Here is a 40,973-nt window from a genome sequence, read left to right as displayed (position 1 = left end):
CCCAACCCCCTCAGCACGCCATTGACGAAAGCCCGGTTGTCCGCTGCTGTGCGGCCCGGGTCACTGGCTTTGCCTGGAAGCAAGTCTTCGATCCGCTCCCATTGGCTCTGGGTCAATTCATAGCGGCTGGGCCGCGACGTGATGGTCTTCGACATCCCCAAAAAATACCGCTGAATGTCGATACAGCCTAGGGCCGGCCTCAGGGAAAGCTTTGTTGAGCTGATCAATGACCGTCGCTTCACCCTTGTATCGCTCGGCCTCGATCAAAAGCTTGTCCACAAGCAAGTCGTCAGCGACGCACGCGAACAACGCCTCCTCGATGGCGATATCCGCAAAGTAAGTGATGGTATGCACACCCACCTTGTCCATCTTCTTTTGCTGCTTGGTCGGCACGGGAACGTCCGAGTCCCGATAGAGAGCCGTCGTATACCCCAGTGCGGCCAGCGCTGCCGCCATCTGCGGCGCATTGCCCCCCTCGCCATCGACGACAGCCGCTCCCCTCTGTTCGATGGATGCACCACCATGTCGTGCCGGAAAGAGCTCCCGAAGCCCGAGGATCAATCCCAGCTCTGTCTCCCCCTCACACACCAACAGCCGCCGCGCGAACAACGCTCTCGGCATGTGTTTGAGCACCCGCCGAAGCGCGTCTTGATCCGTCGGGTGAAGAATCTTCAGCGCGTTCCCTGGCGTCCGGCGGCATACGTAGAGAGCATCGGGTGGTATCTCGCTGAGGGCCACATCGGAGTGCGTGGTCATCACAATCTGACCGGTGGGCTTCAAAGCCGCCGACGCCACTGCCTGCGATTGCCGTAAGTGCACGATCGCCCCCAGGATGCGGTGCGGCTCGAGCCCCTGCTCGATCTCATCCACCAGGATGATCGCCCCCTCCTCAATCGCGGCGCGCTGAATGGCCAGGGTGGCCAATCGCCGGGTTCCGGTGCCGGCCAGCCGCAGCGGCACGGCGCCATCGTGGAGGGCAATCGAACCGGAGGAGAAGCCTCCCTTTAGCAACTCCAACCCTGGAATGTACTCATCCTCCACGATCGCTCCGACCTCGATTGCCCGCGCTTGGGCTTCCTTGGCTACCTTCACCAGGCTCTCGATCTCGTGCAGTCGAGTGCTGGCCTTGGCCACCCTGTAGGCCTCCGCCAAGTGCTGGGCTGCCTCGTCCCCAGACTCGGTGAGCTTGGACAGTATTGAACCCTGGCCCCAAGTCAGGTGCCGGGCGTCGTCGCCGGTCAGGCGAACCACGCGAAACAGGGCACGGTCGCGGTTGGACATCGTCCGGGGATACGGGGTCCGATCGTTGACCACCTCACATACCGGTTCCATCGTGGCATCTACTGCCAGGCGCACCGTCAGGACTGGCTCATCCCCGTCCTCGGGCTCATCCCTCACCGTACCATCCGGTGCCAGTCCCCGGATGTAGAGACCAAACTTCTCGTCTGAAAGCAGGGCCTTGGAAAGCTCGGCGATCGTCACTTCGATCTTGATCGAACGGGACGTGTCGCATTCCCTAAAGTCGGCCTCACCGAAGGTGTACCAGCGGGAAGAAAGCGCTGCTTCGATGGCATCCAGAACCGTGGACTTCCCCGAATCCCCAGGGCCGATCAAGCAACAAAGCGACTGCCGCTCCAGCGCCCACTCCAGCTCGTTGATCCCTCGAAAGTTCTGAACTGACAACTTGACTATTCTCACGATTCCCCTCGATCCGTCGAATACCGGGCTTGGCAAGCTTATCGCCTTAGCAGTCTTGCAACCCGAATGCGGCTCGTATAGCTGAGGCGCCCGGCATCGGTTGCAAGAACATACATGGTGTTGAACATCCGGAAGGATGCTCGGGGACACTCTTGCAGAAATCCCCAGTAGAGTGAGCAAGAGCCTCCGGTCAAGACGCTGAGATATGGGCAAAGTGCTTATTGGCAACCAGTGTCCTTGGTATAGAGGCTGTCCGCTTCCGGCCAAAAGCAGGCAAACGCCTCCTAATCCTCTCCCAGCTGAAGCCCCCTATCAGCCAATCGCGGATACTTCAAAAAAAGCCGCTGACGCAGGCGAATAGAGTAATTCGATAAAATAATAAAACTTTATTTCGTCAAAGCAACGGCCTGCGGATAAAGGTCGGCTCGCGATCATTGTTAAGTAGAGGCGACGGATGCCGTCGCCTCTACAAATTTACTATCCGATCCTCATTGAAGCGCGTACAGAAAGCCCCTTCGGATCAGCGGGAAAATCAAATGAGTCAAAGCTCACCCGCTTACTACTAAATGGAATTTGCTGCTCGAACAAGCTCAAGTCAAGAACTTGAATCGGACCTTGCTTGTTGAGCTGCTTATTCACTATTCCTGTAATTCCGACCTTGATCTTAACCGTCCACTTCCATATCTTTATTTTCACAACAATGTCTAGATCTTTGAACCGGGGAACTACCGTAACTTTAGCAGCGCGGCTCTCGAGCTCAAGAAAGCCCTGCCTTGCTTCTAGCCTGATGCGCGGCGAGGTCAGGGAGGCGCAATACTTCTTTCCCAGTAGCTTTATACATGCGCTCACCTTGGCTTGCACATGCATTGTCATGTCTGAAATTAGAATTGGATTAGATAGTGTTAATAGCGGCTTCTCGACATCAACTTTCACCCACTCAACGTCAATACTGACAGACCGTTTGGAGACCAACTCGCTCAACGCGCCATCGATTTCATCGGAACTCACTTTGAAAAAAACGGAATTACCAGGATTCGCATCCTGCACAGCCATCAACGTTCTCAGAGCATTTAACTGCGCAGGATCGGCGCTCGATTCGTCGTACTCACCGTCGCGAACCCGCTGCACCATCTCCATGATACCAGCGGCAAAAGTTTCACTCATTTCCGATATTTCGGGGACGCCCTCCTCGCGCTCGCTCCCGACTTTGATGAATTCTAACTCTGCGTCCCCGAGCCGATTGCCACCCTCCTCCTGAGTCCGCGCAGCAGGAGTCTTAATTTGAATAGGGAATTGAATCGCATCCACAACCCTGCGAGCCAACGAAGTTGCAATGAGAATGCTTACGTCTTCACTTGCACCATTCTGCATGACGAGCTCCTTTCGCCCCTAGTAGGTTGCTTGCCGCAGGGCGATGAACGGCAAGAACCATGAAATGAGTAGCTGAAAGCAGCGCTGCCGACCTCAACTGGACTCAGCTTAAAATGCTGGCCATCCGCTCTTCAGGACTATGCTATCCGCCACCCTATGTGCCCGTCACATAAATAATGGCGAAGCCACTACAGAACAACCCATCCTATGATTCCTAGATCCGGCCAGCAAGCGCCGATACATCCCCCGTGAGAGGCGGCGACCTGATTGCCTGCCAAATTGGGACCTTGCAGCGCTTACAGGACGCAAGCTCAGCGCTAGCGCTTTTGCAACTTCGCCCACAGACTATAGCCAAGAGATGATCGAACATCGCTCTGCCGTATGGTGATCAGTTTGATGTGGAGTGCCATATAGCACCCGGCCGCTATGCCAAGAAGCGCTGTGCCCAGCCAACGAAGCCATGACCAGTCAGCAGGAATAGCAAACAGCATCGCCCCAACCATCGCAACCAAGCAAAATACGCTTATACAAGCCCACATAACCTTTGGCGAAAGCCGGGACCAAGCACTGACCAACACATGTGCCTGCTCCCAATGATCGCGGGCGCGGACCACTTCTAGATCGATCTGCAGGCGTCGTCTCGGCTCGTCATGGGAAACTTCCCGGAGCGCGCGCTCGACTGCCGCCTGAATCGGGAATTCGGAAGGCCAGTGCCGACCAATCACGACTCCATAGGCCTGTAGTACAGGCAACACCCACTCAGGACTAGCCAGTGGCTCGAGGTATCGGCTATCCAGAACTGCCCAGTAATGAGTTGCTCCCAATATATGGACTGTATAAAGCACAATACGCTCGGGCGCGGGATAGTCTTCAGTACTAGTACATGCAGGGATCCATTCTTCACTAAGACGCTGAAACAGACTGACCCGGTTCTTGCCTTCACCCGCCAGGAACAATCCAAGTGGGCGAATCCATGTGTATGTCGCACCCTCTTCGCTGCCCCAATGCGCGCGATCAGGGTGCCGGAGAAAGGAAAGCACAGCGGCCTCTTGCTCCGGCGACATCGTTTCAGAATATTGGCGATGTGCATCGCCTATGACCCGTCTGGCCGGCACCAACGCCGGAATGCCTTTATCGGAACTGGTGTGGTGTGCAAACGGAAACGCCCTAAGATAGAACGTGAATCCTTGAGGAATATGATGCTCGTCGGGCCAGAGATTCAAGCCCTGCCCTGCGATGGCCGACAGCCGAACGCGGCGTCTGGCTAGAGCGTCGCAAGTATGTTTGTTTGCCACCATCTGCGCCACAGCAATATCGAGCGCAGGTGACGCAATGTAATCCAGGCGTGGCAGTACGTTTGAGTTGTTCTTCTCGATGCTCATTGGCAGCCATAGGCAGCTGTACGTTCTATGGGCAGAGTCCGATCATGAAATCGCCGGCCCACCTCTGTTCGGGCCATGTAGGCCACTATCACGAGTTTGCGCGAGTTCTTGCAACCGCATCTGCTCCTGCATATCTCGAGCTTGACTGGCGGCAATATACTGTTGTTCGAGCGATGCGGCTAGCGCCTCGCTCGTTGGCATTTGGGCACGATTGGCGTAAGGATCTTGGGAGGCCCCAGAGCCGGAGCGCATTACGAACATGGTCTCGCCTGCTAATTGCTTCGCTGTTGGCAAGTTAAACGCAACTTCCACTTTGTTATTGGGCTTGAATCCGGCCTCCACCGCCAGCTTGTACGCACTGGCGACCATCCGTTCACTACTGATCGGCAGCGCCGTTGGGAGGTCCACGGTGTTCATGTCTGGAGGCAGAAGCCTCTCTTCATTGGCAATCTCCAGGTCCGCACTGCGGCCGTTGCCCCAAAAACTCGGCTCGACAACGTAGAACTTTCCCTTATGGGATACGCTCGCAACCGTAACGGGAATTGCAGTCTGGTCGTTAATGGAGGCTTCCATCATGGATGCGGTTGTACTGTGCGTTTCGGTTGATTCTTCGGCAACGATGATTCTAGGGCAACACGTAACCAAGTTGCGACTTACGCCAATCGTCCACCTCAATGCGGCCGCACCAGTCTGTGACATGACCGCAGATGCTGGACTTGCTATGGATGAAGTTGGTCAATAGAGCTGGCATCGAAACCTGCTGCCGCAAAGCGCTAGCCGACCAAGCGCTTTGCAACTACTTGCCCATCGTTGCATTGCCGTGGAGACAAGCTTACAGCGGTGAAGTCTTGGGAAAGAGTCACATCTTGATCAACCAGCAGTTGACCCTGGAGGGGCTTTGTTAGATACCTGTGATCACCGCGTGCCACTCCGTGGCAAAGGGGCGCGGTGGCCGATCCCCCACCACACTGGCTAACGAGCCAGCTCTCGCTGTCTGCTTCAACTCCGTCAATTTGCGCGTCCTTTAATAGGCAATGAGCCACCCCCGATTTCTCGGACAGGTTAATTAGGGAACAACAACCATCTTCTCGAACTCGGCCGGCGAGCGGTAGCCCAGCGCACTGTGCAACCGCTGCCGGTTGTAGAACACTTCGATGTACTCGAACACTTTCCCGCGCGCTTCGTCGAGACTGGCGAAGCGCTCGTGGTGCGTCAGTTCCTGCTTGAGCGAACTGAAGAAGCTCTCCATCACCGCATTGTCGTAAGGCATGCCCTTGCGGCTCATGCTCGCGACCAGCCCAGCTTCCTGCAACTGCCGCTGATATGCACCGCTGGTGTATTGCGTGCCCTGGTCGCTGTGGTGGATGGCTCCCTGCGCTGGCCGCCGGCGATGCAGGGCCATGCCCAGTGCAGCGCTAGCCAACGCCTGGTCGGCCCGCTCCCCCATCGCCCAGCCCGCGATCTGCCGGCTGTGCATGTCCAGCACCGCCGCCAAGTACAACCAGCCCATCCGGGTCGGCACGAAGGTGATGTCCGCCACCCACACTCGATCTGGCCCGGGACTGACGAACGGCCATGCCAGCCGGTTAGGCGCCACCGCCACACGCTGATAGGTGCTGCGCGTGCGCAGGTAACCTTGCCGCCGTTTGGTGCGGATCGCATGTGCCTGCCGCAGGCGCCGCACCCGATGCCGGCCGCAGGTCTCACCTTGCTGGCGCAACGCGCGCCACAGGCGCTCGCTGCCATACGCCTCGCGGGTTTGCGCGTGCAACTGCTCGATCCGCTGCAATAGCCGGGCATTCTCCTGCGCGCGCGGCCCCGGACGGCGAGCGCACCACGCGTAGTAACCGCTGGGCGACACGCCCAGCGCATGGCAGAGCCAACGCACCCGGTAACTCCGCTGGTCTCGGATCCAGGCGTACTTCACGGTAGCTCCCGCGCAAAGTACGCCGCCGCTTTTTTTAGGATCTCGTTCTCTTGGCGCAGCCGCTCGTTCTCGCGCTGCAGCTTGGCCAGTTCATCCGGATTGGCCTTGGGCCGGCGACTGCCGCCAAAGGCGCTCGCGCCCTTCGCATCGAGGTCCGTGGCCCACTTGTAGAGCCGGTTGCGCGGGATGCCTAACTCCCGCGCGATCACGGCCGCTGGCCGATCTCCCGCCCTGAGCAACCGCACTGCTTCCCGCTTGAACTCCGCCGTGAACCGCTGCCGCTTCTGCATCGAACACCTCCGTGCGAGGATTGTCCTCGCTTTCAGGTGTCCGAGTTATCAGGGGTGGGTCAGCTATAGATCGATAGACACCCTAACCCCGATAAATCTCCCAAATCTCGAGGCGAGACATATCTTGGCCAGAATTCGGCATCCCTCGCCCCGCTCTAGCCTTTATCGCTCGCGCTTCCGATCACCCTGCGCTCAAGCAAATGTGTTTACTTAAATGTTTCGATGGACTACATCGTTACGCCTCCTCAAACGTGCCGCTTGTGATAGTTGTCGACTGCATCTTCGAAGTCCTTAAAATGCATTCCATGCACCAAGAATGAGAAGACTTGCCTTAGCTGCGATCTCAGATGAATTGCGTCGTCCCACATGGTTGGCGAAAAAGGAAAATCTCCGAACCGATTGCCCGGATGCAGCGTTGAGATTCTACTGCTGTAGAAATCGTCAAAGTAATTTTCTAGCTCCCCAGGCGGATCATGCCCAAATGGCTCGTAGAGATTACGATGAAGCCACCGGGCCGCATCATGCGCCGACGGATTGGTCAGGCCCTCTAACTTGAGCTTCCGCTGTACTAAGGAAAATGAAGCATCCAATGCAATGAAGGCAGCAATGACTGATTCTTCGCCGAACTCTTGATGGCGCCCCAGCATGTCTGACTTCACTAGCGCCTGAACGCCTCGCATCAGCACAAAGTTTGCAGGGTCGATCCTTCGGTAGGATGGCGCGAATCGATCCATTTCGATGTCTTGGTCCAGCAGATGATAAGGCTCTCTCAATACGCTTGCGGATACGTGGGGGCCGCTCGGCATCGGCATACGTCGCTGTGCTCTTGCTGAGAGCAACAATCGCTCTTTGATCAAGCTGACGGTGGCCCGATCTGAGAGATCAGGCTGATGCATACTCAGCACCAATTCCGGCCCGGCCACTGGGTAGAGCCGGATCCAAGCACCATCAAAGGTTTGACAGAAGAGAAGCGCGCCCAGCACTCTCACTTGGGCAGGAGAAGCCCAAGCAAACTCGGAGAATGGGACGTCTGCGTCGATGGACCGCCAACCTGAGCACCGTACGACCGTGAAGGCGAGATCTGCATCGGCGTGGAAGAAGCCGTCGTCGCAGAAGAATGTTCCGCGCGGGTAGCTTCCGCCCCTTGGATCGAACACCATTACGCGCAATCGAGGATTCTGATCATAGCCGGAGAATGAAAAGCCCAGCTCAATATCTTTTGGAAGGAGCATCCGTCGCACCCTGTTTTTGCCCGTGCATTTGCTTTGCCATCTCACCGCATTGCTTAAGGATCCGCTTCAGTACGGTGAAAGGCTTTCTCTATCGCAAATTGTATCGCCCGGATTCAGGCGATGGAAATCCGCACTTGGTTCCTTCGATGGAACTCTAAGTCGTCCTCATGCCCCCGATAAGCCTCCCTAATCTCCCGCTTGATCCAAGTTTCCTCGGAGTCGCTTGGAGGCCAAAGGGAGGTTTAGCATTCCAGCAAGTTCAGCGATCGCCGCGGGCTCATCAAAAAGCGAACGCACATGAACACTATTGGCCGCGCGCTGCGCGTCGCTGATATCTTCGGAAGTCCAGCTATTGATGGCGCGCCAGCGTTTGGATGGACGATAGAAGTTATCGTGCTGCAGTGCAATGAACCCTTGTCGACTTAAGAAGTTGGCCAGTCTCTTATTCTGCACGCACTCCACATACAGAGCGGGCCAGGGCATCAAGGTGTCGCACAAGTCTAAAAACCCGGTAAACCATCCCTTTCCTTGTGATCGGCGATTGACCTGGACGTTGCTCAAGGTAAGCACCCTCACATCATCGCCAAAGCCGGGTAAGCGTTGTCGGGCGCGCTTGATCCAGAGTCGTGTACCAGCGCGCTGTAGATTCACACAATCCGGAATATTCCCCTCATCAACCAGTTCAATCCACTTGAGCAACTGCAATTCAATGCTAGGGATCCGGTTTAGCTGCGCGTTTCTCATCATTGCTCACTCATCCCGCAACTGAAGCAAAGTCACAAAGGGCCGTATACTTACCGGCAGTATTGAGGCAATTTTTCCAACATGCCAGCCACCACCGGCGTCAGCCGGTTCGCGACCTCCGGCGGAATCGCGTCACCCGCCCCCTGCCCGGCTTCGCTGCGGGCCTGCTCACAGGCCTTGACGATCCGCGGGCGCATGCCGGCCCATAGTGCCCTGCACTGCCAGCCATCCCGGCCCAGCGGCAGCACCGCGTAGGCGATCGACTGACATTCCTGTGCCGCGCGGGTGCCCAACGGTTGGCCGGCGTACTCGTGCGGCACGGTGCCCAGCGTGGGTTGGTAGTAGCTGTCGGGGAACGCGGCCGCGTAGCGTTCCGGGTCCAGTTGCAGCGGCAGGCCGGTCGCCGTCAGGTCGAGCGCGCGGCCGCAGGGCGCAGCGGCGGCGATGCGCTGGATCGCCTGGTAGATCGGCTGGTCCAGGTCGGGCTCGCGTGCGGTCACCTCGGACGTTGCGGCCAGCACCGGCAGGCGTGCGCGGTTGGCCATCTTGGCCAGTTCGCCAGAATGGGCCGGTGCGCAGCGTTCGCGGACGCTGGCCACGATCAGGAATGTGGCGTCGCGCGCGAATGCGGGATCGCTTTGCAGCAGTGTGGTGATGCGCTTGTCGGCTGCATCTTCGGACAATGGCGCGACATGAAATGCGGGCACAGTTGGCGGGTGGATCGCCGCGGTCGCAGCAGCACGCGGTGTCGGTGCCACATGCCCGTGCGTGCGCAATGCCAACAGCATGCCGCCGGCAACGACGACGCCACAGGCGGCGATCGCGATCGCCAAACGCATCGGCGACTTCAGGCGCATCGCCCCGCGCCCTCAGCCCTGCACCGGAGCGATCGTGGCGTCCTCCGCCTCGTAGGTGGCATTGGCGATATCGGCCTTGAAGTCGGCCAGATGCAGCCTTCCCTGCAGGTGGAACGGGTCCCACAGCTCCGGTACGTCGATCGGGGTGCGCAGCACCACGTGCAGAATCTGGTTCGGGGGCGGCGGCGGTACGTGGATGCAGGCGCCATAGAACGGCACGAACAGCAGTTCGCTGACCTTGCCCTGGTCGTCGCTTTCCAGCGGCACGACGTAGCCGTCCAGGGCGAAGCGCTTGCCTTCCAGGCCCTTCACCACTTGCGACGAACCGAACTGCGCGGCGCGTTGGGTGCCGGAGTGGTCGATCGGCATGCCATTGACCACCGAGGGACCATCGTCGACCGGCGCCGCCTGATCCATCACCGCGGCGTCGCCTCGCCACGCCGTGCCGATCCGCGGCGGCGGGCGCTGGTAGATGTCGTTGGCCGGTGCCAGTTGCTCCCAGCGTTCCACTGTGTCCGGGACAGCGTCGCCGGCTGCGGTCGCGTGCGTCGCTGCCGGCGATGGTGTCGGCGTGGCGTCCGGCTGCTTCCCGCCATCACCGTGGCAGCCCGCCAGCAGGCACAGCACTCCAGCCAGCAGGAAATGGCGATCAGCCTTTTTCATAGGGACGCAGGTGCGCCTGCTCCATCGTGTAGGCGGTGCCGGCGAGTTCGCCGTGGAGGGTTTCCGCCCGCAGTTGGCCGGTCAGGTAGAACGGGCTGTACATGTCGGGCGGGTCGATCGGGGTGTCCAGGCGCACATGCACGATCTGGTTCGGCGGCGGCGGTGGCACATGGATGCAGGCGCCGTAGTACGGCACGAACAGGAACTCGCGCACACGGCCGGCATCGTCGCTGTCCAGCGGCACCACGTAGCCCGGCAGGCGTACCTTGCGCGCCAGCACCGCGGCCACGGTGTTGTAGGTGCCGGTCTGCGGCATCGCACGCTTGCCGGTGTGGTCGACCGGCGCTTCGTCGCTGTTTTCCAGGGCCTTCAGCTCGGCCGGCGGCAGCATCGCGCTCCAGTCCAGCTCGCGATAGCCGTCGGCATCGGGCTCGCCCAGCGGCGGATTGATCGCGGCGTCGTTGGCCGGTGCTGGCCGCGCCGCCGCCGTCGCCTGCGCTTTTCCCGGGGTGTCGGGTTGCTGCTGGCGGCCGCAGCCGCACAGTAGTGCGAGCACCAGCAAGGAAAGGATCCAGCGCGTCATGCTCACAACTCCGGCGACAGGCCATCGGCCAGGGTGCGGCGATAGGCCAGCAGGGCCGGCACGATGCCGGCGAGCACACCGGCCAGCAGCACGCAGCCGAGCCAGCCCCACTCCGCCGCGCTGGGCGCGATACGGTTGATCGCCAGGCCGAAATGATCGAGCACCCAGCCGCGCGCCAGCCAGCTGGCCGCGGTCACCGCCAGCAGCGCCAGTGCGCACGACACCACGGTGACCAGGCCGGCCTCGAACAGCAGCAGCCAGGCGATGTCGCGCGGCCGTGCGCCGACCGCGCGCAGGATCGCCATCTCGCGTCGCCGCTCCTGCAGCGTGGCCACCAGTAGCGCGACCATCGACACCAGGCCGAGCAGAACCACCAGCGAAGCGATCATGCGCAAGGCGCCTTCGGCCGTGCCCAGCGTGCCCCACAGCTGCTGCAGGGAGACGCCGGGCATGATCGCCAGCATCGCTTCCTCCGGGTACTCGTTGATCCGCCGCTGCACCGAGAAGGTGGCGATGCGGGTCTTCAGGCCGAGCATGAAGGCGGTGATGGTGTCCGGGGTCAGGTCCATCGCCCGCGCCTGCGCGGCGCTGACGTGGTGGCCCGGAAGCCGCACGCCGGAATGCCAGTCGATATGGATCGCCTCGATCGCCTGCAGCGACACAAGCACGCTGGAATCCACCGGCGTGCCGGTGCGGCGCAGGATGCCGACGATCCGGAACGGCTTGTCGGCATGGTTGGCCAGGCTGATGCGCCCGGTGCCATGCGTCAGCACGATCTCGTCGCCGAGGTGGCGGCCGAGCGCGGCGGCGACGTCGGCGCCGATCACCGCATCGTAGAGATCGTCGAACGCCCTGCCCTGCGCGAACGCCAGGGGATGCTTGGCGCCGTAGTGGTAGTGCTCGAAGAAGCCGGTGCTGGTGCCGACCACCCGGTAGCCGCGGTAGGAATCGCCCAGCGAGAGCGGCACCGCCCACTTCACTTCGGGCATCGCGCTCAGGTCCTGGTAGCTCTTCCACGACACGTTGTTGGTGGCGTCGCCGATGTGGAACACCGAGTACAGCAACAGGTTCACCGGGCCCGAGCGCGCGCCGACGATCAGGTCGGTGCCCGACACGGTGCTGGCAAAACCTTCGTGCGCCTGGGTGCGGATCCGCTCCACGCCCAGCAGCAGGGTCACGCTCAGGGTGATCACCAGTACGGTCAACGCCACGCCCAGGCGCCGGCTGCGCAGGCTGGCCAGGGCCAGCTTCAACAGGCTCATCGTGCACCTCCGGCGCCGGCGCGGTTGAGCGTGGCCAGGTCGGCCTGGGCGTCGAACAGCGGTGCGATCGACGGATCGTGACTGACCACGATCGAACTGGTGCCGCCCTGCCGGCACTCGGCGAACAGTAACTGCAGGAAGGCCTGCGCCGCGACCGGGTCGAGCGCGGAGGTGGGTTCGTCGGCGAGCAGCAGCGGCGGCCGCGCGATCAACGCGCGCGCGGCGGCAACGCGTTGCTGCTGGCCGACGCTGAGGCGGGCAGCCGGCCGCGACCATAGCGCCGCCACGTCCAGGCCCAGCGCGACCATCAGCCGCTCGATCTCGGTGTCCAGCGCCTGCGTGCCCGCCGCCAGCCGGCCGCGGCGCGCGGAGAACTGCAGGCCCAGCGCGATGTTGTCGCGGGTGCTCAGGAACGGCAGCAGGTTGAACTGCTGGAACACCACGCCGCAGTGGTCGGCGCGGAAGCGATCGCGTGCGGCCTTGCGCAAGGCCGCCAGGTCCTGCCCGGCCACGCGCACGCAGCCGGCCGTGGGCTGCAGCACGCCGGCGATCAAGGCCAGCAAGGTGCTCTTGCCCGATCCGCTGGCGCCGCGCAGCAACAGTTGCTGCCCACGCGGCAGCGCAAACGATGCGATGTCCAGCACCGGTGCGGCGGCGCCGGGATAGCCGAAGCGCACCTCGGTCAGTTCGACGACGTGGTGCTGGTTCATTCCGGCAGCTTCACCCGGGTCTGCCCGGGCACCACCTCGGTGCGGCCCTGGCCCGCAGCGGTGGCGACATCGACCAGCACCGTGTGCAGCCCGGGGAAACGTTGCGGCAACAGCACCTGCAGGTGATCCAGTCGCGCCGGCTGCGTGCAGTTGAACGCGTACCGGGCGTGGAACTCGGCGTGGCTGTGGCCGGGCTCGTCTGGATCGGCCATCGCCACGTCGTAGCCCTCGGTGGTGACCTGCGCGCTGCGCAGCGAACAGGCCGCCGCGACCGGGAACTGCAACCAGCCCGCACCGCGCAGGGTGGCGACCGCGGCCTCCAGCCGCTGGCGCTCGCCGGCATCGCGCGTCGGGTGTTCGAAATCGAGGATGCCGATGCCGGGCGCGCTGAGCTGCACGTCCACGGCGGTGCCGTCGACGGCGACCTCCAGGTTGGCCTGGCCGTGCACGTGCGGGCCATGGTGGCGGATCGCAGCGGTGGCTGGCGAGCTGGCGGAGAGGAGCAACAGGATCAGGGGAATGCCAGGTCGCATATGCAGCGCATCGGTTGAGTTACACTATAACATTAGTGAACTATCGAGCGCGGGCGCAAGCCTGCCGTTGCCGTCAGTCAGCCGCGGTTCGCATCCGGCCACCACCGACGCGCCTCGCGCGGCGGCCCTGTGCCGCGATGGGCGCCGAACTCCAGGGATCTTCATGTCTTCATCCATCATTCCCGACAGCTACACCGCCTGGCGCCACTGCATCGAGGTCGACTGCGGCCTGCGACTGGAGCCTGCCTACGTCGCGCAACGCATCGCCGCGCTCAACGACCTCACCGACCACCACACCCAGCAGTTCGTGCGCTGCTGGGGCGAGCCGCATCGCCAGCAGGTGCTGCAGTGGTTTGCGCAGGCGCAGGCCGCATTCGCCGACGGTCGGGCATGAATCTTCTCGCGCGGCACGACGCGGTCGCCGGTGCCGTTGGACGGCGATGCATTCCTTCTGCGAACGCCGCGCGGCGCGGCATCGCGACGCCCTGATCCAATCAGAACCGTGAGTGGTCAAGCGATGAAGGTCGGCTGCGGCCTGCGTGCGCATTGGTGGCGCGCTCTGCCTTGAAGCGCTGACGCCCCTGGACGGGAACGCCAACTTAGCCGTCACCATCTCACTGACACATGCGCTGCAAAGCAGGCTGCCAAGCTACGACAGCTGCCGGTAGCATGCACGCGCATCGCCGCCCGGCATCCACTTCCCACGCTCCCGCAAGGACACCCAACGTGCCTCTCGCTTCCATCGCCAGCGTGCATCCCGCACGCCGCTTCCTGTCCGCCGCCATGGCCTGCCTGCTGCTGTCGGCAGCCACCGGCGCCCAGGCCCGGCCGCAGCCCTCGCAGTTTCAGATCGTCGAGAGCGTGCCCGAGGCCAGCGTCTACGGCGAGCCCGGCGTGCCGCGCACCCAGCAGACTTGGCTGGCGATGATCAACGGGGCCAGGCAGCGCATCGACATCGCCGCGTTCTACATTTCCGAGAAGCCCGGCACCGGCCTGACGCCGGTACTGGACGCACTGGCCGCCCGCGCCCGCGCCGGGGTGGCGGTGCACCTGCTGGTCGACCACACCTTCCTGGCCAAGAACCCGGACAGCGTCGCCTGGCTGGGCAAGGTGCCGGGCATCACCGTGCGGGTGCTGCCGGTCGATACGCTGACCGGCGGCGTGCTGCACGCCAAGTACATGATCGTCGACGACGCCAGCGTGTTCGTCGGCAGCCAGAACTGGGATTGGCGGGCGCTGGAGCAGATCCATGAGATCGGCGCGCGCATCGATGACGCGCGCTTCGCCAAGACCTTCGCCGCGAGCTTCGACTACAGCTGGCGCCTGGCCGACGAAGGCAATCTGGCCAAGGCGCAGGCGCGCGGCGTGCAGCCGCCGGACTTCGTTCCGGTCACCGCCACCGATCCGGTGCTGCTGGATGCCGGCAGCGACGCGCCGCTGGTCGCCTTCCCCGCGTTCAGCCCGCCGGCGCTGCAGCCGGCATGGGTCAGCGCCGAGGAGCCGGCCCTGGTCGAGATGATCCGCGCCAGCCAGCATGCGCTGCGCATCCAGGTGATGACGCTCTCGGCGATCCGCAGCTTCGGGCCCAAGGGCTGGTGGGCACCGGTCGACAGCGCCATCCGCGACGCCGCCGCCCGCGGCGTGCAGGTGCACATCATCGTCGCCGACTGGGCGCTGCGCGAACCGATGCAGGCCTATCTGAAAAGCCTGGCCGCGCTACCGAACATCGCGGTGAAGTTCAGCCGCCTGCCGCCGGCGCCGCAGGGCTTCATCCCATATGCGCGGGTCGAGCACGCCAAGTACGCGGTGGCCGACGACCGCAGCAGCGTGATCGGCACCGGCAACTGGGAATGGAGCTACTTCAATACCGCGGTGGACGCCTCGGTGTTCGTCAAGGGCAAGGGGCCGGCCGAGACGCTGACGCGCATCTTCGACCGCGATTGGAACGGCCCCTACGTCACCACGCTGCAGCCTGGGCAGAACTACGAGGCGCCGCGGACTGAGTAGCCTTTGCTGCCGCGTTGGCCGCACGCACCTTCAGGGTTGGCAGTTCCTCGCCCACTGCGCGCTTCATCGCGTCTCGGCAGGAGCTTGCAGCCAAGACCGACATGTACCTTGGGTGCGCGGATGGCACCGCGGCATCCTGCCGCGGCCGTCCCTACGAAGCCTTAACCAGCACTCCCTATCCTAGCTCCGCGCTGGAGGGCGGCCGCGGCGCCGGGCATTGCCGCATGCGCCGCAACGCACGCCTCCCACCGCGTACGGACATCAAAACAAGGAGACGCCATGAAGACGCTGCACGCACTCGTGTTCGCAGGAAGCTTGCTGGGCCTTGCCTCGCCGGCCTTCGCCGAGGTCGCCAATCTCACCAACAGCGCCGACGGTGCCAACCGCGACGCCGGCATCGCCGCGGTCAAGAAGAAGTTGCAGGACGCCTGCACCGAACGCAAGGGCAAGCCGGACCCCAACTCGTTCGAGGTGGTGTTCGAGAAGACCAGCCAGAATCCGGACGTGCCCAAGCCGTACTACGTGGATGGAAAGATGAAGTGCGATATCCCGTAGGGGGAGTGCCCCAATTTAGTCATGTCTGTCCAGATGGCACGACATAGGAACAAGACCCCGCTTGCGGGGTTTTGTTTTTCTGCTGGTCCCAAATATCGGACTGCCTGACGCATACGAAGCAGTAGGCTGCAGCGGGCTGAGCGGAGTTCGGCCCCTGCTGATGAGTGCGACGCTGAGGGAATGCTGTCGGCTCAGGAAGCCCGATCAGCCAACAACAGCGGCGACACGGTCCCGCGTTGCACCATCACGCACTGGTCGGCGATGGCGGTCAGGCCGAGGCGGTGCGAGACCGCGACCAGGGCGGTCTGCGGCAGCCGCCGCCGCAACGTGCTCAGGACCTGCTGTTCGGCGACGGCGTCGAGCGCGCTGGTGGCTTCGTCGAGCAAGGCGACGCGCGGTTGCCGCAGCAGCACCTGGGCGAGCAGCAACCGCTGCAGTTCGCCGCCGGACAGGCGCGCGCCGGCGCCGTGTGCGGCGGTGTCCAGGCCGGCGCCGCCCTGCAGGCGCGCGGCCAGGCCGACGTCGCGCAGCGCTTCCCACATCGCGGCCTCGCTCGCGGCCGGTGCCGCCCAGGCGAGGCAGTGCCGCACGCTGTGCTGCCAGGGCCGCACGCCCTGGGCGACATAGGCCAAGGGCTGCAGCGCGGCGCGATAGCCGGCCAAGTCGAGCGCGCGGCCGTCGCAGTGCGCGGCGAACTGCGGTGGCGCGACCATGCCGGCCAGCGCGTCCATCAGGCTGCTCTTGCCGACACCGGATGGGCCGCTGATCAGGGTCAGCGTGCCCGGTGCGAGGACCAGACCGGTCAAGGCCACCGCGGCCAGCGGCGGCGCCAGGCCGATGCGTTCGATCTGGATCGGCGCCGTCGCTTCTGTCGCCGCACTGGGCTGTGCCGCCACGGTGCCAGGTGGCGTTGGCAGCGTGCCAAGCGCCACGTAGCGCTGCCACAGTTCCAGCGCAGGCGCGGCCGAGCGCAGTTGCTGCACGCTCTGCCGGGTCGAGACCAGGTACGGCAGCAGCCGTCCCAGCAGCAGGCCGACGGTGATCAGCGCGCCGCGGTCGATGCCGTGCCACACCCCAGCCAGCAGCATGATCGCGGCGATGGCCGCCACCGCCGCCAGTTCCAGCAACAGGCGGCCGGAGGCGACCAGCGCCTGCTGGCGCGCGTAGCCATAGGCGAGCCGACCGGCGATCGCCTCGTAGGCTTCCTGCTCACGCGCCTCCCGTGCGAACGAGCGCACGTGGCGCAGGCGTCGCGGGAAATCCTCGCTGAGCCAGAACAGCCGGGTCATGTCGGCGACGTACTCGCGGCTGACCCGGGCCTGTTCGTGGCCGGCGATGCGGAAGGCGAGCAGGCCCAGCGCCAGCAGCGGCGGCAGCGCCAGCACCAGCATGGGCGAGACCAGGAACGCCGCGGCCAGGCTCACCACCGCGGTGATCGCCGCCACCAGCAGTTGCAGCAGCGCGCTGAAGCCCTGCACCACGATCTCGACGTTGTAGGTGAGCAGGTTGGCGATTTCCGCCGAGCTGGCGTCGGCCAGGGCCGGCAGCGGCGCCTGCAGCAGCCGCGCATGTACCTGCCGGCGCAGGTCCAGCGCGTGGCGGCTGGCCAGGTCCGCGGCCAGTCGTGTGCCCCACCAACGCAGCAGGGCGAAGCCGCTGCTGGCGGCGACGAACAGCAGGGTCTGCGCGAGGAAGCCGGTCGGCAACGGCAAGGCGTGGCCGGCCAGGGTCAGCACGTGGCCGGGTTGCACCAGCGGCACCAGCGCGACCGCGGCCAGCGCGCCGGCCAGCGCGCCGAGCAGCGACAGCAGCACGTACCCGGCGATGCGCAGGCGCTCGCCGCGACCGAGCACGGCGACGAAGGCGCGCAGCAAGTGCGATACCGGTTGCGGGCGTGTGCTCATCGGTGGGTGTCCTTGGGGCGGACCATCGACGCGGTGCGCCATCCCCACTCCCCTGCGTCGGCGATGCGCGTCGCCGGCACCGTCACGTTTTGCACGGGATCAGGCCAACAGTGTCTGCACCGCATCGACCGAGGCCTCCGGATGCGTGCCGCGCTGCAGTTCGTACACGCCGAGCCGCTGCAACTGGCGCGCGAACAACGGCCAGTGCGGCTGGCCCGCGGCGTAGGGCTGGTCCGCGGCCAGCCGTGCCGCCACGTCCGCGTCGGGCATCGGCTGCAGCAGCCGCTGCGGATCGGCGGCCATGGTGGACGAGACGAACACGGCCGCGGCCAGCCGCAACGGTGCCTGTGCCAGGCGCCCCTCGCCCTGGCGGATGTCCACCTCGTGCTTCAGCGCGCCGCTGCGGCGGCGGATCATCGGCGCCGCGGCGATCCAGGCGCGGGTCTGCGGATCGAGCAGGTGCAACAGTTCCGGCCGCAGATGCAGGAAGTTGCCGATGCCGGTGGCGAGCAGGTAGTGCGGGGCGACGAACAGCGCGTCCTCGGCAAGGAACTCCAGCCCACGCAGCAGGCTGTGCAGCGCCAGGGTCGACTTGCCGGCGCCGCTGCCGCCGAGCAGCAGCACGCCGCGGCCGTCGCGGCCGACGCAGGCGCCGTGCAGCGGCACCAGGCGCATGCCGTGCGCGGCAAGCACGAACACGGCGAACTCGATCAGTTCGTAACGCACGTGGTAGGCGTGCGCGAGCATGTCCTCGGACACCACCACCAGCGCCCTGCGCTGCTCGGGCACCAGCACGACGTAGTTGTGCGCATCGATCACCCCGCTCAATACACCCGCGCCGGAATGGGTCTGCACCGGCGGCGGCTCCATTGCCAGCGCGTAGGGCGCGTCGCCGCGGTCCACCAGGGTCAGTTCGATGCGGAACGCGGCGCTCTCCGGCAGGCGATGCGCCGGCACCGCGCCGAATGCCGCTTCCACCAAGGCCAGCAGCGCCGGACTGTTGCTCTCGAAGTGGAAGCGTCCACCGAGCAGTTGCTTGCTGAGGGTGTGGGGGCGCCGCAGCTGGGTGTGGAACGGATCGCAGGCACCGCCCGCAGCGACGACTGGCGTGGCGTGGTCGCTTGTTGCCACGTCCAGAACACGCACGGTCGATCGCTGCATCGGAGAAGGGTCGCTTGGGTGGATGCAGCGTGGGTGCGCCTGCCGCGGCCAAAGGTTGCGCGGGGTCATGCTGGTGTTTCGCGCAACCAAACAGCGCAGCCCCGGCACCTACCGCCACGGCCACCTGCGCGCGGCCATCGCTGCATGCGCCCCTCCCCCGCGGCGCCGAACGAGACCTTTCGCCGATGCTCAAGATCCAGGTCAGCCACTCCTACTTCCTGCGCTACGACCCCAAGCAATGGGAACGCGGCAAACCGTACCCGCCGCTGGCCACGCTGCAGGTGGCGGCACTGCTGCGTCAGCACGGACACCAGGTGACGCTGTTCGACGCGATGCTGGCCGAGGGCGTGGAGGACTACGACCACGCCGTCCGCACGCAGCGGCCGGACCTGGTGGTGTTCTACGAGGACAACTTCAACTTCCTCACCAAGATGTGCCTGAGCCGGATGCGCGAGGCCGCGTGCCGGATGATCGCCGAGGCGCGCGCCGGCGGCAGCCGGGTACTCGTCGCCGGCTCCGACGCCTCGGACCATCCGGAGGCGTTCCTTGCGGCCGGTGCCGACGCGGTGCTGATCGGCGAAGGCATCGCGGCCTTGCTGGACCTGGTGGCGCGGCTGCAGGTGGAACCGGACATCGGCCCGGCGCGCTGGGTGGCCGGCCTCGCCGAGGTGGCCAGCGCGGTGCTGCCGCAACTCAAGCGCGCGCAGATCGGTGCGCGGCCGCCGGATCCGCGGCTGTCGGTGACGGCGGCCTGGGACCTGCTGGATATCCCGCGCTACCGCGCGTTCTGGCAGCAGCGACACGGCCATTTCAGCCTGAACATGGCCGCTTCGCGCGGCTGCCCGTTCCGCTGCAACTGGTGCGCCAAGCCGATCTGGGGCAATCACTACAAGCGCCGCGAGGCGCAGGACGTGGCCGCGGAGATGACCCAGCTCAAGCGCAGCTTCGCGCCCGACCATGTGTGGATGGCCGACGACATCTTCGGCTTCCACGTGGACTGGGTGGAGGACTTCGCCGATGCGCTGGCCGCCGCCGACGGCGCGGTGCCCTTCACCATCCAGACCCGTGCCGACCTGTGCAGCGAGCGCATGACCGCCGCCCTGGCGCGGGCCGGCTGCCGCGAGGCCTGGATCGGCGCGGAGAGCGGCAGCCAGCGCATCCTCGACAAGATGACCAAGGGCACCGACGTGGACGGCGTGATCGCCGCGCGCCAGCGGCTGGGCGCGCAGGGCATCCGCGTCGGCTTCTTCCTGCAGCTGGGCTACCTGGACGAGCAACTCGACGACATCCTCGCCACGCGCCGGCTGGTGGCGCAGGCGCGCCCGGACGACATCGGCGTCAGCGTGTCCTACCCGCTGCCCGGCACCGTGTTCTACCAGCAGGTCAAGGACCAGCTCGGGCGCAAGACCCATTGGCAGGACAGCGACGACCTGGCGATGATGTTCCGTGGCGCCTACGATTCGGCGTTCTACCGCCAGGTACGCGATCTGCTGCACCGGCAGGTGGACCTGCAATGCCGCGAGGATGCGCGCCCGGCGCCGACGCACGCGCAGGACTGGGCGGCGCTGGACGCCGACTGGGCAGCGCTGATCGCGCGCGAAGCCGAGCATCGGACCGACGCGCCGCCAGCACCGGCGGCCAAGGCGGTCGCCGCCGGCGGCAGCCGCCGCATCCCGCTGGTGCAGCGCTCATGAGCGACCTGGCGACGCCCTCGTCTCCGGCCGTGGCGGCCGACCTGCCGACAGCGGCAGCCGCGGCGACGCCGGCACACCTGCCGTTGCGGCGCATCGGCCGTGGCCTGCGCCTGGCCACCGAAACCCTGGCGCATGAGCTGGCACGCCCCGGTGCGCCGATGCCGGACTGGAGCGGCCTGCACTGGCAACTGGCCGCAGCCGCGGCGGTCGCGCACGGCGTGGCGCCAGTGCTGAGCCAGCGCTCGCAATGGCCGGACCGGCCGTGGCGCGCGTTCCTGGAGGGGCAACGCGAACACGTGGCGCAGCGCTACCAGCGCATCGCCGCGTTGCTGCAGCGAATCGACGCCCTGGCGCAGACCGCCGGCCTGGCGATCGTGCCGCTGAAAGGCGCGGCGCTGCATGCGCAAGGCCTGTATCGGCCGGGCGACCGGCCGATGGCCGACATCGACCTGCTGGTGCGCCCCGAGGACGCCGAGCGTGCCGCGACTTTGCTCGCCGCGCTGGGCTACGTGGCCGAGTTCGCGCAGTGGAAGCACCAGACCTTTCGTCCAGCGCAGGCGCAGGCGGTGGGTGGCCTGGGCGAGCACCGCGACACGCCGATCAACATCGAACTGCACGTGCGCATCCAGGAACGCCTGCCGCTGCGCACGGTCGACCTCGGTACGCAACTCCTGCCGCGCGACGGCAGGCCCGGCCTGAATCCCTACCCCAGCAACGGCGCGCTGATGCGCCACCTGCTGCTGCACGCGGCCGGCGGACTGTGCAGCCGCAGCCTGCGGCTGATGCACCTGCACGACCTGGCCTTGCTCGCCCCGCGCATGCGCGCCAGCGACTGGCAGATGCTGACCGGTACCGACGCCTGGTGGGTATGGCCGCCGCTGCGGCTGATGTTGCGCTACTACCGAGCCGCGATCCCGCCAGCCGTGCTGCAGCAACTGCGCTCGCAGTGTCCGCCGCTGTTGCGGCTGCGCGCGCGCGGACTGGATCTGACCGCGGCGTCGTGCTCGCAACTGTGGCTGCCGGCGCTACCGGGCATCGAATGGGCGCGTTCGGGCGGCGAGGTGCTGGACTATCTGCGCCAGCGCCTGCAGCCCTCGGCGGAAAGCCGCCAGGAACGCGCCGAGATGATTCGTACCCAACTGTGGTTGCAGGGCCAGGACTGGGTGCGCCTGCCGCAGCGCCGCCGCGTGCTGCAGCGTCTGCTGCGTCCGGTGCCGCGGATGGACACGCTGTACGCGGTGCGCACCGCGCTGCAGGGCTATGCGCCGTCGTCGGAGTGACGCACGCCCTCCTAGAGCGCGCAGTAAGCGACCGTCGCGGGAGCGGCTTCAGCCGCGACAGCCGTTGTGGCGGCGCACGTCGCGGCTGAAGCCGCTGCCACGAAAAGACACGAGGCCGCCTTAAAGGCGAAGCGCCTGCACGCCGCGCTGCGCGTCAACCGTTCTGCGCCGCGCGCCGCTCATCGGTGCTGCGCGGTGCGCACAGGCGCTGGTACAGCGCGGTGAAGCCGCGCACGCTGCAGTCGGCGTCCTCGCGCACGGCCCGGCATTGCGCCGCCCAGGCCAGGCGCAGGCGCAGGTCGTCGTCGCTGAGTACCTGGCGTAGCGCATCGGCCAGCCCGGCCCAGTCGCCCACGGGCACCGCCAGCGCCGCCGACGGCGCCCACTCCTGCAGATGCCCGACCGCGGTGCCCACGGTCGGCACGCCGGCCACGGCCGCTTCCAGCAACACCAGCGGCCCGGCCTCGTGCTGCGACGACAACACCAGCAGATCCGCCGCCTCCACCAGCGGCCGCAGGTCGCGCTGGGTCTTGAAGCCGAGGAAGCGCACGCGCGCGCTCAGGCCAAGCGTGGCGACCAGGCGCTGCATCGCGCCGTCGAGGGTGTCCACCCCGACCAGGTCGATGCGGAAGTCGACCCCGGCGCGGGCCAGTGCGGCGAGTGCGCGCAACAGGGTCGTCTGGTCCTTCACCGGATTGAGGCTGGCCACGTGCAGCAGCCGCGCCGGGCCCTCCCCCCGCGCGCGCGGCGGGCGCGGCGGCCAGGCGCGCAGGTCCACGCCCAGGGGCACGCGTTCGGCGGCGATGCCCAACGCCCGCAAGCTGTCGAGGATGGGCGCACTGGCGGCGGTCACCGCACTCGCCAGGCGCAACACCAGCGCCTCGCGCAGCCGCCCCTGCCATTTGCGCCGGCCGCCGTAGCCGATCGCATGCAGTGCGACCAGTTCGCCGCCGGCGATGTGCACCAGGCTCGGCCGCCGCAGCCAGCGCGCTGCCGCCACCGCGATCAGGCTGCAGTGGCCGGAAAACAGCGACTGCACCACGTCGAACGGCGCGCGGCGGTGCTCGGCGCGGATCGCGGCGATCGCCCGCCAGCGCGTACGCGCCGCACCGATGTTGTGGATCCGCGCGCCCAGCAGGTCCCATTGCGCCGGCAGCGGTTCCTGGTGCAGCACGAAGACGTGTAATTCATGCACGCGCGCCAGCCGCTCGATCAGGCTCAGGAAGGCCGGAATCACCCGGTACTCGCCGCTGCGGTCGACGCCGCCCGGCACCACCAGGGCCAGCTTCATGCCGCGCTCCGCGACGTGGCACCGAGCAACTGCGCATAGGCGCGCGCCCAGCGCCGGCCGACTGCCGCGAACGACAGCTGCGCATCGAAATGCGCGCGCACCAGCGCTCGCGAAGGCCCGTCGCGCGAGGCCTGCAGCAGCGCGGTGGCCAGGCGTTCGGCGTCGCCGCACGGCCACAGCGCGCCGACCCGGCCGCCGTCGCTGAGCGCACGGAACGCCGGGATGTCGGTCAACACCGGCACCGTGCCGCAGGCATAGGCCTCCAGCGCCGCGTAGCCGCAGCTCTCGCCCAGGCTGCCGGACACGAACAGGTCGGCCGCGCGCATCAGGGTCTGGATCTGCGCGTGCTCCACCCGGCCCAGCAGGTGCACGCGGCCGGCCAGCCGCGGATCGGCCTGGATGCGCTGTTGCACCACCGGCAGCAGCGGCGCATCGCCGAACGCGCAGAACAACTGCAGCCCGCTCAGTTGCTCGCTGGCGCGGGCCATGCCGTCGAGCACGGTGAGCGGATCCTTGCCCTCGCTCAGATGGCCGACCCACAGCACGCAGGGCGCGCCATGCAGCCCGCTGTCGCGGCGCGCCTGGTCGCGCTCGCCGGGAGTGAAGCGGCAACTGGATTCGGGAATGGCGAACAGGCGCGTGGATCCGGCGAACAGTCCGGCGCCGACGAAACCGCGCGCCAGCTCCAGCGAGGTGAAGGCGATGCCGGCGGCGGCGGCGTACCAGCGCCGCCACTGCGGCCGCCGCCACCAGCGCGGCGGACGGTTGGCGTGGTCCTGCAGCAGGATCGGCAGCGACGGCCGCCAGCGCGCCAGCGTCGCCGCCTCGCGCGCGAACTGCAGGCCGTGCACGTGCACCACGTCGGCCTCCAGCTCGGCCAGCAGCGCGGCGATGCGGCGCAGATGGCGCCGGCGCCCGGTCTCGGCACGGCGCACGAAGTGATAGTTCACGCCGTTGCGCTGCAGTCGCGCATCGACCGCGGCGGCCTGGATCACCGAGACGCGGGTGCCGGCGCTGGCCACCGCCTCGGCGATGTCGGCCAGCGATGGCCACAGCGCGAAGGCCTGCTCCGGCGTCACCCCGTCCGGCAACGGCACGAAGTTGAGTTGCACGGCATGCACGGCGCGGTCGACGTTGCCGTCCATGCTCAGATCCCGGATACCTGCGGCCGGTGCAGGCGCACCAGCCGGTTGGCCAGGTTCAGTTCCCATGGCCGGTCGTAGCGCCGGTAGCGGTAGCGCCACGCGGCCAGCGCGCTGAGGCCGCGCTTGGCCCAGCCCGGCGAGCGCTGGTCCTGCGCGGTGGGATAGCGGCAGCCGAGCACGGTGACGAAATCGCGGATGCGCTGGCGCAGCGCATCGGTGAGCCAGGGCGCATCGGCGTGGCAGGCGTAGTCCACCCACTGCGGCTGGGCCCATTCCTCCGGTGTGCGCGGGAACTGCACCGGCACCCCGTCGCGGTCGAGCAAGGGTGTGCCGGCGCGGCGGCCGCGGTCCTTCTCGTGGCGGCTGCTGTCCGGCAGCGGCGTGTACACGTAGACGATGATTTCCGACTGCGGGTTGATCCGCTTCAGCTCGCGGATGAACTCGAAGGTCTGCTCGGTCTCACGCTCGCTGTCCTGCGGCGGCGCGACCATGAACGACAGCTCCGGAATCACCCCGTTGCGCCGGCACAGTTCAGCCACTTCCAGGGTCTGGTCCGGGCGCGTGCCCTTGCGGATCTCCTTGAGCATCGCCCCGCTCGGCGACTCGGCGCCGATGTAGGCCATGCGCAGGCGGCTCTTGCGCACCAGTTTCCAGGTGCTCTCGGACAGGTTGAGCAGCGCGTCGGCGCGGGCGTAGCACCACCACGGCAGTTCCAGCTTCGCCATCACCTCCAGCAGCGGGATCATGTCGGCTTCGCGGTCGAAGAAGTTGTGGTCGAAGAACTGGATCGAGTCCGCGCCCAGGCCGTATTTCAGATAGCCCAGCTCGCGTTCCAGGCGGGCCGCGGTCGGCAAGGCGGTGGCGCCGCCGAACATCGCCGCCACCCCGCAGAAGGTGCAGCGGAAGCGGCAACCCAGCGCGGCCTGGTGCGAGGCGGTGCGGCGGCCGAGGAAGGTACGGCCGAGATAGCGGCGCGGTTCGCCGAGTTTCTCGTACGGCAGCGATGGCAGCGCGTCGCCGCGCTGGAACGCGCGGTTGCGGTTGTGCACCACGGCGCCGTCGTGCTTCCAGGACAGCCCATCGACCTGCGCCAGCGTCGGCCCCTCGCCACGCAAGGCGGCCAGCAGTTCCGGCAAGGTGTCCTCGCCCTGCGCGCGGATCGCGTAGTCCACGTACGGCGCGGCCAGCGCGGTGTCCGGGTACAGCGTGGGAAAATAGCCGCCCCACACGATCGGCAGCGCCGGGAAACGCGCACGGATGGCCTGCGACAGCGCGATCGACGGCGCCAGTTGCGGCCCGCCCATCACGCTGATGCCGACCGCATCGAAGCGCTGCTCCTGCAGCGCCTGCAGGCTGCGGTCGATGAAGTCGCGGTCGACGTTGCCGTCGATGATGCGGCTGTCGCCAGTGCGATCCAGCGCCGCCGCCAGGTTCAGCAGCGACAGCGGAAAGCGGGCGCTGGACGGCTTGGCGATGGTGGGATTGACCAGCAGCGTGTTGGGTGTGGAGGACATACGGGGCGAACGCAGGACGGGGGTCACGGCAGGCGCCGCAGGCGCAGCACCAGGGCCACCGGCACCTGCAATGCAGCGGGATCGAAATGGGCGCCGGCGGGGATGTCCGCCGGGTCGAGCATCGGTTCGCTGACCGCGTCGATGGCCAGACCGAGCGCGGCGCAGGCGGCGTGCCAGTGGCTGTACAGGTGCTGGGTGTGGCGCACCGCGTAGCGCTGGCCACCGGCCTTGAAGTCGCGGCGCCAGCCCAGCGCCGGGCCGATCGGGTGCACGTCGCTGCACAGCACCCAACCGCCGGGCCGGGTGACCCGGCGCAGTTCCGCCAGGGCCGGCGGCAGCTGCGGCAGGTGCCCCAGCGCCAGCGCGCACAGGCTGAGGTCGGCGCTGGCATCGGCCAGCGGCAAGGCCTCCAGGCGGCCTTCGCGCAGCGTGTAGCGGCCGGTATCGACGTCGCCCAGTTCCTGCGCGGCGCGCGTCAGCATCTGTGGCGACAGGTCCACGCCGGTGACGTGGCCGGCGCCACGCTGCAGCGCATGCAGCAGGTAGCGGCCGCTGCCGCAGCCGGCATCGAGCACGTGCTGGCCGCGCAACGACGACGGCAGCAAGGCCAGCATGGCGCGCTGCTCGGCCTGCATCACCGGGTTGTGCGCCTGCGCCGGGTAGCTGTCCGCCCACAGCGCATAGGCGGCCAGCGGATCGAGGGTCGGGATCGCGCTCATGCCGGGCATTCCTGCGACAGTTGTGTCGTGTGTGAACGCGGTGGCGCAACGTGAAGTTCCAGGCCCGGCTCCAGCGCGAGCAGCGTCGGGTCGGCCAGCTCCACTGCGAGCAGCTTGGGGGTCCCGTCCAGCGTCACCGGTACCGTGTCCACGCCGGCGGCAGCGAACCACGCGGCGAAATCTGGATCGGCGATCCGCGGCCGCCCGTCGCGCACCACCGCGCGCAATGCGCTGCGCGGCAGCCCGACCAGGCTGTTGGCAGGCGCCCCGCCACGGTCGGCGACGATCAGCAGATCGGCGTGTGCGCCCGGCGCCAGATGCCCGCGATCCGGCATGCGCAGGATGTCGGCCGCGGCGGTCGTGGCCAGGCGCAGTGCCTGGGTCGCGTCCAGGCCGTGGGTGGCAGCCAGGCGCAGATCCTCGAGCAGGTCGCGGCCGCCGCTGACCCGCGCATCGCTGCCCAGCGCCAGGCGCCCGGCCGCGCTCAGGCGCTGCGGATCGAGGGTGCGTCCGAGCAGGGTCAGGTTGCTGCTCGGGCACCACACCACCGCCGCGCCGCACGTGAGCACGCGGGCGACGTCGTCCGCGCCCAGGCCCACGCCGTGGATCAGCACCGTGTTGTCCGCCAGATAGCCGCGCCGCTCCAGCTCGGCGAGTTCGCCGGCGGCCACCGCGTCGGTACCTTCGGCCAGGTGGATCATCCACGGCCAGCCGGCGGCGGACGCCGCGGCGAAGCTCCGTGCCAGCGGCGGTCCGTAGTCGGGGCCGTGCAAGGTGTAGCTCCAGCCGAACTCGCGCAGCAGCGCCACCGGGAAGTCGGCCGCATCCAGCGCGGCATGCCAGGGATCGTGGTGGGCCACGCAGGTCACCCCGGCCAGCAGGTTCTTCAGCCCGCCATGGCGCAGCCGCAGCGACTTGGGCAGGGCCAGCGCGGCGGTCACCGCCGGCGTGCGGAAATGCGCGGCGAAGGCGTCGATCCAGGCATAGCTGTTGGCGAACGGCGCAGCCTGCGGCAGCGGCGGCACCGCATTGACGTGCAGATGCTCGTGGGCGTTGATCAAGCCGGGCAGCACCAACTGCCCGTGCAGATCGATGCGCAGCGCGGCCGGCGTGGCCGCCGCGGCGATCCGGCCGGCGCGCAGCGCCAGCGGCGCGTGCACCGCCCCACAGGCGTGCGCGACGCGCGCACCCTCCAGGCAGAGGTCGATGGGGGCGGCAGACGCGGTCATGCTCAGCGCTTGCGCATCACGATCAGGAAGTGATCGCCCATGTCGCGCAGCAGCGGCAAGCCGCCGATGCGGTCGTCGAAGCGGCCCAGCGCCTCGCCCAGGCGCGGATGGCGCTGGTAGTGGTCGACCAGGTACGGCGGCGGCAGGCACAGGCTGAGCGCGCGGTACGACTCCAGCGCGAAATGCGGCGAAAACGCGCGGTAGAACTCGCGTGGGAAGTAGTACCAGGTCCAGATCGTGTGCCCGTTCATGCCCACGGCGGTGGCGCCACGTGCGGCGCGCACGGCGGCACGGCGCAGGCGGCCGCGCAGCAGGTAGTGGCCCAACTCCCACGGGCACAGGCGACCGATCACCGAGAACACCAGGCGGCCGTCGCGGCGCAGCAGCCGTGCGCAGTGGCGCGCGACGTCGGGCAGGTCCGGCGCGCAGTTGAGCGGGCCGAAGTTGGAGTACATGCCGTCGAACTCGCCGTCGAGCAGATCCAGTTGCTGGATGCCGACATGGGCCACGCTGAGTCGGCCGCGCAGACTGGGATCCTGCGCGCGGGCGCGGGTGCGCTCCACCATCTGCGGCGACCAGTCGGTGGCCAGCACGCGGTAGCCGCGCTGGGCGAAGGCGTGCGCGTCCAGGCCGGTGCCGCAGCCCAGATCGACCAGCCGCGAGCCGACCGGCAACTGCGTCGCCACCGTGTCCCACAGGGTGGTGCGCATGCGCTGGATCAGCGCGTTGTTGCCGCGCGGGCCGTCGTAATCGGCGGCCACGCTGTCGAAGGCGCGTTGCGTGTCCAGCAACCGCACCGGGTCCAGAGTGGTCGTGTGCGCCGTTGCACCCGCCTTGCCATTCGCTGTCACCTGCACCTCTCCACTGCCCTGCCCTTGTCGGAATCCGCGCGTATCGAGCGCGCGGTACTGCAGGTAGGTGCGGCGGCAGCGCCGTTTGGTTGAATCGACGAGCTGCTGTTATGCGGCGGCGACGCTCGCCCCTGTCGGCCGCGCCTGCCGCCGGCGCAGCGCATCGCGCGCCACCGCGGCCAGTACGCCGCCGCCGAGCCCGGCCAGCAGCGCCGCCGCCAGCACCAGCACCGGGTTGGGAAACGCCGCGCGCGGCGGCACGTAGGTCTCCCAGGGCGCCGAGGTGTCGTAGGTGTAGCGCGTGCCGAGCCGGCCGAGCAGATCCTCGCGTTCGGCCTTGAGGCCGCGCAGCGTGGAGGTCTTCTCCGACAGCAGCATGTTGCCGAGCAATTGCTGCTCGACGCTGCCGCGGCCTTCGCGTTGCTGCTGCAGCAGGCGGTCGCGCTCGGCCTGGGTGGCGGCGATGTCCGCGGCCAGCTCCTGCAGCCGCGCGGTGGCCTGCTGCAGCGGACTGGCCTGAATGCGCCGGTGCAGCGCCTGCAACTGCGCGATGGTGGCCGTGGCCAGTTGTCGCGCCTGCTGCGGCGATTGCGCGCGCAGGGTCAACTGGATCAGGTTGGCGTACGGGTCGGGATCCAGCTTCAGGCTGTCGCGGTACAGCGCGGCCTGGCGGCTGTCCAGGGCCACGCCGGCGCTGTGCAGCACCTGTTCCTGGAACTGCCGGGTCTTGATCCGGTCGATCACCCGCTGGAACGGCTCCAGCTTGGGGTCGCGCCCGGCCGGGGTCGGGCCGAATTCGCCGACCTGTACCCAGGCGGTCGCTTGCCACTGGCGGGTTGCACCGTGCAGGAACAACGCCGCCAGCGCCAATGCCAGCAGCAGCGGCAGCAGGCACCAGCGCCATTCGCGCCGCAGGATCCGCCACAGGTCGAGCAGGTAGATTTCGTCTTGGGGCATGGCGGTGTCGGTCATGGCAGCGGGGATCTCGGGGAAACGGAAGGCAGGGCCGCGTCCGCGGCGGACTCGCGGCGGTTCGGCAGCAAGGCGCTGCAGGCGTGCAGCAGCAGGCACAGCGCGACGAAGCCGGCATTGGTCCAGGTGAACGCCTGCGGCGCGAACGGCGACATCACGCAGGCGTAGGCGATGCGCAGGAACACCAGCAGGTTGAACAGCGCCACGCCGCGTCCGAGCAGACGCACGCTCCACAGCAGCGCCGCGTACAGCGCCAGCATCGCCGCCAGCGCGGCGCCGGGACCGCCGGCCAGCAGGAACGGCAGGAACTCGGTGCCAACATTGATGTTCGGCGCATCCAGCGGGATGCCGGTCCCGGCGGTGGCGATGGAACCGCTGAGCGGCACCAGTTGGTTGATCAGGAAACTGGCGTTGGCGTAGCCCTTGCTGAGCAGCGCGCCGAAGTTGTACGGGCCGGCGCCGATGTACAGCAGCAGCCACTTGATGCCCTGCGGTGCGGCCCGGTACAGCGCGCCGAACGGCAGCGCCACCGAATCCAGCGAGCCGGAACGCAGCGTGCCCAACAGCGAGAATGCGGCGGCGCCGGCGCACAGCAGCGCCAGTACCCGTTTCCACGGCAGCGGCCGCGTCGGGTGGCGGCGCAGCAAGAGCAACAGGCCGACGCTGAACACTGCCGCGAACAGGCGGTTGCGGTCGATCACCAGCACCGGGAAGGCGAAGCCGGCCAGCAGCAGCGCATTGCGCACGCTGCGCTCGCGCACGCACAGCAGGCCGATCGGCGGCAGGATCCAGCACATGTTCGACACATGCCGCACGTGCGCCTGCAGCGGGCCCAGGTCGGCGTAGGCGGAGGGGTTGTGCAGCAACGGGATCGGGAACAGCAGCAGGTCCAGCAGGCAGAACAGCCCCACCGCGGCGGCCAGGCCGAGCGCGACGAAGGCCTCGCGCGTGCCGGCGTACTCGCGCGACCGGAACGCCATCAGCGGCGGCAGGCGGATGCCGAGCAGCGCATCCAGGCCCAGCGTCGCCAGCGCCACGGCGGCCAGCAATGCGATGCCGGCGAGATATCCGGGCGGCAGGTCGAAGGTGAGCAGGGTCAGCGCGCAGCTCAGCAGCAGCGGCAGGCCGAAGTACGCCGACGGCAGGCGCAGCAGCCGGCTCATGCGCGCTCGATCAATGCCGACTGGCCGCCCTGGCGCAGCCGCGCCAACAGCGACAGCCACGCATGCGCCAGCAGATGCCCGCCCAGCGTCAGCGGGCTGCGCCGCAGGAACGCGATCTTGGCGGCGATGTAGTGTGCCTGCGCGTGCAGCAGGGTGCGGCAGGCCGGGTCGAACAAGCGTGCGCGGCGCAAGGCCACCTGCCGCGACTCGGCCAGGTTGGCCAGGCGGCTGGGCAGATGCCGGGTGCGGCTGGCGTTGTGGTCGTGCACGCGGTAGGCGCAGACCGCCACGTCCAGGAAACCCAGCGCGTCGCGCGCGACCAGGCGCAGGAAGAAGTCCCAGTCCTCGATGCGCAGGCCCTCGTCCCATTCGGCGCCCGGCTGCAGCGCGCTGCGCCGTACCAGCGCCACCGCCCCGCTCACCGCCCAGTGCCGGATCACCGCGCGGCGGATGCCGGCCTCGCTCAGGTACAGGCGTTTGTCCACGCCGTGCAGGTCGCGCATGCTGCTCTGGTGCACGGTGCGGCCCTGGCTGTCGACCACGATGGCGTCGCCGATCACCGCGGCCTTGTGCGGATGCGCGCCCAGGTAGGCCACCTGTACGCCCAGCCCGCCAGGCAGCAGATAGTCGTCGCTGGCCCCCAGGCGCAGGAACTCGCCGCGCGCCATCGCCACCAGGTGGTTGAGCGTGGCGGCGATGCCGAGGTTCTCGCGCGGCCAGAAGCGCACGTGCAATCTGTCGCCGTGCTGCGCGATCCATTCGGCGATGCGCTCGGCGGTGCCGTCGCTGGAGCCGTCGTCGACGATCACCAGTTCCTTGTTCGGGTACGGGTCTTCCAGCACGCTGTCCAAGCAGCGCTGCACGAAGCGCGCGTGGTTGTAGGCCGGAATCAGCACCGACACCAGCGGCAGCGGCGTCGGGGTATACGTTGCGTCCATCAGCCCAGTCCTCGCAGGTAGCGGCGCGCCACCAGCATGTTGAACACCAGGTACAGCGCATAGTTGCAGGCGAACGCGTAGACCGCGCCAATCAGGCCCATGCGCGCGGTGAACAGCACCACCAGGCCGAGGTAGCTGGCGGCGAACAGGCATTCGGAGAGCACGAACAGCCGCGTCATCGCCTTGGCCAGCATCAGGTAGGACAGCACGAAGGAGGCGATCTTGAGCACGTCGCCGAGCAGCTGCGGCGCGTACAGCGGCAACGCGGCGGCGAAATCGGCGGAGAACAGCAGCCGGGTGATCCAGTCGCGGCACAGGTACACCGCCGCTGCGGCGAGGAGCACCGCCGGCAGCACGTAGCGGTAGGCACCGCGCAGTTCCTGCCACAGCGCCTGCCGCGTATGCAGCGCCGCCAGCTTTGGCAGGTAGTAGACGTTGATGGCGGTGGTGAAGAACAGCAGATAGGCATCGGACACGCGGCTCACCGCCTGCCAGTAACCGACCTGCTGCCAGCCGAACTGGCCGGCCAGATGATCGCGCACGCCGATGTTGACCAGCAGCGGCAGCAGCGCGGAGGCCAGGGTCATGACCGAGAAGCCGGCCAGTCGCCGCACCATCGCCGGATCGAAACGGATGCGCAGCATCTCGCGGCGGAAATACGGGCTGCGTCGCAGCGCCGGCACCCCGGCGCACAGCCAGGCCACCTGCCCCAGCACCAGGCCCAGCAGCGCCCCGGACAGGCCCATGCCGTGCGCCAGCGCGGCCACCAGCAGCACGCTCAGCACCGCGCCGGCCACCTGGACGAAGGCCAGCCGGCGCACGTCCATGAAACCGTTGACCACCGCCAGGATGTAGTTGGCCAGCGCGATGCCGAGCTGCGCCACCGCCAGCACGCAGATCAGCGGCTGGTACTGCGTATCGCCGAGCAGGCGCTCGGCGATCAGGCGGCTGCACAGCAGCGCGGCCACGCCCATCGCGACCGCGGCGACGCAGGCGTAGCCGAGTGCGCTACCGAGCAGTCGGGCCAGTGCCGGCGCATCGTCGCGGTACTCGGCCACGTACTTGACCACGCCGGCGCCGATGCCGCCGCCGGCCACCACCGCCAGCAGCGACATCAGGCTGGTGAACTGGCCGAGCCGGGCGACCCCGGCCGGGCCGGCGTACACCGCCACCAGCTTCAGCACCAGCAACGCGGACAGCAGCTTGGCCGCGGTGGCCACGCCGCTGTACACGCCGCTGCGCAGCACATTCATGCCGCCACATCCCCGAAACGCTGGCAGGCATCGATCACCTGCGCCACGGCCGCAGCGTCCAGGGTCGGGCCGATCGGCAGGCTCAACACCTCGGCACCCAAGCGCTCGCACAGCGGCAACTGCAGGGCGGCCAGTTCCGGATAGGCCGGCTGCCGATGCGGCGGCGTCGGGTAGTGCACCAGGCAGTGCACGCCCTGGGCCTGCAGATGCCGTTGCAGCGCGTCGCGCTGCGCGCAGCGCACCACGAACAGGTGCCAGGCATGCGCGGCCGGGTCGGCCACCTGCGGCACGGCGATCTGCGGATGCGCGATGCCGTCGAGATAGCGCTGGGCGATCGCGCGGCGCGCGGCGATATCGGCGTCCAGGTGGCGCAGCTTGACCCGCAACAGCGCCGCCTGCAGCTCGTCCAGGCGCGAGTTCACGCCTTGCACGAGATGCCGGTACTTGATGTCCGAGCCGTAGTTGCGCAGGACGCGGAGTTGCGCCGCAAGTTCGGCGTCGTCGGTGGTCACGGCGCCGCCGTCGCCCAACGCGCCCAGGTTCTTGCCTGGGAAGAAGCTGAAGCCGGCGGCATCGCCGAAGCTGCCCGCATGGCGGCCGTCGCGGCGCGCGCCGTGCGCCTGCGCCGCGTCCTCAAGCAGCAGCAACCCATGGCGCTCGGCGATGGCACGCAGTGCGGCCATGTCCGCCAGCTGCCCGTACAGGTGCACCGCCAGGATCGCCCTGGTGCGCGGGCCGATTGCCCGCTCCACCTGCGCCGGATCCAGATTGAAGCTGGCCGCCTCCGGCTCCAGCGGCACCGGCCGCAGCCGGTTCTCGCTGATCGCCAGGAAGCTGGCGATGAAGGTGTTGCCCGGCACCAGCACCTCGTCGCCTTCGTGCAGCCGGCCCAGCGCACGGTAGCCGCGCAGGATCAGGGTCAGCGCGTCCATGCCGTTGCCGACGCCGATGGCGTGAGCGGTGCCGCAGTAGGCGGCGAACTCGCGCTCGAACGCCTCCAACTCCTCGCCGAGCACATACCAGCCCGAATCGATCACCCGTGCCGCTGCGGCCTTGAGCTCGTCGGCATAGCGCGCGTTGCTGGCGCGCAGATCCAGGAACGGCACGCTGGCCGGCGGCAGGCTCATTGCAACTCCCAACGGTAGAAATCGTGAACCACCGCGCGCGCGCCGAAGCGCTCCTTTTGCTCGACCAGGCCGGTATTGAGCACCTGGCCCTGCTGCTCGGTGGAAATGCCCAGGCTGAGGAAGTCGCGCTGGGCGTAGACCTGCTCGATCAGCTCGGCCAGCAGCAGGCTCAGCGCATCGGCGCGGCGGCCCTGCTCCGAGCAGGCCAGGTATTGGGTGTGGACGACGTGGCCGAAGTCGTACACCAGCGTGCCGGCCAGTAGTTCCGCGCCGTCGCGGACTTCATACGGCACGATCTGCGCCGGGAAGCGCGCGCACAGCAGGCGCATTTCCTCCAGGCTGTGGGTCGGACGCGCGTCGTGGCGTTGCAGGACCTCGCCCAGCAGCGCATGCAGCGGTGCCGGGTCGTCCACGCGCTGCACGCGTAGCCCGGCGCGACGCGCCTTGGCCACCGAACGCTTGCGCGCGGCGGCGAAGCGCGGCGGCGCACGCAGCGGCACCGCCGAGGACAGGTCGCGACGGTAGAGACGCGCCCCCAGCCGATGCAGCGCGTACAGGTCCTCCTCCGCCGGACTACGGTGAAACAGATGCGGCACTGCCTTGTACAGCAGCGAGCGCATGCCGGCGGCGCGGTAGTACGCCGCGATACGTTCGAACGCCTCCAACGTCGCCGTCGCGCGCAGCGCGTGGGTCGACAGCAGACCGGCATAGCTGAGTCCGGCATGGCTGGTCACCACGTCGCCGTCGCGGTTGGCCGGGAACACCGCCACCGGCGTGCCGGCATCCTCGACCAGCAAGGAGGCATCGACGAAGCGCGCCGCGTGATACTCCATGTAGCCGCGCCGGTGCAGCAGATTGCCGTTGCGCGAGGCCTCCACCACGGCATCCCACAGCGGTGCGTCGGCCGCGGTGTAGGCCCTAACCGACAGCATCGTCATCCTCCCAGACGGTGCCAGCGGGCAGCACCGCCTCGGCCACGCCGAAGCCGTCGCGGCCCATGTCGTTGCCGTTGTAGAACAGCAACAGCCGCTCATCATGGCGGATCAGTGCCGGATAGCACAGCGTGCGCGCATCCCAGCCATCGGCCGACAGCGGCAGGCCCAGCGCCGCGTCGCAGCGCTGCCAGTGGCGGCCGTCGTCGCTGATTGCCATGCCCGGCAGATAGGCGCCAGCGCGGCTGCCGTGGGTGAAACACATCAGATAGCGGCCATCGTGCCGGTACACCCGCGGGCGGCCGATACGGTATTCGTCGCCTTGCGGTTGCAGGCACACGGTGTCCTGCCGCGGGATCGCCTGCAGATCGTCGGTCTCCACGCAGCGGATGTGGTAGCGCGGATACGGCGTGCCGCCGAGCCATTCCCAGTCGTCGCCCACCGCGTACCAGAGCTGCCAGCGGCCAGCGCGATAGCGCGCCGAATGCACCGCGGCGATGGTGCTGCGGCCCGGCGCGCGGTCCAGCAGCGGCGTGTCCTGGCGGCGCTGGAACGTGTCGCCGCCGTCGGTGGACACCGCCAGGCCGGTGAAGGCCAGGAACTTGGCCTTCGCCACCTGCTGGAAGCCGACGTAGAACATGTAGAGACCGTCCGGCCCGTGCACCACGTCGCCGAGGATCATGCCGTTGTCGTCGAAACAGCCGTCGCGGCCGATGTCCAGTACGGGGGCTGCGCTGACGCCCAGCACCCGGGTCGGATCGTCGGCGCGCACGTCGACGTAGCCGATGCGGCTGACCCCGGCGTCGTCGCGAAAGCCGGCGTAGATGCGCAGACGCTCGGCATCCAGGCGCAGCGGCGTGGGCGTCAGCGCCGAATGCCGCATCCAGCCGCCGACGCCATCGCGTGCGGTGTCGAAGACAAGACCGCGTTTGTGCCAGGCGAACATGTGCCTCACAGGTCCACGTCGAAGCTGGACTTGCCGGCCACCGCCCGCGCTGGCGCACCGACGTAGACGCGTCCCGGCTCGGTGTCGCGGGTCAGCAGCGCGCCGGCGCCGATCACGTTGTCGGCGGCCACCTTGACCCGGTCGCTCAGCGTGGCGTTGACCCCGACGAAGCTACCCGCGCCGATCTCGCAGTAGCCGGAAATCACCGCATGCGAGGCCACGAACACGTGGTCATGGATCACCGTGCGGTGGCCGACGTGGTTGCCGCTCCACAGGATGCAGTTGGCGCCGATGCGGGTGAACGGCTGCAGCACGTTGTGCTCGAACACGAAGCAGTGCTCGCCCAGTTCCACGTTGCGCCAGACGAAGGCCTGCGAACTGACGTAGCTGGCCATGCGGTAGCCGCGGCGCTTGGCGTCCAGGTAGAAGCGCGTGCGCAACCGGTTGAGGCCGCTGGCGGGAATCGCCACGAACACCTCCACCTGCGACGGCGGATAGCGTTGCTCGAGTTCCTCGTAGGCCACCACCGGCAGGCCGGCCAGGGTCGGCGTGGACAGGTAGTCGCGCTCCACGCTGAAGGCCAGCACGGCGTAGTCGCTGTCGTGGGTGAAGTACTCGCAGGCGATCTGCGCCAGTTCGCCGGCGCCGACGATGACCAGGGGACGTGCCATGGCTTCAGGCCTCCTGGCGGCGCAGGCCCGCGGCTTCGCGCAGGAACTCGTCGTAGTCGAAGATGTAGTCGGTGGGATCGTAGGCCTGGTCGGCGAGCACCATCAGCACGCAGTCCTCGCTGAAGTCGTAGAGATCGCGCCAGACCATGCTGCCGAGCAGCAGGCCCTGCCGCGGATCGTCCAGCACCACCTGCATCGGTCCACTGCCGTCGTCGAGCAGGAACGACACCGAACCGTGCAGCGCCACCGCCAACTGGTTGAGATGGCGGTGCGCGTGCTGGCCGCGGTGCACGCCGTTGCGGGTGGCGAACAGGTAGTACACGCGGCGGATGTCGAAAGGCACGTCGCGCTGTTGTTCCAGCGCCACGAGCTGCCCGCGCGCATCGCCGTGCGTCCGCAACTGGATTCGTTCGATTGCCATCAGAGTGCCCGACCGGGCTCCACATCGGAGTGTCCAGGCTGAGTGCCGCCGGTCTGCGGAAAGGTTGCGCGAGGCCGACGCGCCGCGCGACGCAACCTTTCGCCGCAGCACCGGCACCCATCGACGAACACCGCTGCCGCGATGCCCCGCCGGCATCGGGCTGCGCCCACTTCGTTGCCCCAAGGACACCGCGTACCGCCATGACCTCGCCCACGCCGGCCGCTCCGAAACCACCTGTGTCCCCCGCTGCCGCATCGGCCGCGTTGCCGCGGCCGATGGTGTGGCTGCACTGGCTCACCGTGCTGTGCCTGGTGCTGGCGGCGGGGCTGATCCTGCTGCGCGAAGAGGTCGAAGGCCGCATGTGGCGGCAGTGGCTGCTGGAAGGCCATCGCCACTTCGGTCTGTTCGTGCTCGGCCTGTTCTGCCTGCGCGTCGTGCTGCGGATGCGCCTGGGCAAGCGCCACGACCCGGAGGCCGGTTCGGCGCTGATGCGCCTGCTGGCCGGCGCCACCCACGTGGTGATGTACGCGCTGCTGCTGACCCTGCCGGTGCTGGGCTGGGCGCTGAGCCAATCGATGGGCAAGCCGGTGCATCTGTTCGGCGCGACGCTGCCGGAGCTGGTCGCGCCCGATCCCGATCTCGCCGACACCCTGGGCGCCTGGCACGTGGACGCGGCCTGGCTGCTGCTCGGCCTGATCCTGCTGCACATCGGCGCGGCGCTGTGGCACCACCTCGTCCGCCGCGACGCGGTGCTGCAACGGATGCTGCCGTTCCTGCGCCGCCGCTGAGCCGCGTCTTCCTTCCCCGTTTGCGTCCGTCGCCGCCCCCACCCGCCCGCCAAAGGACTTTCCGCATGCATCAGGCTCCGTCGTCCCCCTCCACCTTCTCCCGCAGCGACAGGACGCGCGGCGCCGAGCAGGCGCTGCTGTGGTCGGCGCTCGGTTCGCTGCTGCTGGTGCTGAGCCCGCGCGCGGCCGCGGTGCCGGCATTCGCGCGGCAGACCGGCTCGTCCTGCGCCGACTGCCACATCGGCGCCTACGGCCCGGCGCTGACCCCGTACGGCATGCGCTTCAAGCTCGGCGGCTACACCGACAGCGACGGCAACGGCACCAAGATCCCGGTCTCCGCGCAGCTCACCGCCACCCGCAGCGTGCCGGCGCGCGGCGAGAGCCGCACCCGCTTCAGCGAAGCCGACCTGTACCTGGCCGGACGCATCACCGACAACGTCGGCGGCTACGTCAAGGTCGCCAGGACCAACAACGGCAAGAACGACTACACCACGCGCCTGGACAACGTGGACGTGCGCGCGGTGGTCAAGAGCTTCCAGCTCGGCGGCAAGGACACCCTGCTCGGCGTCAGCGTCAACAACAATCCCGGCAGCCAGGATCCGATCGGCATGCTGCCCAACGCCTCCGGCCTGGGTCCGGCCTCGGCCTATGCCAGTTCGACCACCCTGCTCAACCAGTCGTCGCTGTCCAACCGGGTGATCGGCACCAGCGTCTACGGCCTGTACGACCGCAACTGGTACGGCGAGGTCGGCACCTACACCGCCTTGCCGGTGTCGACCCAGGACGATCTGGGCTACGCCATCGGCGGCGATCCCGGCAAGCTCAGCGACACCGGCTACCTGCGCCTGAGCTACATGAAGGACCTCAAGCGGCAGTTCTTCTCCGCCGGCGTGGTCGCGCTGACCACGCGCCGGCAGCTGCCGCGCAGCACCGGCCCGCGCGACGACTTCACCGACCTCGGCTACGACCTCAACTACCAGTTCCTGGGCACCCGCGAGCACATCCTCAAGCTCGGCTACCTCAACATCTACGAGCGCCGCCGCTACGGCAGCGCACTGATCGACCCGACCAACCCGGCCCTGGCCGGCCCGCGCCGGGCCAGCGTGCGCGACCAGTCGATCAGCCTCAACTACACCTACAAGCAGAGCTACAGCCTGCTGCTGGCGCACTTCATCAACACCGGCTCGGACGATCCATTCCGCTACCGCCCGTACGGCGCGCCGGACACCACCAGCAACCTGATCAGCGCCTCGTGGGCACCGTTCGGCAAGGACGACAGTTACTCGTCGATCTCCAACCTGCGCCTGTCCGCGACCTGGTTCCGTTTCAGCAAGTTCAACGGCAGCACCGGCAACGTGTTCGGGGCCACCCCGGTCACCCGCCCGCGCGACCTCAACCAGTTCGCGCTGAGCCTGAGCCTCGCTTTCTGATTCCCCCGCACGGAGCTTCCCCCATGAAACGCACCCATGCCCTCCCCCTGCGCACCCTGCTGGCCGGCCTGCTGCCGCTGGCCGCCGTGGTGGCGCCGTCCGCCCAGGCCGCCGGCGGCATGCCCGGCGCCGGCGTGTTCGCCAGCGAATGCGCCGAATGCCACAGCGCCGCGCCGGCCAAGAACAAGAAGGGCCCGACCCTGTTCGGCGTGGCCGGGCGCCGCGCCGGTAGCGTGCCGGACTACGCCTACTCCGACGCGATGAAGCAGAGCCAGTGGACCTGGAGCGACGACAAGCTGCGCAGCTACCTCTCGCAACCGGCGTCCAAGGCGCTGCCCGGCGGCAAGATGAAGTACGACGGCCTGGACGATGCCAAGCAGTTGCAGGACCTGATCGCCTACCTGCACAGCCTGCATTGAACTCGCTGCCCGATCCGGTCATATTCGGCGCCCGACGGGCCGGCCAGCGTGCCGCGCCCGTGCCCGATTCCTGACCTGCGAGCATCGAGTCACCGTGCGTTTTTTGCCTGCCGTCCGCGGTGCCTCGTCCCGGCCACCCGCCGTCGCCCAGCGTTGCAGGACGGGCACCGCGACTCGGCGGTCAGCGCATCCGTGCGCCGGCGCGGCGCTGGCCCTGGCGCTGGCCGCCCTGCACGCCCCGGCGGCGAAGGCCGGCGACATCGGTGGCGCCGCCGGGATCAGCTCGCAACTGGTCGACCGCGGCATCGCCGTGACCCGCGCGACCCCGACCCTGCAGGGCGCGCTGTTCTGGCTGCCGGCGCCAGGCTGGTCGCTGAGCGGCTCGGCCAGCGTGGCGCTGGACGCGCCGGGCACGGTGCTGATGAGCAGCCTCGGCCTGTCGCGCAGCTGGACCGTGTCCGACAGCTGGCAACTGCAGGCCGAGGTGCTGCTGTACCGCTACCCCGGCGCGCGCGCCAACCGCCTGTTCAACCGCGACGAGATCAGCCTGGGCTGGAGCTACCGCGACCGCCTGAGCCTGTCGCTGGCCGCCTTCCGCATGCCCGACAGCGGCCTGCAGCAGCGCTGGTACGGGGCGCTGGACCTGACCGCGCACCAGCCGCTGACCGGCCCACTGTCGCTGTCGGTGGGCGCCGGCGTCAGCCAGGCGCCGCCGACCCTGTACGGACTGGAGTACACGGCGCACTATCGCTACGGCCACGCCGGGCTGATCTGGAACGCCGGGCGCTGGAGCCTGGAGGTAGACCGTGTGTTCAGCAACGCCCGCACCGGCTATGCCGACCGCGGCCTGTGGCCGTGGGTGGCCAGCGTCTCCCGCAGCTTCTGAGGCCAGCGCAACCTTTCCGTGCCGCCCCGGCACATACCGGTGCCCGTTGCCACACCTGCTCCCATGAACGACACCGACCTGCTCGGCGATGCCACCGACCGCATGCTGCTCCGGCGCATGGCCGCCAGCGACCGCGAGGCGCTGACCCGCCTGTACCGCGCCTACCACGGGCGCCTGTGCCGGTTCCTGTCGCGGCTGACCCGGCGCCCGGACATCATCGAGGAAGCGATCAACGACTGCTTCTGGATCGTCTGGCAGAAGGCCGGCGACTTCCGCGGCGATTCGCAGGTCTCGACCTGGATCATGGGCATCGCCTACCGCTGCGGGCTCAAGGCGATCCGCCACCACAGCGACGACGCCATCGACGACGGCGTGGCCGCCGAGGACCACGCCGCGGCGGCCGACCCGGACGAGGACCGCGAGCT

41 protein-coding genes (1 of these 41 running past the window's edge) are annotated in these 40,973 nt (G+C 67.8%); 10 read left to right on the top strand and 31 right to left on the bottom strand.

Going from position 1 to position 40,973, the window contains the following annotated elements; translation table 11 throughout:
* Positions 1–117 precede the first annotated feature (117 nt).
* The 14 genes from CEK66_RS10860 to CEK66_RS10795 form a co-directional block, all read right to left on the bottom strand.
* On the bottom strand, positions 118–1,698 hold the full coding sequence (locus tag CEK66_RS10860) for an AAA family ATPase (RefSeq protein ID WP_152236920.1): 1,581 nt from the start codon (positions 1,696–1,698) through the stop codon (positions 118–120).
* A gap of 477 nt (positions 1,699–2,175) precedes the next feature.
* Positions 2,176–3,069 (bottom strand): hypothetical protein, encoded by an 894-nt coding sequence (locus CEK66_RS10855; protein WP_152236919.1) that lies wholly within the window; start codon positions 3,067–3,069, stop codon positions 2,176–2,178.
* Between the two features lie 317 nt (positions 3,070–3,386).
* Positions 3,387–4,451: a hypothetical protein gene (locus CEK66_RS20375; RefSeq protein ID WP_193312627.1), complete on the bottom strand. Its 1,065-nt coding sequence runs from the start codon at positions 4,449–4,451 to the stop codon at positions 3,387–3,389.
* 42 nt (positions 4,452–4,493) lie between these two features.
* Positions 4,494–5,024, bottom strand: coding sequence for an XVIPCD domain-containing protein (locus CEK66_RS20620; RefSeq protein ID WP_226978575.1), 531 nt, complete (start codon positions 5,022–5,024; stop codon positions 4,494–4,496).
* Between the two features lie 493 nt (positions 5,025–5,517).
* Positions 5,518–6,378 (bottom strand): IS3 family transposase, encoded by an 861-nt coding sequence (locus tag CEK66_RS10840; protein ID WP_152236918.1) that lies wholly within the window; start codon positions 6,376–6,378, stop codon positions 5,518–5,520.
* Complete coding sequence (locus CEK66_RS10835) at positions 6,375–6,668, bottom strand: transposase (RefSeq protein ID WP_152236917.1); 294 nt, start codon at positions 6,666–6,668, stop codon at positions 6,375–6,377. The genes CEK66_RS10840 and CEK66_RS10835 overlap by 4 nt, the downstream gene beginning before the upstream one ends.
* Before the next feature lie 245 nt (positions 6,669–6,913).
* Positions 6,914–7,900 (bottom strand): hypothetical protein, encoded by a 987-nt coding sequence (locus tag CEK66_RS10830; RefSeq protein WP_152236916.1) that lies wholly within the window; start codon positions 7,898–7,900, stop codon positions 6,914–6,916.
* A 186-nt stretch (positions 7,901–8,086) separates the two neighbouring features.
* Positions 8,087–8,644, bottom strand: coding sequence for a hypothetical protein (locus tag CEK66_RS10825; protein ID WP_152236915.1), 558 nt, complete (start codon positions 8,642–8,644; stop codon positions 8,087–8,089).
* A gap of 50 nt (positions 8,645–8,694) precedes the next feature.
* Positions 8,695–9,501 carry a hypothetical protein gene (locus CEK66_RS10820; protein ID WP_226978574.1) on the bottom strand — a complete coding sequence of 269 codons (807 nt, stop codon included), beginning with the start codon at positions 9,499–9,501 and terminating at the stop codon, positions 8,695–8,697.
* 12 nt (positions 9,502–9,513) lie between these two features.
* The gene (locus tag CEK66_RS10815) at positions 9,514–10,164 is read right to left on the bottom strand and encodes a DUF3299 domain-containing protein (RefSeq protein WP_226978573.1); all 651 of its coding nucleotides are present in this window, start codon (positions 10,162–10,164) and stop codon (positions 9,514–9,516) included.
* Entirely contained in the window at positions 10,151–10,747 is a 597-nt protein-coding gene (locus CEK66_RS10810) for a DUF3299 domain-containing protein (protein WP_152236914.1), read from the bottom strand. Before CEK66_RS10810 ends, CEK66_RS10815 begins: the two co-directional genes overlap by 14 nt.
* Before the next feature lie 2 nt (positions 10,748–10,749).
* Positions 10,750–12,003, bottom strand: a complete 1,254-nt coding sequence (locus CEK66_RS10805; RefSeq protein ID WP_319019740.1) for an ABC transporter permease — start codon at positions 12,001–12,003, stop codon at positions 10,750–10,752.
* Between the two features lie 2 nt (positions 12,004–12,005).
* Positions 12,006–12,719 (bottom strand): ATP-binding cassette domain-containing protein, encoded by a 714-nt coding sequence (locus CEK66_RS10800; protein WP_043092026.1) that lies wholly within the window; start codon positions 12,717–12,719, stop codon positions 12,006–12,008.
* Entirely contained in the window at positions 12,716–13,225 is a 510-nt protein-coding gene (locus CEK66_RS10795) for a DUF2796 domain-containing protein (protein ID WP_052250733.1), read from the bottom strand. The genes CEK66_RS10800 and CEK66_RS10795 overlap by 4 nt, the downstream gene beginning before the upstream one ends.
* Before the next feature lie 190 nt (positions 13,226–13,415).
* Here CEK66_RS10795 and CEK66_RS10790 point away from each other — a divergent pair, with 190 nt between their 5' ends.
* The 3 genes from CEK66_RS10790 to CEK66_RS10780 all read left to right on the top strand — a co-directional run bounded on the left by CEK66_RS10790 (position 13,416) and on the right by CEK66_RS10780 (position 15,814).
* On the top strand, positions 13,416–13,646 hold the full coding sequence (locus tag CEK66_RS10790) for a hypothetical protein (protein ID WP_017910539.1): 231 nt from the start codon (positions 13,416–13,418) through the stop codon (positions 13,644–13,646).
* 332 nt (positions 13,647–13,978) lie between these two features.
* A complete protein-coding gene (locus CEK66_RS10785) occupies positions 13,979–15,259 on the top strand; it encodes a phospholipase D-like domain-containing protein (protein WP_226975077.1) in 1,281 nt (426 codons plus the stop codon).
* 279 nt (positions 15,260–15,538) lie between these two features.
* Positions 15,539–15,814, top strand: coding sequence for a hypothetical protein (locus CEK66_RS10780; RefSeq protein WP_017910537.1), 276 nt, complete (start codon positions 15,539–15,541; stop codon positions 15,812–15,814).
* A 191-nt stretch (positions 15,815–16,005) separates the two neighbouring features.
* Here the strand turns inward: CEK66_RS10780 and CEK66_RS10775 are convergent, their stop codons facing one another.
* Positions 16,006–17,718, bottom strand: a complete 1,713-nt coding sequence (locus tag CEK66_RS10775) for an ABC transporter ATP-binding protein (protein WP_152236912.1) — start codon at positions 17,716–17,718, stop codon at positions 16,006–16,008.
* A 99-nt stretch (positions 17,719–17,817) separates the two neighbouring features.
* The gene (locus CEK66_RS20370; RefSeq protein ID WP_193312626.1) at positions 17,818–18,879 is read right to left on the bottom strand and encodes a serine kinase; all 1,062 of its coding nucleotides are present in this window, start codon (positions 18,877–18,879) and stop codon (positions 17,818–17,820) included.
* 185 nt (positions 18,880–19,064) lie between these two features.
* Here CEK66_RS20370 and CEK66_RS10765 point away from each other — a divergent pair, with 185 nt between their 5' ends.
* Both CEK66_RS10765 and CEK66_RS10760 read left to right on the top strand, forming a co-directional pair.
* Positions 19,065–20,573: a radical SAM protein gene (locus CEK66_RS10765; RefSeq protein ID WP_152236910.1), complete on the top strand. Its 1,509-nt coding sequence runs from the start codon at positions 19,065–19,067 to the stop codon at positions 20,571–20,573.
* Positions 20,570–21,853: a nucleotidyltransferase family protein gene (locus CEK66_RS10760; RefSeq protein ID WP_152236909.1), complete on the top strand. Its 1,284-nt coding sequence runs from the start codon at positions 20,570–20,572 to the stop codon at positions 21,851–21,853. The genes CEK66_RS10765 and CEK66_RS10760 overlap by 4 nt, the downstream gene beginning before the upstream one ends.
* Before the next feature lie 154 nt (positions 21,854–22,007).
* Here CEK66_RS10760 and CEK66_RS10755 read toward each other — a convergent pair whose 3' ends face one another.
* The 15 genes from CEK66_RS10755 to CEK66_RS10685 all read right to left on the bottom strand — a co-directional run bounded on the left by CEK66_RS10755 (position 22,008) and on the right by CEK66_RS10685 (position 37,025).
* A complete protein-coding gene (locus CEK66_RS10755; RefSeq protein WP_152236908.1) occupies positions 22,008–23,144 on the bottom strand; it encodes a glycosyltransferase family 4 protein in 1,137 nt (378 codons plus the stop codon).
* On the bottom strand, positions 23,141–24,289 hold the full coding sequence (locus tag CEK66_RS10750) for a glycosyltransferase family 4 protein (RefSeq protein WP_193312625.1): 1,149 nt from the start codon (positions 24,287–24,289) through the stop codon (positions 23,141–23,143). The genes CEK66_RS10755 and CEK66_RS10750 overlap by 4 nt, the downstream gene beginning before the upstream one ends.
* A 2-nt stretch (positions 24,290–24,291) precedes the next feature.
* Complete coding sequence (locus CEK66_RS10745; protein ID WP_152236907.1) at positions 24,292–25,803, bottom strand: radical SAM protein; 1,512 nt, start codon at positions 25,801–25,803, stop codon at positions 24,292–24,294.
* A 23-nt stretch (positions 25,804–25,826) separates the two neighbouring features.
* Positions 25,827–26,522, bottom strand: a complete 696-nt coding sequence (locus CEK66_RS10740; RefSeq protein WP_152236906.1) for a methyltransferase domain-containing protein — start codon at positions 26,520–26,522, stop codon at positions 25,827–25,829.
* The gene (locus CEK66_RS10735) at positions 26,519–27,751 is read right to left on the bottom strand and encodes an amidohydrolase family protein (RefSeq protein WP_152236905.1); all 1,233 of its coding nucleotides are present in this window, start codon (positions 27,749–27,751) and stop codon (positions 26,519–26,521) included. Before CEK66_RS10735 ends, CEK66_RS10740 begins: the two co-directional genes overlap by 4 nt.
* Positions 27,752–27,753: 2 nt before the next feature.
* A complete protein-coding gene (locus CEK66_RS10730) occupies positions 27,754–28,602 on the bottom strand; it encodes a class I SAM-dependent methyltransferase (RefSeq protein WP_152236904.1) in 849 nt (282 codons plus the stop codon).
* A gap of 108 nt (positions 28,603–28,710) precedes the next feature.
* Complete coding sequence (locus tag CEK66_RS10725) at positions 28,711–29,559, bottom strand: Wzz/FepE/Etk N-terminal domain-containing protein (protein WP_152236903.1); 849 nt, start codon at positions 29,557–29,559, stop codon at positions 28,711–28,713.
* Between the two features lie 11 nt (positions 29,560–29,570).
* Positions 29,571–30,737, bottom strand: coding sequence for a hypothetical protein (locus CEK66_RS10720; protein WP_152236902.1), 1,167 nt, complete (start codon positions 30,735–30,737; stop codon positions 29,571–29,573).
* A complete protein-coding gene (locus tag CEK66_RS10715) occupies positions 30,734–31,675 on the bottom strand; it encodes a glycosyltransferase (protein ID WP_152236901.1) in 942 nt (313 codons plus the stop codon). Before CEK66_RS10715 ends, CEK66_RS10720 begins: the two co-directional genes overlap by 4 nt.
* Positions 31,675–32,928 (bottom strand): O-antigen translocase, encoded by a 1,254-nt coding sequence (locus CEK66_RS10710; RefSeq protein WP_152236900.1) that lies wholly within the window; start codon positions 32,926–32,928, stop codon positions 31,675–31,677. Before CEK66_RS10710 ends, CEK66_RS10715 begins: the two co-directional genes overlap by 1 nt.
* Positions 32,925–34,055, bottom strand: coding sequence for a DegT/DnrJ/EryC1/StrS family aminotransferase (locus tag CEK66_RS10705; RefSeq protein ID WP_152236899.1), 1,131 nt, complete (start codon positions 34,053–34,055; stop codon positions 32,925–32,927). The genes CEK66_RS10710 and CEK66_RS10705 overlap by 4 nt, the downstream gene beginning before the upstream one ends.
* Complete coding sequence (locus CEK66_RS10700) at positions 34,052–34,987, bottom strand: GNAT family N-acetyltransferase (protein ID WP_152236898.1); 936 nt, start codon at positions 34,985–34,987, stop codon at positions 34,052–34,054. The genes CEK66_RS10705 and CEK66_RS10700 overlap by 4 nt, the downstream gene beginning before the upstream one ends.
* Positions 34,974–35,933 carry a hypothetical protein gene (locus CEK66_RS10695; RefSeq protein ID WP_152236897.1) on the bottom strand — a complete coding sequence of 320 codons (960 nt, stop codon included), beginning with the start codon at positions 35,931–35,933 and terminating at the stop codon, positions 34,974–34,976. The genes CEK66_RS10700 and CEK66_RS10695 overlap by 14 nt, the downstream gene beginning before the upstream one ends.
* 5 nt (positions 35,934–35,938) lie before the next feature.
* Positions 35,939–36,604: an acetyltransferase gene (locus CEK66_RS10690; protein ID WP_043092010.1), complete on the bottom strand. Its 666-nt coding sequence runs from the start codon at positions 36,602–36,604 to the stop codon at positions 35,939–35,941.
* A 4-nt stretch (positions 36,605–36,608) separates the two neighbouring features.
* Positions 36,609–37,025 carry an FdtA/QdtA family cupin domain-containing protein gene (locus tag CEK66_RS10685; protein ID WP_017909879.1) on the bottom strand — a complete coding sequence of 139 codons (417 nt, stop codon included), beginning with the start codon at positions 37,023–37,025 and terminating at the stop codon, positions 36,609–36,611.
* 275 nt (positions 37,026–37,300) lie between these two features.
* On the opposite strand from CEK66_RS10685, the gene CEK66_RS10680 reads away from it, so the two are divergent.
* From CEK66_RS10680 to CEK66_RS10660, 5 genes are all read left to right on the top strand, one after another.
* Entirely contained in the window at positions 37,301–37,813 is a 513-nt protein-coding gene (locus CEK66_RS10680) for a cytochrome b/b6 domain-containing protein (RefSeq protein WP_043092009.1), read from the top strand.
* A gap of 65 nt (positions 37,814–37,878) precedes the next feature.
* Positions 37,879–39,243, top strand: coding sequence for a cytochrome C (locus tag CEK66_RS10675; RefSeq protein ID WP_152236896.1), 1,365 nt, complete (start codon positions 37,879–37,881; stop codon positions 39,241–39,243).
* Positions 39,244–39,266: 23 nt separating this feature from the next.
* Positions 39,267–39,662, top strand: coding sequence for a c-type cytochrome (locus tag CEK66_RS10670; RefSeq protein ID WP_017916196.1), 396 nt, complete (start codon positions 39,267–39,269; stop codon positions 39,660–39,662).
* A gap of 310 nt (positions 39,663–39,972) precedes the next feature.
* Positions 39,973–40,548 carry a hypothetical protein gene (locus CEK66_RS10665; protein ID WP_226978572.1) on the top strand — a complete coding sequence of 192 codons (576 nt, stop codon included), beginning with the start codon at positions 39,973–39,975 and terminating at the stop codon, positions 40,546–40,548.
* A 63-nt stretch (positions 40,549–40,611) separates the two neighbouring features.
* Positions 40,612–40,973, top strand: the 5' portion of a protein-coding gene (locus tag CEK66_RS10660; RefSeq protein ID WP_017913785.1) for a sigma-70 family RNA polymerase sigma factor. It continues 220 nt past the right edge of the window; 362 of the gene's 582 nt are visible here — the first part of the coding sequence; it begins with the start codon at positions 40,612–40,614; the stop codon falls past the right edge of the window.

The organism is Xanthomonas sp. LMG 12460, from assembly GCF_009192895.1.
GTDB classification, from domain to species: Bacteria; Pseudomonadota; Gammaproteobacteria; order Xanthomonadales; family Xanthomonadaceae; genus Xanthomonas_A; species Xanthomonas_A sontii.
The sequence above is the reverse complement of the archived record's forward strand: the minus strand, read 5'-3'. Positions and strand labels throughout refer to the sequence as shown.

Excerpts from the sequence above, each read along its gene's own strand:
- CEK66_RS10855 (WP_152236919.1), bottom strand. The coding sequence starts at position 3,069 with ATGCAGAATGGTGCAAGTGAAGACGTAAGCATTCTCATTGCAACTTCG.
- CEK66_RS20375 (WP_193312627.1), bottom strand. The coding sequence starts at position 4,451 with ATGAGCATCGAGAAGAACAACTCAAACGTACTGCCACGCCTGGATTAC.
- CEK66_RS20620 (WP_226978575.1), bottom strand. The coding sequence starts at position 5,024 with ATGGAAGCCTCCATTAACGACCAGACTGCAATTCCCGTTACGGTTGCG.
- CEK66_RS10835 (WP_152236917.1), bottom strand. The coding sequence starts at position 6,668 with ATGCAGAAGCGGCAGCGGTTCACGGCGGAGTTCAAGCGGGAAGCAGTG.
- CEK66_RS10830 (WP_152236916.1), bottom strand. The coding sequence starts at position 7,900 with ATGCTCCTTCCAAAAGATATTGAGCTGGGCTTTTCATTCTCCGGCTAT.
- CEK66_RS10825 (WP_152236915.1), bottom strand. The coding sequence starts at position 8,644 with ATGAGAAACGCGCAGCTAAACCGGATCCCTAGCATTGAATTGCAGTTG.
- CEK66_RS10820 (WP_226978574.1), bottom strand. The coding sequence starts at position 9,501 with ATGCGCCTGAAGTCGCCGATGCGTTTGGCGATCGCGATCGCCGCCTGT.
- CEK66_RS10815 (WP_226978573.1), bottom strand. The coding sequence starts at position 10,164 with ATGAAAAAGGCTGATCGCCATTTCCTGCTGGCTGGAGTGCTGTGCCTG.
- CEK66_RS10810 (WP_152236914.1), bottom strand. The coding sequence starts at position 10,747 with ATGACGCGCTGGATCCTTTCCTTGCTGGTGCTCGCACTACTGTGCGGC.
- CEK66_RS10800 (WP_043092026.1), bottom strand. The coding sequence starts at position 12,719 with ATGAACCAGCACCACGTCGTCGAACTGACCGAGGTGCGCTTCGGCTAT.
- CEK66_RS10790 (WP_017910539.1), top strand. The coding sequence starts at position 13,416 with ATGTCTTCATCCATCATTCCCGACAGCTACACCGCCTGGCGCCACTGC.
- CEK66_RS10780 (WP_017910537.1), top strand. The coding sequence starts at position 15,539 with ATGAAGACGCTGCACGCACTCGTGTTCGCAGGAAGCTTGCTGGGCCTT.
- CEK66_RS10775 (WP_152236912.1), bottom strand. The coding sequence starts at position 17,718 with ATGAGCACACGCCCGCAACCGGTATCGCACTTGCTGCGCGCCTTCGTC.
- CEK66_RS20370 (WP_193312626.1), bottom strand. The coding sequence starts at position 18,879 with ATGCAGCGATCGACCGTGCGTGTTCTGGACGTGGCAACAAGCGACCAC.
- CEK66_RS10765 (WP_152236910.1), top strand. The coding sequence starts at position 19,065 with ATGCTCAAGATCCAGGTCAGCCACTCCTACTTCCTGCGCTACGACCCC.
- CEK66_RS10760 (WP_152236909.1), top strand. The coding sequence starts at position 20,570 with ATGAGCGACCTGGCGACGCCCTCGTCTCCGGCCGTGGCGGCCGACCTG.
- CEK66_RS10755 (WP_152236908.1), bottom strand. The coding sequence starts at position 23,144 with ATGAAGCTGGCCCTGGTGGTGCCGGGCGGCGTCGACCGCAGCGGCGAG.
- CEK66_RS10750 (WP_193312625.1), bottom strand. The coding sequence starts at position 24,289 with ATGGACGGCAACGTCGACCGCGCCGTGCATGCCGTGCAACTCAACTTC.
- CEK66_RS10745 (WP_152236907.1), bottom strand. The coding sequence starts at position 25,803 with ATGTCCTCCACACCCAACACGCTGCTGGTCAATCCCACCATCGCCAAG.
- CEK66_RS10740 (WP_152236906.1), bottom strand. The coding sequence starts at position 26,522 with ATGAGCGCGATCCCGACCCTCGATCCGCTGGCCGCCTATGCGCTGTGG.
- CEK66_RS10735 (WP_152236905.1), bottom strand. The coding sequence starts at position 27,751 with ATGACCGCGTCTGCCGCCCCCATCGACCTCTGCCTGGAGGGTGCGCGC.
- CEK66_RS10725 (WP_152236903.1), bottom strand. The coding sequence starts at position 29,559 with ATGCCCCAAGACGAAATCTACCTGCTCGACCTGTGGCGGATCCTGCGG.
- CEK66_RS10720 (WP_152236902.1), bottom strand. The coding sequence starts at position 30,737 with ATGAGCCGGCTGCTGCGCCTGCCGTCGGCGTACTTCGGCCTGCCGCTG.
- CEK66_RS10715 (WP_152236901.1), bottom strand. The coding sequence starts at position 31,675 with ATGGACGCAACGTATACCCCGACGCCGCTGCCGCTGGTGTCGGTGCTG.
- CEK66_RS10710 (WP_152236900.1), bottom strand. The coding sequence starts at position 32,928 with ATGAATGTGCTGCGCAGCGGCGTGTACAGCGGCGTGGCCACCGCGGCC.
- CEK66_RS10705 (WP_152236899.1), bottom strand. The coding sequence starts at position 34,055 with ATGAGCCTGCCGCCGGCCAGCGTGCCGTTCCTGGATCTGCGCGCCAGC.
- CEK66_RS10700 (WP_152236898.1), bottom strand. The coding sequence starts at position 34,987 with ATGCTGTCGGTTAGGGCCTACACCGCGGCCGACGCACCGCTGTGGGAT.
- CEK66_RS10695 (WP_152236897.1), bottom strand. The coding sequence starts at position 35,933 with ATGTTCGCCTGGCACAAACGCGGTCTTGTCTTCGACACCGCACGCGAT.
- CEK66_RS10690 (WP_043092010.1), bottom strand. The coding sequence starts at position 36,604 with ATGGCACGTCCCCTGGTCATCGTCGGCGCCGGCGAACTGGCGCAGATC.
- CEK66_RS10685 (WP_017909879.1), bottom strand. The coding sequence starts at position 37,025 with ATGGCAATCGAACGAATCCAGTTGCGGACGCACGGCGATGCGCGCGGG.
- CEK66_RS10680 (WP_043092009.1), top strand. The coding sequence starts at position 37,301 with ATGGTGTGGCTGCACTGGCTCACCGTGCTGTGCCTGGTGCTGGCGGCG.
- CEK66_RS10675 (WP_152236896.1), top strand. The coding sequence starts at position 37,879 with ATGCATCAGGCTCCGTCGTCCCCCTCCACCTTCTCCCGCAGCGACAGG.
- CEK66_RS10670 (WP_017916196.1), top strand. The coding sequence starts at position 39,267 with ATGAAACGCACCCATGCCCTCCCCCTGCGCACCCTGCTGGCCGGCCTG.